The following is a 57671-nucleotide window of genomic DNA, read 5'->3' as shown; positions in this document are numbered from 1 at the left end:
TATCGATGCCATGTGTCGGGTTCAGTCTGTGCTGGACAATGAGTTGACTCCCTATGGATTAAAGCAGGCAGCAAAATTCATTTATTCAAAACACCTACGTAATCAAGCCACTATTGGCGGAGAGATCGCCGCCTTTCAAGAAGAAGCCTTATTGTTGCCCGTCTTGATCGCCCTTAAGACGCGCATAGTGACGGCCGAAGTCGGAGAGATGGGTATTGAAGATTACCTGGAAAGTGCCAGCCGTGGCTTGATCCTTCAGGTGGTGATCCCAGATGTCAATCTGGTTTGTCTGGCCTACAACTTGACTCGCTCTGCGGCGGGCCTTTCTATTATCAATGTGGCCGTATCTTTAGACCAGGCTGGTGAAAGTGTGATCGCCATCGATGGTGTCTCACCACGCAGAGCTGGCTACAGTATTCCTGTTCGATTGAGAGATATCGAGGCACAAAAATTAACCGAAGAGCAATTGGAAAAAGCGGTGGCAAACTCAGTATTCCCTGAGGCCGATATTCGCGGCAGCGTCGATTATAAGCAATATATTTCAGGCATTTTAGTGACGGATTTGTTTGCCGAATGCCAACGCCTAGTAAAGGAGGCTTAATGATGAGCATTAACCTAACAATCAATGATCGCCATCAAGAGCTTGTTTGTCGTCTTGGTGATAATGTCCAAACCTTATTGCACAAGGCAGGTTTTCACTCGGTACGAAACAGTGATGATGGTTTTGGTTTTGCTGGTTCCGACGTGATATTAGTCGATGGTCGCCTACTGAACGCTTCCTTGTTGATCGCGGCTCAGCTTGAGGGCTGCGAGATTTATACGGCAGAATCATTAGGTAAGTGGAATCAGCTGAACCATGTTCAACAAGCCATGGTAGATGTGGGTGTGGTGCAGTCTGGTTACAACGATCCAGCCATGGCGTTGATCATAACTGAACTTCTTAAGCACAACCCTAATCCAAATCGTGACGAGATTGATGATGCGCTAACAGGTATCTTCAACCGTGATACGGGTTACCAGCAATACTATGAAGTTATTGAACTAGCGGTAAATCGCCTGATAAACCCAGAGCATGATAAGCAGTACGCGCCAGAATTCAGAGACGATCTCACCTTTATCGGTAAGAACACGCCTAAGTTAGACTCGGCTAAAATGGTGCAGGCGAAACCTTGTTATGTAGAAGATAGGATCCCTAAAGATGCCTGCGTGATAAAGATGCTCCGCAGTCCGCATCCCCACGCTTGGATCACTCACTTAGATGTCACCAAAGCCGAAGCTTTGGAGGGGGTGGTGACTGTCATCACCTATAGAAATTGTCCGGATATTGCTTACACTCCAGGTGGTCAGACTGCCCCCGAGCCTTCGCCATTAGATAGACGCATGTTCTGTGAGAAGCTGCGTCATGTGGGTGATAGAGTCGCCGCCGTGGTGGCCGAATCCGTCGAGATAGCCGAGCAAGCGCTCGAGCTGATTGAGGTTAAATATGACGTCCTCAAGCCTGTTATCAGCATAGATGACGCCCGCGCCGCCGATGCGCCCATTATCCACAATGGTCCCATCGAGTATATTGTTGGCGCACCTGATGATTTGGATGAACAAAATAAAAATGCCGATATCAGAGACGGTAAGGTGATCATTAATTTCCCCATTGGCTGTTTCCCGCGGAAAAATATTGCGGCCAGCATCCGTGGTCATATTGGCGATCTTGCCAAAGGGTTTAGCGAAGCCGATCACATCATAGAGCGTACTTATGAGTCTAAACAGGTACAGCAACTACCGACGGAAACCCATATTTGTTATAGCTATATGGATGGCGATCGTCTGGTGATGCACGACTCGACTCAGGTGCCTTGGCATGTGCGTCGTCAGGTGGCTAAAATTATCGGTATTAAGCAGAACAAGGTGCATATCGTCAAGGAGCGTGTCGGCGGAGGTTTCGGTTCTAAGCAAGATATCTTGCTGCAAGATGTCTGTGGTTGGGCTACTTGGGTCACCGGCAGAGGCGTGTATTTTCACTACACACGTGAAGAGGAGTTTATCGCTAACTCTAGCCGTCACGTGGCTAAGGTGCATGTGAAATTAGGTGCCAAAAAAGATGGTACTTTAACCGCGATTGACATGGATTTTCTTGCTAATACGGGTCCTTACGGTAACCACGCCCTGACGGTGCCTTGTAATGGCCCCGCCTTGTCATTGCCTCTATACCCCTGTGACAATGTCGATTTTCGTGTGACGACTTACTACTCCAATATCTGCCCCACCGGCGCCTATCAAGGTTACGGTGCACCTAAGGGTAACTTTGCCTTGACCATGGCGATGGCTGAGATGGCCGAAGTTCTGGGTATCGATCATCTGGAGATGGTTGAGATCAATCGAGTTCGTGAAGGTCAGGAACTTAAGATCTTGGGCGCTATCGGCGAAGGTAAGATGCCGGCAACGGCGCCAAGAGCCATGAGTTGTGCCCTAGAGCCAATCCTTAAGCAGGGACGTGAGCTGATTAACTGGGATGGTGAAAAGAAAGCGGATGGCGACTGGCGCATTGGTCGCGGAGTGGCGATTATTCAGCAGAAGTCGGGCATTCCAGATATCGATCAGGCTAACTGCTCGATTAAGATGGCATCCGATGGCACCTTCATCGTTCACTCCGGTGGAGCCGATATCGGTACCGGACTCGACACTGTGGTAGCCAAACTCACCGCCGAGGTGCTGCGCTGTCCCATCGATGAGATCACTATACACTCAGGTGATACCGATCATGCCCCATTCGATAAGGGCGCTTACGCCTCTTCGGGTACCTGTTTTTCCGGCAATGCCGCCAAAATTGCTGCCGAAGCCATGCGCACTAAGATCTTAACCTGTGGCGCCGAGATGCTGGAGGAGGCCGTCGAAGATGTGGTTCTTGCGGCTCCTGGCGTGGTGAAAGGTAAGCAAGGTGAAGTCAGTTACGACGATATTGCCCATCGCGCCGAGAGCGGCACAGGTTGGGGGCAACTGCTTACCAATGGTTGTTTCACCACTTCTGAGTACGCCTTCCCTTATGGCGCAAACTTCACCGAAGTGGCGGTCAATATCCGTACCGGTGAGATCAAGCTGGAGAAGTTCCATGCTCTGCTAGATTGTGGTACTCCAATCAACCCTGACTTGGCATTAGGTCAGATCTATGGTGCCAGCATGCGCGCTATCGGTCACAGCTTAACTGAAGAGCTTATCTATGACGAAAATGGCATCCCGCTAACCCGTGACCTTAAGAGCTATGGTGCGCCTATGATTGGCGATATTCCTAAGGAATTTAAGGCTGTACTGGTCCCGAGTGACGACAAGGTTGGTCCTTATGGGGCTAAATCTATCTCTGAAATCGGCGTCAACGGCGCCGCGCCCGCAATTGCATCGGCGATTCATGATGCCTGTGGCGTATGGATCCGTGACTGGCATTTCACTGCCGAAAAGGTCCTCGAAGGATTGAAAAAGTTATAAATACTTAAGGAGAGCTAAGGGCGCGCGCGACGTTTGTCGCGTTCGTTGTCGATTTTACCTGTTAATTGTTCCTGTTTGATCTGAAGTTTACTTAAAAATCTACCAAGTTTGATGATGTCTTAGCGCATTATTTGCCACCAAGTTTAGATAAGGATTCGAGATGAAACTGTTATATAATATTGAAGATAAACCGCCTATGGGTGTCAGTCTTGTGTTGGCACTGCAGCATATGTTAGCCGCTATGGGGGCGATTGTTGCTGTCCCTCTAGTGGTTGGTTCCGCCATCGGTATGAGCACAGAAGAGATGGTTATTCTGGTTAATGCCGCACTAATGGTCTCGGGCCTGGTGACCATTGTGCAGTGTAAAGGTGCCGGCCCGGTTGGAATACGTTTACCCGTGGTGATGGGCACCAGTTTTACCTTTGTTGCCATTTCTATCTCCATAGGCCTGGAATCCGGGGCCTCGGCGATTTTTGGTTCCGCGTTAATAGGCTCCCTAGTGATGATTATTGGCAGTCGGTTTATGCCACAGATCAGAAAGTTATTTCCTCCCGTCGTCTCCGGCACAGTCGTCTTACTTATTGGCTTAACGATTTTACCCGTGGCCGTTGATTGGTTCGCCGGTGGTTTTGTCGGCCAAGAGGGCTATGGATCTTATAATAACCTGCTGCTCGGCTTGCTGGTGTTGGTGGTGGTCATAGGCTTATCACAGCTAGGCAAGGGCATAGTATCTGCAGCCGCCATCGTTATCGGTATGTTTGTCGGTTATATGGTCGCTATCATGTTAGGTATTGTCGACTTCTCTCCTGTGGGTAGCGCGCCGGTATTTGCCTTACCCAGTCTACTTCCCTTCGGTCTCAGCTTTACCATCAGCGGCATCATAGGCATGTCTATCGCCTACCTAGTGACTATCATGGAGTCCACCGGCGACTTCTTAGCCCTGAGTGATGCGACCCATACTAAGTTAACCGGTGATAAGCTTTCCAGGGGCATCTTATGTGATGGTCTGGGCAGCGCCTTGGCATCGACCTTAGGGACTACGCCATTCTCATCTTTTAGTCAAAATGTCGGCATCGTCTCGATAACTGGGGTCGCCAGCCGACATGTGGTGGCATTAACCGGCCTCATCATGGTGTTCGCCGGACTATTCCCCAAAATTGGTGCTCTGGTTGTCACCATACCTTCTCCTGTGCTCGGCGGTGCTGGCCTGGTGATGTTCGCCATGATCATCTCAGCGGGTATCGGTATCTTAGCTCGCATCAACTTCACTAAGCGCAACATGATGATCATAGCCGTGGGTGTAGCCGTTGGTATGGCGGTAACCTTCCGCCCCGAGATCCTCCACAGTTTTCCCGACTCAGTTAGGGTGATCTTCAGCTCAGGTATCACAGCCGGCTCATTAGTGGCCTTGCTGCTTAACCTGGTGCTTAGGGTCAGTCGCTCCGATGAAATCCAGTGTACGGCAGAGAAACGCGAGGCGTTGCGAGAGCAGATTGCAGAGAGTGAAGCTGAAAATCTGTTTGAATCTGATGAAAAATCAGTCATAACAATCAAATAGCGAATTTATGCCAGTAAAAATGCGTAGATCACACCTGTGGTAATAAGAGGTATTGCCACTTTTTGGATGTAAACAATAAAATCAGGCTACTAGTCTTGGTCTGCGTTTTAATGCAATATATTGATAATAAGAGATAAATTGAGGTTTATGATGGAATATAATCATACAATAAAAGTCATTAGAGCATCCTTCCTGGATATCTTGAGTGTGGTAGATGATCCAGCAGATATAGAGAAGAATCTAAGGTTTATTGAAGATGGTCTGATGTTTGTTGCCAATGGACGCATAGAGTGGATCGGCACCTGGGAAGAGGGCAAAGACAAGATCCCTGCCGATGTCAGGGTGCGCAGTTATCCGGGGAAAATAGTCATGCCCGGGTTTATCGATACCCATATTCACTATCCACAATCTGAGATGGTGGGTGCCTATGGTGAGCAGTTACTCGAATGGCTGGAGAACTATGTTTTCCCCACCGAGGCGCGTTACAAAGACAAAGACTATGCCAAAGAGATGTCTGAGTTCTTTGTAAAGCAACTGCTGCGCAATGGCACAACCACCGCCATGGTATTTTGTACCGTGCATCCTGAGTCAGTCAACTCACTGTTTGAAGTGGCTGAAAACATCAACATGCGTATGATAGCCGGTAAGGTGATGATGGACCGAAATGCACCTGACTATCTGCTGGATACGCCTGAGACTAGCTACAACCAGACCAAGGAACTCATTGAGAGGTGGCACAAACGCGGACGTCTGCTCTATGCCATTACTCCACGCTTTGCCCCGACATCATCCCCAGAGCAACTCGATGTCGCCGGTAGACTCAAGAAAGAATTCCCCGACACTTATATACACACCCATCTGTGTGAAAATAAGGGTGAAATCAAGTGGGTTAAAGAGCTGTTTCCTGAGCGTGCCAGCTACTTAGATGTTTATCATCATCATGGACTGACTGGACCTAAGAGTATATTTGCCCACAGTATTCACCTTGAAGATTGTGAGTGGGATTGTCTGCATGAGACAGATTCAGCGGTGTCTTTTTGCCCTACATCAAACCTATATCTTGGCAGCGGCCTGTTTAAGTTACAAGAAGCCTGGAAGCGTAAGGTCAAGGTGGGCATAGGCACAGATATTGGTGCTGGCACCACCTTCAGCATGATGCAGACCCTGAATGAAGCCTACAAGGTGATGCAACTGCAGGACTATCGTCTATCGGCATTCGAGGCCTTCTATCTGGCGACATTAGGCGGCGCTAAGTCGCTGTCTTTAGATCACCTGATCGGTAACTTTGAGATAGGTAAGGAAGCCGATTTTGTGGTTATCGATCCCTGCGCGACCCCTCTACAGCAATTGAGATATGACAACTCTAAGTCTCTTGCTGATGAGCTGTTTGTGCTCATTACCTTAAGTGATGATCGCAGCATCTATCGTACCTATGTCGATGGAAAATTAGTTTACGCACGCAATTAAGCGCGAGTCAAAAATTGGAATACTCGGCTGTTGCAGCCGAGTATATGTGGAAGTATGGGCTGAAAATAAAAGCTCAATAGTCATATTGAACTTTAATTTTAACATCTAACCAGAGCTTACATCTCAGTTGGTTTATGCCCTGGTGCCATTGCTTGAAGTCTGAGTAGACACTCGCATGATGTTATCAAAGAACATACTTTGTGGCAAATAGGAAGCAATGATATGACCGATAATAATACAGTTGGAAATGAATCATTAGAAAAAAATAAGTTAGCCTCAAAGAGAACCCTAGACAATTATTTCGAGATAACCGAGCGAGGGAGCACAGTCCGGCAAGAGGTCATTGCTGGAGTGACCACTTTCATGGCCATGGTTTATTCGGTCATCGTGGTGCCCAGTATGTTAGGCATCGCAGGGTTTGATCCCGGTGCAGTATTTATCGCTACCTGTTTGATAGCGGCTTTTGGTTCGCTGTTGATGGGCTTATGGGCAAAACTGCCAATGGCTATTGGTTGTGCCATCTCACTCACGGCATTTCTGGCATTCAGCCTAGTCTTGGGTCAAGGGGTCAGTATTCCCGTTGCCTTAGGTGCAGTCTTTCTTATGGGGGTCGTGTTTACCGGCATTACCGTGACGGGCATTCGTCAATGGATCTTAACTAATCTTCCATTCGGTATTGCTCACGGTACCGGCATCGGCATTGGCCTGTTTTTACTGCTCATCGCCGCCAATAGTGTCGGACTGGTGATGAAAAACCCCCACGAAGGCTTACCTATTGCGTTAGGTGACATTACTTCATTGTCGGTGTTGATGTCCGTGATAGGTCTTGGGGCCATCTTGGGGCTGGAGAAACTCCGCGTTCCAGGCGGTATCTTACTGGTGATCGTGACAATCTCGATATTTGGCCTGATCTTCGATCCGAGTGTGGTGTATCAAGGCTTATTTGCCATGCCAGACTTTGGTGGTGAGAACTCCCTGATTGGTACTATGGATGTCATGGGTGCGTTAAACCCGATGATCTTGCCCACGGTATTTGCTTTGGTGATGACCGCTATCTTTGATGCTACGGGTACCATTCGTGCGGTAGCCGGTCAGGCTAACCTGTTGGATAAGAATGGACAGATCATCAATGGGGGTAAGGCGCTGACTTCTGACTCTGTGAGCAGTATATTTGCCGGCATGGTCGGCGGTGCACCCGCTGCTGTCTATATCGAGTCAGCAGCGGGTACAGCCGCAGGCGGCAAGACAGGTTTAACGGCCACTGTGGTGGGTGTGTTGTTTATCTGTATGTTGTTTTTGGCACCGCTGAGTTATCTGGTTCCGGCTTATGCCACAGCGCCAGCCTTGATGTATGTCGGACTTTTGATGATGTCTAATGTTAGCAAGTTAGATCTCAAGGATTCGGTGGATGCATTATCTGGTTTGATGTGCGCCGTGTTTATTGTGTTGACCAGTAATATTGTTACCGGAATCATGCTGGGCTTTTCAGTGCTGGTGATAGGTCGGGTGATCTCGGGTGAGTGGAAGAAGCTCAACTTAGGTACTGTGCTTATTGCCATTACTCTCGTTGCTTTTTATCTCGGTGGTTGGGCAATTTAATCTTGCTCAGTTTTTAAACGAGTCATTATAAACGAGTCACTTTACACTCGTTTAACGATTTAAAAAAATAAAAATTGTTAATTATAGGTGAAGAATATGAACAATAAATGGATATTGGTGGCATTACTAGCAAGCCCGATAGCATGTGCAGATAGTTTAATTCATTGGTCTGATTTCAGTGTGACAGGCCTTTACGGTGATAGCTTTGAGGTCGATCCTGCGGAGCAAACCACCATTACGCTAGAAACCGCCGGTGGTTGGAAATACGGGGATTGGTTCGCGTTCCAAGACTTTATTTACTTCAATGATGCACCAAGTGATAGTAATCACGCTAACTATGGTGAGATTGGTACTCGCTTTAGTGCCAGTAAGATTTTTGATAGCAAACTAGGTTTTGGCCCCTTAACCGATCTGTCTCTGGCACTGCAATATGAACAAGGAAATGCTGCGGCAAGTACCATTCTCTATGGGATAGGTTCAGATTGGGCCGTGCCTGGTTTTAGCTACCTGAATGTGAATGTCTATTACCGTAGCGAATTGAGTAATCCTTTCGTAGCACCAGGTGCCAGTGATGGTTGGCAGGTAACTCCGGCATGGAGGATTGATTTTGGTGACACTGGTATAGTGTTCGATGGCTTTATTGACTGGGTATTTGCTCCGTCTGAAGACGCTTATGAGTCGGTGCTGCACATTAATCCACAACTTAAGTATGACTTAGGCGCCGCGATCAATGGCAAAAGTGGCCAATTTTATGTCGGTGTCGAATATGATTACTGGAAGAATAAGTACGGCATACCCAATGGTATTCCCGGTCTTGACGTTGACCAAAGTGCCTTCTCGCTCCTTATTCAGTACCACCTGTAAGTGTTAATTTAACGCAGAGCTGAATACAGCAAGAGTAAAAGCCTCGACACGAAAGTGTCGGGGCTTTTTTATTGATTGGTGGGGCTGGGCTCTGCTTTATGATTTAACTAATTGATTTTAATTGGTTTGTGTTGTGCATCTTTCTATAGATGTTCCATTAGGTGTTCCAATGAAAGCGAGTCACTGTGACCCAGTGTCAGGATAGTAAGAAAAACGGTTAAAACTCGATAAAAAGTTCATCGACGGCCTTTATCGCATCTTCTAGCAAATGAACCCCCTTCAAGTTTAATAAAGTCTAACTTTATGTACTTTATGATCTGTAATTCCACTTTGCTAATAAAAGTCTAGAATTATGGACTTTATTGAGCAAGCGCAAGAGATCCCGAAGATAGAGCTGTGATCAGCTTTTTAAAGGTGAAGTTTTTCAAAGTAACAGATGCCCGCGAGTTTATTAATGGTGATAAAGGTGTACCTCAGGTAGCAGAATTTTGCTTTCTATAAACTCGATTTCATTACGGTACGCGCTGAAACACTGTCTAGTGTTCACAATAAATTTCATGTAATGTGATCTTGTTAAACTTTAAGTTATCAATAAAAGCATAGAGTTATCACATCTCCTGATGTCTGACGCTCTACAATCAACCTAAGGACGGGTATGGTGACAAACAACTTACGACAAAGAAAATTCCTGAATATTCGCCAATTACCTCTCAAATCAGCCATCTTGCCCTGCCCACTCGCAGAGTATCTGCCTAATTCACCAATCAATACAATACAGGGCTGACAAAATGGATAACTTTTCACCATCAGATCTCAAAGCAATATTGCATTCTAAGCGTGCCAACATCTATTACCTCGAATATTGCCGAGTGATGCAAAAAGACGGTCGGGTGTTGTATCTGACAGAGGCAAAGAAGGAAAACCAATACTTCAATATTCCCATTGCCAATACCACGGTTCTGTTGCTGGGGAATGGTACGTCGATCACCCAGGCCGCGATAAGAATGTTGGCACAAGCTGGCGTATTGGTCGGTTTTTCTGGTGGAGGAGGAACACCGTTATACATGGGTAATGCCATTGAATGGTTTACCCCACAAAGTGAATATCGCCCTACGGAGTACTTACAAGGCTGGATGAGTTTTTGGTTTGACGACAATAAACGACTCGATGCGGCTAAACAATTTCAACAAGCACGGATTGAATTTTTACATCATGTTTGGGGTAAAGACAGGGATCTTAAATTAGAAGGTTTTACTACTAACGATAGCAATATTGAAGCTGCATTACAGCGTTTTGATGAACGCATGGTCACCGCCACTAAGCCGTCCGATCTATTGTTAACCGAAGCGCAGCTCACCAAGCAGCTCTACAAATTTGCCGCCAATGTCACGAACACGTCAGACTTTAAACGCCAGCATCAGTCTACCGACAAGGCAAACGACTTTCTCAATCACGGTAATTATCTGGCTTATGGGTTAGCGGCAACCACCCTATGGGTATTAGGCATACCGCACGGTTTTGCAGTGATGCATGGCAAAACCCGACGCGGGGCGCTGGTGTTTGATATTGCCGATTTGATCAAAGACGCTATCGTCTTACCTTGGGCTTTTATTTGCGCCAAAGAAAACCTCACCGAACAAGAGTTTCGTACTCAGATTTTACAAGCCTTTACCGACCACAAAGCATTGGATTTTATGTTTGAACAAGTTAAGAAAGTAGCATTGCAGGGGCATGATGAAACAGAGGGCCAATCACAATGATGGTGACCTTTGTTAGTCAATGCGAAAAGAACGCCTTAAAGAAAACGCGGCGGGTGTTAGATGCCTTTGCAAATCGCATTGGTGACAATACGTGGCAAACAATAATAACCGAAGACGGCTTACTTACGGTTAAAAAGATGCTGCGAAAGACTGCCAGTAAAAGTACCGCCGTGAGTTGCCATTGGATCCGCAGTCGTTCCCGCAGCCAGTTTATATGGGTAGTGGGCAATAAGAGCAAATTTAATGAGCAGGGATTAGTGCCAGTGAATAGTACCAAGCGAAATTTGTTAAATATGGAAATAGAAAATGATTGGAAGTATCTGCCACTGATAAAATCGCTCACCGGACTTGCTGCGCTGTTACATGATTGGGGCAAAGCATCACGACTATTTCAAAATAAGCTCAGCCCAAACAGTAAAAGTAAATTTAAAGGCGATCCTATCCGACATGAATGGATATCTTGTTTATTGCTTAATGCACTGGTTCGTTCGAGTGATGCTGGCGATGAAGACTGGCTCAAGGTGCTGATTATGGGGGAGTTGGACGAGCAACGAATTAAAGCGGTTGCTGGAGAAAATATAGGTAACCCTCTGCAAGGACTGCCTGATGCTGCCAAACTCATCGCTTGGTTGATCGTTTCGCACCATAGATTACCCTTATATTCTTGGGATAAAAAAGAAGTAAGAAGTAAATATAACGGTGAGTATTTCTCCCAAATAGACGGCTTGTTGGGAGAAATAAGTAAACAATGGGGCTATGAAAATCGCCAAGATGAAGCTGAATACCAATCCCGGGTTAAACAATGCTTTGAATTCCCCAAAGGTTTATTAACCCAGTCTAAACAGTGGAATAAGTTAGTTAAACGCAGAGCTAGCCAATTACAACAGCAATTGCCATTGATTAAAGAGGCGATCGCCGACGGCAGCTATCGTTTGGTATTACATCATGCGCGTTTGTGTTTAATGTTGGGCGATCATAACTATTCATCTCAAGATGCTGCAAAGGGTTGGCAAGATACCACAGGTCTATTTGCTAATACCGACAGAGACACCAATCAGTTTAAGCAGAAATTAGATGAGCATTTGGTGGGCGTCGCTAAAGTGGCACTGGATACCGCGCATCTATTACCTGCTTTCGAGTCAGAACCGCCGCTAGCCCAAGATATTCAAGCACTAAGAAAGAAAAGCACGGACAGCAATTTCAAATGGCAGGATAAAGCGGTGGACAGCATAACGGATTGGCGACAACAGCAGTCTAAGCAAAAGTTTGGTTTTTTTGCGGTCAACATGGCGAGTACCGGCTGTGGTAAAACCTTTGCCAACGCTAAAGTGATGCGGGCATTATCGGCAGATCAGAAAAGTTTGCGCTACATTCTGGCGCTTGGATTGCGCACATTAACCTTGCAGACAGGTGATGAATATCGACAACGTATCGGGCTAGATAAAAGTCAACTGGCCGTGTTAATTGGTTCTAAAACTGTGGCCGATTTACATAATAAACGTGTAGCAGAAGAGGAAGAGTTGACAGCGGAAGCCGTGGGTTCTGAATCTGCAGAGTCGTTACTGGATGAGTTTATTGATTATGACTGTGATATTCCTGAAAGTGGGCTAACGACAGTACTGACTAAAAATAAAGATAAGCAGTTTCTTTATGCCCCAGTTTTAGCTTGCACCATTGATCACATCATGGCAGCAACAGAAACCAAGCGGGGTGGTCGTTACATTTTACCGTCATTACGCTTGATGTCGTCTGATCTGGTGATTGATGAAATTGATGATTTTACCGGTTCAGATCTCATTGCCATCGGGCGACTCATTCATCTTGCGGGCATGTTAGGACGTAAGGTGATGATCTCTTCAGCCACCATTCCCCCAAGCTTGGCTGAAGGCTATTTTAATGCCTATAAAAAAGGCTGGCAGTTGTATTGCCGATCGCGCACCGAGTCACAAGCCATTATAGGTTGCGCTTGGATTGACGAGTCTTTTACTCAGGTTGAAACCGTAAAATCTAGCGATAGTGACACCGCCATAGCGCAATATAAATCGTTTCACGATGCCTTTATTGATAAACGTATCAAATTGCTAACCAATCAACCCGCGAGACGTAAAGGCCATATTGTGGCTTGCGAAGTCAATAAGGCTAACACTAAATCGGCTGATGAAATCAGCAAGCAAGAGGCTTACTTTCAGCATATTAAAGACGCGGTTTTAGTCAAACATCAACACCATCATACTGTGGACGTGATGACGAATAAACAGGTGTCATTTGGTGTTGTCCGTGTTGCCAATATTTCACCTTGTGTTGAGTTAACCCGTTATTTATTAAAAACCGCATTTCCAGCTGATACCGAAGTCAAGGTCATGGCTTACCATAGCCAGCAGGTTTTGTTATTACGTCATGAACAAGAACGGCATCTTGACCAAGTGTTAAAGCGCAAAGAAAAGGTAGGCGAAGCGGCGAAGGCTTTTAGCAATGGCATTATTCGTGGACACCTTGATAACAGTAACGCCAAACAGGTTATTTTTATTCTGGTTGCCACCCCTGTTGAGGAAGTCGGGCGCGATCATGATTTTGACTGGGCAGTGGTGGAACCGTCGTCTTATCGCTCTATTGTGCAATTAGCAGGACGTGTTCGCCGTCATCGCGAAGGCGAAGTGACTCAAGCTAACATTGGCTTAATGCAATATAACTACAAAGCATATATAGAAGGCGACAAACAAGGCAGTGTTTATTTTACCCGACCTGGCTATGAAACTAAGCCAATGCTAACCCATGATCTGAGTAAAATCATCAACCTTACGACGCTTGAAAACGGCATCAATGCGATTCCGCGCATTACTCAGTTAGATAAATCACAAGGCCAGCATTTAGCGGGTATTGAACATCGTGCTATCGGCACATTACTTACCCAATACGCCCAACTCGGCCCAGAAACACTGCAAGGTTATCTCGATTCAACGTGGTTTTTAACTGCACTTCCGCAACTGCTGCATGGGTTTAGGCAAAGCGAGCCCAGTAACAAAATATTTTTAGTGGTAAATAGCGATGATGAAGATTGTTATTTCACCCAAAAAGACGAACAAGGTTTACGGGTTACAGATATCGCAGGTAACTTAATTAATATCGAGAATATATTGCAGATAACCCAGGTGAATTTATCGATAAGTGAGCGCAATAATTTATGGCTAGTACGCGATTATGTTGATGTATTAGATGCACACATTGACGAAGATGTGCTACCGACAAGACGGCAAGTGTCACTGCGTTATGGCGAATTAAGTTTTGTTGTCAGAGACGGTGATAAATACCAATACAGTGATCAATTTGGATTAGTGAAAATAGGGAGAAAGCAATGTTAGATCCTGCAATTACTAGCTTCTTTGCCGAACGAAAAGAAGCCTGGTTAAAGAAAAACCTAAAAGCTTCGATGGATGAAGCTCAAACTCGAGAAGCACAACAACAATGTGAAGCGGCATTCTCGCTATCAATTTGGCTACCCAAAGCGGCGAAAAGAGCAGGTCAGATCTCAATGGCGACGCACCCTTGTACGTTTAGTCATCCGAGTGCTCGAAAAAATAAAAATGGCTACGTTAGTTCGGTTATCGCTAAGGCAGAACGTGCGACAGATGGATTTTTACGCAGCGGTAATGTCGTTGTTGATACCGATGCATTGGGTAACGCTGCGGCACTGGATGTGTATAAATTTTTAACCTTAGAAATGACTGATGGCCAGCAACTGCTCACGCATATTCAACATGATTCAGAACTGGCTACGCAGTTATTGACGCTAAAAGACGTTACTTATTTGGAATTAAAAGCAGGCTTTGTCGCGATGGCGGAAAGTGGCAGTGAAAATGTTACCAGCTCTAAAATCAAACAAGTGTATTTTCCTGTCGATGATGATTACCACCAACTGTCAATATTGACGAACTCAGGCATGCTTTATCAATTAAGAAAGCGTATTGACACCTTGAGATTTTCTGATGAAGTTAAAGTATTGCGTGATTTAAAAAAGAAAAACGAATATAGCGCGCAGGGCTTTGCTGAAATTTATGGCTTAACTACCATAGGGTACGGTGGAACTAAACCACAAAATATCAGCGTACTGAATAATCAAAATGGCGGTAAAGCACATCTGTTGTCATCACTACCACCACAAATAGAAAAACGCACTCTTCACTTTCCGCGCAGTAATTTTTTTAGCGAATCGTTTCGACCTTATGAATACAAGGATGTGTTTCAAGCGCTGCACCGCATCTTTAAAATTGATTATAAAAACAATAAACAATTACGCAATAGCCGCGATGCGCGTATTCACGAAGTCATGGATAAAGTCATTGCCAAAATGTGGGCCATTCGCAGTATTTCTGAGTTGCAATATAACAGTGAGTCATCACAACTGAGTCGCGCGCAAAAAATATGGTTACATCATGATTTTACCGAACAACGTGAAAACACGGATGAATGGTTAGACACCTTGCTCAATGAGATATCTAGTTGGTTTGCAAGCACTTATAAAACGGCTGTGGGTAAGCAAGCGATGATACTCGGTGAAGAAGAGCGGTTACATTTTTTGAAAATGATCACCCAACATAAGGAGGCATTACGATGAGCGGCGAAATAAAAACCCTATTAATATTGCCACATATTAAAGTGCATAATGCCAATGCACTATCCAGCCCTTTTACCATAGGCTTCCCTGCAATGACGGCTTGGTTAGGGGCAATGCATGCGCTGCAACGTAAGTTAAATCAAGACGGTTTTGCTGATTTAACCTTTAGTGCGACAGGCGTTGTTAGTCACCAATGTGATCTGCAAACTCACAAAGGTGTCGGTGATTATGTTTCTTCAATTATCGGCACAGGTAATCCGTTGGATAAAACTGGTTCACGCAGTGCGTTTATTGAAGAAGCGCGTTGTCATTTGGATGTCACCTTGCTGGTGGAACTTGATGGGCTAAATAAAACCGATGAAGTCGCAGTATTAGAACGGATTTCCCATCATCTGCATGGACATATGAAAATGGCAGGTGGTGATATTAAGGGGCTCCATGCGCCGAGCATTCAACGAATTGAGGAGGGTGAAGCGTCTGATCTCGCTATGCTCACACGCCAATTAATGCCGGGTTATGCGCTGGTTGAACGCCGTGATTTAATGATTGCAGCGATGGAAAGTGGTCAAGATGCCATGGACGCTTTGTTAGATTATTTAGTCGTACATCAAAGTTGCACACAAGATGATGACGGTAATGTCACTTGGCAAGCTAAACGAAAAACCTATCAAGACAAACCGGCAGGTTGGATAGTGCCTATCGCCACCGGATTTCATGGCATCACGGAATTAGGCGAAGCTAAAAATCAACGCGATCCAGAAACTCCGCATCGATTTGCCGAAAGTATTGTTACGTTAGGTGAATTTAAAATGCCGTATCGGATTAATTCACTTAACGAAATTATGTGGCATTACGCCATTGAACCTGAAAATAACTTATATGTTTGTCAACAAACTCACTCTCTACAAAAACCAACTTCAGCGGACGATTGGTCTGACTTTTATTAAATAAGGAAAATTTATCATGGCTAAAAAAGAAAATATTGCATCGGTACTCGCATTTGAAAAAAAACTCGTCCCATCTGATGGTTATATGTATGGCACGTGTTGGGAAGATAGAAGTGTCGTCACGCCATTAACGTTAATTGAAAAATCTGTACGTGGCACCATTTCGAATCGCTTAAAACCCGCTGTGCAAAAAGACCCGGTGAAGTTAAACGCAGAAGTGGAAAAGGCCAACTTACAGCGCGTTGATGCTTGTGCATTAGCACCAGAGCAAGACACGCTAAAATTGAATTTTTCGTTGAAGATATTAGGTGGTCTAGCTAAACCATCAGCGTGTAACAATGCGCTCTTTAAAGAAAGCTACAGTGCTGCAGTAAATGATTATCTGGGCAGTGAGGGCTGTAAAGAGCTAGCACGCCGTTATGCGTTAAATATAGCCAATGCGCGCTTCTTATGGCGCAACCGCGTCGGAGCTGAAAATATTGAAGTGCAGGTTAATGCATTAAATAAGAATGCGCCGCAAAGCTGGACATTTGATGCCACAAAATTTAGTACTCGCCACTTTAATGATTCTAGCTCGGCTGTGGATGAATTAGCGGCACGTATTGCTGAGGCTCTTGCCAGTGAAGATGATTTTTTAATGCTGGATATTAACTGTTTTGTACAAGTCGGTAAGGCGCAAGATATTTACCCAAGTGAAGAATTGGTGTTGGATAAAGGCAAAGGCACGAAAGGTAAAATCCTTTATTCAGTGAATGATATTGCCGCTATGCACTCACAAAAAATTGGTAATGCACTGCGCACTATCGATACTTGGTATCCGGAATTTGACAGTGGCAGCAGTGCGGGGCCAATTGCAATTGAACCTTACGGCGCTGTAACAAATCTCGGTAAAGCTTTTCGCACACCCGTAGCTAAACAAGATTTTTACACCTTCTTTGACAGTTGGGCTCGTGGTGGACAGCTTGAACGCATTGAAGATCAACACTACGTCATGGCGGTAATTGTGCGTGGTGGTGTATTTGGCGAGAGCGATAAATAGGAGCGAGAATGAAATATTATCTCGATATTACCTTGTTGCCAGATGCTGAGGCTAACTTAGGTTTTCTTTGGCAAAAAGTGTATCAACAAATACATCTGGCTTTAGCTGAGCATAAAACGGCAGATAATACCTCAGCAGTCGCGGTTTCATTTCCAGAATGGAGCCAAGGTAATTACCCATTGGGGAGTAAGTTACGACTTTTTGCTGTAAGAGAACAGGCATTACAAGCGCTAGATATACCTCAATGGTTGCAGCGGTTCACTGATTACACCCATTGTACCTCGATTAAAGCTGTGCCTAGCTCTGTAACGCAATATGCTGTGTTTAAACGTGTGCAGTTTGACACCAATATTGAGCGTATGGCAAGGCGTAGGGCTAAACGAAAAGATGAAACGCTTGAGCAAGCGCTTGCCTATTTTAAGGGGTTTACTGAACAAGCGAGTAAGTTACCTTTTATCAATATGAAAAGCCTATCCAAGGAGCAAAACTTTCGACTTTTCGTTCAAAGAGATAGTGTGCCAGCGCCTGTAATAGGACTATTTAATACTTATGGCCTAAGCAAAGCAGCCACAGTACCTTGCTTTTAACCCTTTATTTTTCTCTATCTTACAATATGATATAAAACAACAGGTTACAACAAGTCGCTTTTCAGAAGGTTAAATAGGTATTTTTAGCCTAAAGACTTGTTGTAACTTATTTTTGTGCTGATAGTCTATTGTTCACTGCCGCACAGGCAGCTTAGAAATTTAGTGATGCTGAAATATTCCGTACAGATTGGTTCACTGCCGCACAGGCAGCTTAGAAAGTTCGATGGATTAAATATACTACCAAATGTTGTGTTCACTGCCGCACAGGCAGCTTAGAAATTGAAATGACAACGGTGATTAAATAACTGTTGGTTCACTGCCGCACAGGCAGCTTAGAAAAAACGCATACTCAAAAGAAGTATAGATCCATATGTTCACTGCCGCACAGGCAGCTTAGAAAATAAGGAGGCCAAACAAATCGTTAAAGCGGCGGTTCACTGCCGCACAGGCAGCTTAGAAAACGTATACCAGCCGCACCGCTACCATACATGAGTTCACTGCCGCACAGGCAGCTTAGAAATATTACCTTGAAATGACAACGGTGATTAAATAGTTCACTGCCGCACAGGCAGCTTAGAAAACTTTGTGACACCAAACGCCAAAAATCGATTAGTTCACTGCCGCACAGGCAGCTTAGAAACTCAATGGCAGTTAAATCTAGCCCGTTTTCACTTGTTCACTGCCGCACAGGCAGCTTAGAAACAGGTGATGAGAGCTAAAAACCCTTATAAAACGTTCACTGCCGCACAGGCAGCTTAGAAAAATGTAAGACAATTTTACGGGAATAGTCCAACGTTCACTGCCGCACAGGCAGCTTAGAAACGCTTCGATGCGCCTGATAAATGGCACGATATGTTCACTGCCGCACAGGCAGCTTAGAAAGACAGCAGTATTTAACTGGTCAGCAAGTAGTGGTTCACTGCCGCACAGGCAGCTTAGAAATTAAATCGCTTACGTTATTGCAGCTGCAAGAAGTTCACTGCCGCACAGGCAGCTTAGAAACCTGAGAAGTTAGAGAAGGGTGATAAGTTATTGTTCACTGCCGCACAGGCAGCTTAGAAATGTCAACCCTAGAGTTGTTTCTGAGTCGTTTGGTTCACTGCCGCACAGGCAGCTTAGAAAGGCTAGATGTTTGGTGGTAAGGTGGGTAAATTGTTCACTGCCGCACAGGCAGCTTAGAAAAAGAAGAAGATACGGGGAGGTTGTTTGCTGCGTGTTCACTGCCGCACAGGCAGCTTAGAAACCTTAGCCCATTTAGTGATTTGATTTGCTACCGTTCACTGCCGCACAGGCAGCTTAGAAAAATGTATTGAAACATGTTGCAGGGGTTGGCGTGTTCACTGCCGCACAGGCAGCTTAGAAAGTTTATGTTGGCTCTATGGAAATGAAAGACATGTTCACTGCCGCACAGGCAGCTTAGAAATTTGCGCCCGAAGGCGCGTTAATTAGTTTAAAAGTTCACTGCCGCACAGGCAGCTTAGAAAATTTTATGAGGATGTTCTTTACCAGCTTATAGGTTCACTGCCGCACAGGCAGCTTAGAAATGACAACGAAGGGTACAGGCTTAATGGTGAGCGTTCACTGCCGCACAGGCAGCTTAGAAATCTTCGGTTTTAATGTTCGGTGCGTAATCTTCGTTCACTGCCGCACAGGCAGCTTAGAAATTGCAGAGAGTGGGCAGATTGAAAAGGACGCCGTTCACTGCCGCACAGGCAGCTTAGAAATGTAGTTAATTATAGCGGCAAAACTATATTCTGTTCACTGCCGCACAGGCAGCTTAGAAAATGCCAGACATTATTATTTGCGAACCTGTAGCGTTCACTGCCGCACAGGCAGCTTAGAAACATTAGAGGGGACTTGGACGCACAAGACAACAGTTCACTGCCGCACAGGCAGCTTAGAAATAGAGCTAAACATAGGTGATTTCTCATTCAACGTTCACTGCCGCACAGGCAGCTTAGAAAGTTAAAGCCTCATCGACTTCAAGCATATCTAGGTTCACTGCCGCACAGGCAGCTTAGAAACTATTGCCCCGTTATGGGGCGTTAATGGTTAGTGTTCACTGCCGCACAGGCAGCTTAGAAAACAGCGAAGATAAGCTTGCTGGATGGCTTTACGTTCACTGCCGCACAGGCAGCTTAGAAATAACAATTAAGCCGGTATTCACGCAAGCAATGGTTCACTGCCGCACAGGCAGCTTAGAAATCGATATGGTGCGAGGAAGCCACAGAGCTAGCGTTCACTGCCGCACAGGCAGCTTAGAAATTCTTGATGAATATTTATCCGATTCTTACAACGTTCACTGCCGCACAGGCAGCTTAGAAATCTCTAACGTCAATGATGAAAGTTGAAAACGTGTTCACTGCCGCACAGGCAGCTTAGAAAGATGTCTGCTTATTCGTCATTTATTATCTCCTGTTCACTGCCGCACAGGCAGCTTAGAAATTGCGAGAAGGCTATAGAGTTAGCAGCTAAGTGTTCACTGCCGCACAGGCAGCTTAGAAAATTAAGATTGGTGATCGCCTTTTCTTTATGGCGTTCACTGCCGCACAGGCAGCTTAGAAATTGCTGCGGTGCATTGTATTGCTGCTGATTCTGTTCACTGCCGCACAGGCAGCTTAGAAAGCAAGGCTTGACACTAACCACTAACACAACGAGTTCACTGCCGCACAGGCAGCTTAGAAACGATAGGGTACAACTTATTTAGAAGGGACTACGTTCACTGCCGCACAGGCAGCTTAGAAAACTTTAAATACTCTTACCTCTCCTCCAGTGCCAGTTCACTGCCGCACAGGCAGCTTAGAAAAAAGCGGTGACGGGATATTAGCTGATGCAATAGTTCACTGCCGCACAGGCAGCTTAGAAATCAATCGAGGGCTTCTTTATATCAACTAACTAGTTCACTGCCGCACAGGCAGCTTAGAAATACAATGATAAAAAGGAACGTAAAGAATCACTGTTCACTGCCGCACAGGCAGCTTAGAAAAGTAAATCAAACGCCTCATTGCGGGCGCTGTTGTTCACTGCCGCACAGGCAGCTTAGAAATATTTTCGAAATAGCCTTAATTGTTACCGATGGTTCACTGCCGCACAGGCAGCTTAGAAATTCAGCGTTATATCTCATTGTGCACCTTAAACGTTCACTGCCGCACAGGCAGCTTAGAAAATCAGGTGAAAACAGTTTCCAAATGGCTCTCTGTTCACTGCCGCACAGGCAGCTTAGAAACCCCAAATGAACCACTCTAAAGCGGCGTAAACGTTCACTGCCGCACAGGCAGCTTAGAAAATGTAAGGACGTATATCCATTATTGTAATAAGGTTCACTGCCGCACAGGCAGCTTAGAAAGATTTGGAAAACTAATGGTTTTATGATGGGCGGTTCACTGCCGCACAGGCAGCTTAGAAATAAATGAAACGCCAGAGATTCAAGAGCTGAAAGTTCACTGCCGCACAGGCAGCTTAGAAATCAAGTGATACCACGCTAACCATCTGACAGTTGTTCACTGCCGCACAGGCAGCTTAGAAAATAATGAATTGCGTTTAGACAGAAGCATCATAGTTCACTGCCGCACAGGCAGCTTAGAAAAAGTGTGTAAAACCTGGTTGACCGGAGTCGACCCCAATGCTCTTGGATAACGATCAACACCATTTTGACTCACAATCTGCAGCAATATCGCAGGGGACAGCTTATTTGAGCATAACCATTTCTTACAAGATGGCTAAACGACCGAGAGATGATATCCCTTTAGTCTCATGCTATTAGGTCAGTAAAAAATGTTAAAATCATGATCTAGCTCTCATTATTTTGTGAGGAAAGCCAGTAGATGTTGCGTGGCCTCTCAGTTTCAGTTGAAGTCGGCATCGAGTGTGATCACACTCCGAGAAATGCTCTTTCGAGCTAACTATACTCTCCAACATATTGAGGAACCGCAAGGTTTAAAGGGGAACCAGATTTAAAGTCTGGGCTGTACCCGCAACTGTAACTGAGTATCCCGTGGCACTAGATAAGCTAAGGGGATTCAGGAGCCAGGATACCCGCCTCATCTAGTTAGCTGGAACCGGGCGGGCGCTCTCGGTAAGGTATAATTCCTTTTTATCTCCCAGATTTCAGCATTTCACTAATTCATACTACGAGATGTCTGTTTTGTCACTTATTATCAAATTCTTACGTTCTTTGGTCTTGGCCGTTTAATGTCGGTAACTCGCATTCGCCGGAGCCGGAATCGTGCGGAGCTTCGTAAAGGCTACACCACAGGAGCCTGTGCCACAGCCGCTGCCGTTGCTGCCGTAACACAGTTACTCGAGCCTACAAAATCCACTCAAATCGAAATACTCTTGCCCATAGGGCAGCGTGTCAGTTTCGACGTTAGCCATTTGCCGGTTAATGATGATTTGACGGCGGTGGCGAGTGTTATCAAAGATGCCGGCGATGATCCCGATTGTACTCATGGTGCCGAAATTATCGCCAAGGTAACCCTGACCCATAGTGCTGGGATCCATTTCTTCGCGGGTGAAGGCGTTGCGACTGTCACTCTACCTGGGCTGGAGCTGAACGTTGGCGAGCCAGCGATTAATCCCGTCCCTAGGCAGATGATATGTTCACATTTATTGCCCTTACTCGCCGAGCATGATTGGGACGGTGCCGATGTGACCATCAGCATACCTGGCGGCGAAGAGTTGGCGAAGCAAACCATAGGCCAGCGTCTGGGCTTAATCGGTGGACTGTCAATTTTAGGCACTCGGGGTACGGTCCATCCTTATTCTACCTCTGCCTATGCGGCATCGGTTCGTCAAGGGGTTGAGGTCGCTAAGCGTCAAGGGCTTAGCCAATTGATTCTCACCACAGGCAGCCGCACCGAAAAACAGGCGATGATATTGCACCCGCAACTTGCCGATATTGCCTTTATTCAAGTGGGCGATTTTATGGGCGTGGGGCTCAGAGCCAGTGTTAGGAAAGGGATTGCACGAGTCGAACTGGTATTGATGATAGGCAAGTTGTGTAAGCTTGTGTGTGGCACCATGATGACTCACGTGACTGGCAGAGCCGTAGATTTTGCCGCTATTGCCCATTGCCTCGACGGCACCGATGCCGAATTTACTGAAAAAGTGTCTCAAGCAAACACCGGGCGCCACTTGTTGTCATTGCTACCTGTCAAATTATTTCCTGATTTTTATCAAAATCTTTGCCTGAAAGCAGCGCAAAATTGTGCTGCATATTCCCACCATAAATTACCAGTCCGGGTGCGGCTCATCGATTACGATGGCGCCACCTTGGCACTGGCTAATTACGGAGACATCTAATGGACAATATGCAACAGATCACGGCCAAAGGCCGCGAAATAGAAGCGGATTCATTCTCAATCATAGACATGGAAATCGGCGACCACGCATTTACCAGTGAACAATGGTCTGTCGTGCGCCGAGCGATCCATACCAGCGGTGACTTTGAGTTTGGCAAATTATTTAATTTCAGTGCCGATGCAATCGAGTCTGCCTTAGTAGCTATCAGGCAAGGTTGTCCGATTGTTGCCGATGTATCTATGATCATCGCCGGCCTGAGTGAGCGTCGTATGGCGCGATTTGGCAATACTGCTCGCTGTTTTATCAGCGATGAAGATGTCATCGCTAGCGCCATCGAGTCGGGTGGCACTCGCGCGGTCACGGCAATGCGTAAAGCACGAGATTTAGGCTTGCTAGATGGAGCCATTGTCGGTGTGGGCAATGCCCCCACTGCATTATTTGAAATCCTGAGAATGGTCGAAGCGGGTGAAGTTACCCCTGCGTTGGTGATCGGTATTCCCGTCGGTTTTGTTAAGGCCATAGAGTCAAAAGCGGCATTAGTCGGGCAAGACCGAGTGCCTTTCATCGCGTCATTGGGACGCAAGGGGGGCAGCCCTCTGGTGGTGTCCACTGTGCATGCTCTTATGATTGAGGCCGCAAAATGACCGGTAGTATTACATTGATTGGCATAGGTGATGATGGTTGCCTTAGTTTAACCAGCCGCGCGATGAACGCCGTCGCTCAAGCCGAATTATTGGCAGGTGCAACCCGTCACCTACATTTTTTTCCACAATTTAGCGGTGAGAAATTAGAATTTATCAGTGGTCTTAATGACTACTTATCTAAGCTGATTGAAGTGGCAAAAACCCGTGATATCTGTGTGTTAGCATCCGGTGACCCATTATTTTTTGGCATAGGTAAGCGATTACTTACTATGGTCGCCGCCGCGGGTACAAACATAGATGTCGAGGTCATTACATCTCCAAGCAGCGTGCAATTGGCCTGTGCTAAAGCCTTAATGCCTTCGGATGATATCAAGGTTATTTCATTGCATTGCCGTCCAATGGCTGGACTGGTGACCCGCATACAGCAAGGCGATAATTTTGCCTTGATGACCGACAATGAACATAACCCTGTGGTGATAGCTCAGTACTTACTTGACTATGATGAAACTCAGTGGCGTCTGGTGTTATGCGAACATTTAGGCGGTATTAAAGAGCGGATCAGAGAGTTTTCTGTTGCCGAGCTTGCGGGTACGTCGACAGAAGACATCGAGTCCCTCAATGTGCTGTTGCTGCAGCGCCAAGAACAGCCCTATTGGGGTGGTTTGGCGATGCATTGCCCTGACTCAAGTTATGAGGTGCTTACGCCATTAAATGGTTTGATCACTAAGGCTAATATTCGTGCGGTAGTGGTGGCTCGTTTAGCGCTGACTCCCAAGAGCGTGATGTGGGACATTGGATCCGCTTCCGGCTCAATCGCGATCGAAGCGGCCAAGCAGGCGTGGGATGGCAGCGTCTATGCACTGGAATGTAATCCTGAGTGTGTGCCGGTCATTCAACAAAATAAGCAAGGTCACAGAGTTGACAACCTTACACTCATCGAAACCAAGGCGCCTTTAGGCTTGGCAGACTTGCCAGCTCCTGATGCGGTATTTGTGGGCGGCAGTCGGGGTCAAATCAAGGGCATAGTCGCAGAAGTGATGAGTAGATTAACCCCAGGCGGAAAACTTATCCTCTCGGCCGTGACCTTAGACAGTGTCAGTGAGTTTTTTGAGCTGTGTAAATCAAATAAATATATCTATGAAGTCATGATGTTGCAAAGTTCAGTCTCTCAGCCTCTGGCGCATTACCAGCGTTATCAGGCGGAAAATCCTATTCATTTATTCGTAATCACCAAAGAAGGCAACAACACATGACCCAGAAAATCGGCAAACTCTATGCTATCGGTGTTGGCCCAGGCGACAGCTCACTGATGACTCTACGCTCGGTGGAATTGCTTAAAACCATCGATGTCATCGCCATTCCCGAGAAAAATAAAGGTCAGCAGGATTCGTTTGCCTGGTCTATCGTCCGCGGGGCTATCGATGATTCGCAGATGGAGGGTGATCGCAGCTTCTTATGGTTCCCCATGAGTAAGGACCATAATATTACCGTTCCGGCTTGGAAGGAAGGTGCAGCGACCATAGCCAGGCATCTTCGGGCCGGACAAAATGTGGCATTTATTACCGAGGGTGATCCCTCGGTCTTTAGCACCTGGGCTTATCTGCAAGAAGACTTGCTAGAACATTTCACCGATTTAGACATAGAAATTGTGCCTGGTGTTACCTCGTTAACGGCAGTACCAGCAGCAACTCAGGTGCCACTGTGTGATGGCGAAGAACGTTTTTGTGTCGTGCCTGCCACTTACGGTGTGAAGATGTTGCCTGAATTAGTCGCTGCATTCGATACTATTTTATTACTCAAATCGGGTCGTATGGTGCCGGAGTTGATCAGAGTATTAGAGCCACTTGGCTTGTTAGAGTGTGCCACCTACGTGTCTTATGCGACCGATCCTCGTCAGCGAATATTTACCGATTTGAGGGATGTGCCGGCAGATTTTTGTTACTTCGCCACAGTACAACTATCGATTCGCGGGCGTAAAGGGGTGCTGCGCCATGGTGGGCAGGCTTAATGTCCGTTGCAGTGCATGCCATTACTAAAAATGGATTAGTCATCGCGCGAAAATTGGCAGAGGCGATGCCTGAAATTCAGGTGTTTGTCAGTGAACAATTTGTCACGCAGGGAACGGAGACGGCCTTTAGTTTTCCTCTGTCGTCTCACTTCGATAAGGAATTCGACAGATATCGTCATCATATCTGTTTATTCAGTGTCGGCATCGCCGCCAGAATAATTGCCCCCAGATTGGTGGATAAACGCAAGGACCCGGCCGTGGTCTGTGTCGATGAGCAAGGGCATCATGCGGTAGCATTTGCCGGTGGTCACCGTGGTGGAGCCAATGAAATGAGCCGACGGGTGGCTTATCTGCTCGGTGGCACGGCCGTCGTCACCACGGCCTCGGATACGACCGAGACATTGTCGGTGGATATGCTCGGGGCGCATCTTGGCTGGGCTCTCGATCCTAGTTGCGAAGAGGCGATAACCCAGGTTAGCGCGGCAGTTGTCAATGGCAACCCCGTGGTCATCTGCCAGCAGACGGGGGAACGCGACTGGTGGCAGCATGACAAAAAACTGCCACAGCATCTGCAGCTGACCCAAGACTTGAGTCAATTGCAAGATACTCAAGCCGTAGCCGCCGTGGTTATTACCGATACGACGAATTTTTTGGCCGAGAACATGGCTAACCGAACCATGCCACTGGTGGTATGGCGTCCACGGTCATTGGTTATCGGTATCGGCTGTGATCGCAATACACCTCAAGCGGTAATAGAGCGAGGGTTAGCCTGTTTTATGACGGAGCATAACCTGGCATATCAATCTATTGCCTCCTTGGTGTCGATCGATTTGAAAGCAGATGAGGTTGGCATTATTGAAGCCGCAGCCAAACTCAATCGCCCTTTCATTACCTTTACTGCCGAGATCCTCAAGGGGGTCGAAGGTGTTGAAAATCCTTCGGCGGTTGTCGAACGTTGTATCGGGGTGACTTCTGTGGCAGAAGCCGCCTGTTTACATGCCGCCGAGCGTACAAAACTGTTAGTCCCTAAGCATAAGTACAAGTTTTCCGGCTTCAACATGACGTTAGCCGTGTGTCGGCGTGATTTTCCACAACCCGTAAGTCGTCATCGTCATGGTGAACTGCACAGTAACAGTGCCACGAGGACATGCCCGAACCGTCCGATAAAACACTATCTATACCAGTTGATCGTGTGTGAAGGGGGGCGTTGTGAGATCCCTGGGCAGGCGGGTTTAGCTCACCGCATTAGAGGATTGCTCAAGGAGAGTGGATTTTCAAAGGGAGTTAATCGCATCAAGGTGACTCGTAGTCATTGTCTGGGATGTTGCCGCAAACTAGTACCCATGGTGATTTATCAAGGTAAGAGCCAGACTCGCATTAGTGAAAATCATGCTTTATGGCTGCAAAAAGTCGATAGATTGACCGATGAGCAGTGGCAGCAAGTTTTTCACTCCCTAGTGGAAGATTCGTCGGTGAAAGCATGCTTGCGGGCTCAATACATTAGTGATGTGGAGTCGGCGTTATGATGCCGCTTATTTTGACTGTGCCGCCGAGAGTGCTGGTGATCGGTGCAGGAAAGGCCGGACTCATCAAGGTGCGTAGTGCGCTGCGTTATCAGCAAGATGTGACACTCATGTCCACCGAGTTCTCAGCGGCATGCCAAGGAGAAACGTGCCGGCAGATCCAGGCTGACTTTTATAAAATGACTGCCGGTGAAATGTCTGCATGGGGACTTATTTATCTGACGATACCTTGGCCAAGCTCGCTAACAGAACAAGCTTTCATCGAGTTGTTGGCAAAGGAGTTGATGGCCATGGATAAGCTGGTTTGCGTATCTTGCCAACCTTCCCTAGGCAACGTGGTTAATCCATGTAGCCGACGGGTTGATGATTATACGCTGACTCTCTCTGGGGCAGATATGCGCCCGAAAAACACCATAGTTCTTACCGAACGATTAGCGCGGCAGCTTGCGTTAATGCTTAAGGATAATGTGAAACATGAAAAGATTCCGACATTATAACAAGGGCACAGCCATAGTGCTGTGCTGCTTTGGCTCTGTTAATCAACAAGCAAAATATCAAGCATTGCAGGATCAATTTATTGCTCAGTTCGACTGTGCCGATGTGTTTATGGCATTGAGTTCACGCAGTGTGTTAAAGAAGCTGGATGATCCTAGCTTAAAAACTCTGGCGGAGCAGCTAGCGTCACTCGATCGTGCCGGCTATCGACGCATTTGTGTGGTGTCTTGTTATCTGTTTCCCACCGACGAACACCAACAAGTGTGCAAGACGATTGAAGGTTTTAAGGCCTTCAGTCTGGCTAAAATCGACCATACACCGGCAGTGATACATCAAGTCAAGAATGCCAACCGGATATTGGCAGCACTTAATACTCGTTACCCTTGTGGGGATGATGAATATAATTTATTTATTTACCATGGCGCACCTAACTTAAGTGCACCAGGTTATAGCAGCATCTGGTATGCGGAATCATTATTAAACCAAATGTCCGAGCGTAACCTGACTTGTTCCTTAGAGGGGGCTCACCCTTATTCTCTGATCGCCGACACGCTTAAGCGCAAGCTTGGAGCGGCAAATAAAGTTAGGATCATTCCTTTGCTGCTGGTTTCAGGCAACCACTTTCAACATGATGTGAAAAACATTGCCGCTGAGTTGGCCCTGTCTACCCAGGTTGAGATGGCAGAGCCGATAAGCGGCGATAGATTCTGCTTGATTGATTTAGCCGAAGTACAACAAACCCTCATGGAGCAGACGTCTCAATGTTTAATTCAACTCGGAGAAACCCAAATATGAACGGCATGCTAAGTATTGTCGGGATCGGTCCCGGCAGTGAAAAATTACTCACGCCCATGGCGCGCGAAGCCATCGAGTCTGCCGATTTGGTTGTGGGTTATAAGCCCTATGTCGATTCGCTGCATTTTGTGATCAAAGATCAGGATATCACCACCAACGGTATGACCAGTGAGGTGGAACGAGCCAGAGTGTCTGTGGAGCAGGCGCTAAGTGGTCGTAGGGTCGCCATCGTCTCATCAGGTGATGCTGGTATTTACGCAATGGGTTCATTGGTTTATGAACTACTACAGCATCACGGCTGGAAAGACGGTGACCCATTGAAGGTGGATATGATCCCGGGTGTGACCGCGGCCATCTCTTGTGCCTCCTTGGTGGGAACACCACTGGCACATGATAGTTGCACCATTTCATTGTCAGATTTGCTGACTCCCTGGGAGCTTATTGAGCGCAGAATCGCAGCCGCGGCTTCCGCCGATTTTGCGATTACGTTTTACAACCCTCGCTCTCGTCGGCGCCAGGAACATATCCGTATCGCGCAGCGGATCTTGCTGGAACATCGTGATGCCGAGACGCCGGTGGCTATCGTGAAAGATGCTTATCGTGAAGGCCAGGTGATCACCCTGTCTACATTAGGCGAGTTTGTTGACTGTGAATTTGGCATGACAGCCTCGGTGATTATTGGCAACAGCCAAAGCTACCGCTATGGCGACAAGATCATTACCCCTCGCGGCTACAGCCGTAAATACAACTTAGAAAATGGTGCGGTTAAATCCGGGCAGAAACGTGGCAGAAGCCTTAATACCGAAGTAGGAGAAACAGCATGACCGTATACTTTATTGGTGCAGGCCCGGGAGATCCCGATTTAATCACTGTCAAAGGTGCCAAGTTAGTCGAGCGCTGTCCAGTCGTGCTTTATACCGGTTCATTAGTGCCAGCCGAGGTTGTCGGTAGGGCTAAAGATGATGCCTTGGTGTTAAGCTCCGAAGCGATGGATCTGGACGAGATCATTGCCGTGTGCAAAGAGGCTCATGACAAGGGGCAGGATGTGGCTCGGGTACAGACCGGCGATTTATCTATTTACAGCTCGCTGGCCGAAACGACCCGTCGTTTAGACGTACTCGAGATTGACTGGCAAGTGATCCCTGGCGTGAGCAGCTTCCAGGCGAGCGCGGCAGCCTTAGGCTTGGAGCTGACCCTGCCAGAAGTTTGTCAAACCATCATCCTCAGTCGGGCATCTGGCCGTACTCCGGTGCCGGATAAGGAAAACCTCAAGTCATTGGCACGACACGAAGCCACCTTATGCCTATTTCTCTCCATCAGCCTGATCCGCAAAGTGGTGCGTGAGCTCAAAGACGTTTATCCGAGTGATTGGCCTATCGCCGTGGTTGAGAAGGCATCTCACCCAGAACAGCGTATACTGCGTGGCACTTTGGATACGATTACTGAGCAGGTCGAAGCGGCAGGCATAAAATCTACCGCAATGATCATCGTTAGCAAGGTATTAAAAGAGCAAGATTTTAATGATTCCAGACTCTATGCCAATAACTTCAGTCACGGTTTCCGTCGTGCCCGAGTGGTTGAAGGAGAGTCATAATGGAATCGAATAGTACTGCACCGGGTAAAGTATTTTTAGTCGGTGCAGGCCCAGGCTCGCCCGACCTGCTGACATGGCGAGCTATCAAGTTAATGCAGCATTGTGATGTCGTATGTTATGACTTGCTGGTGAGTCCGGCAATCTTGTCATTGGTGCCGAGCGACAAAGAGATGCTAGCAGTGGGCTACCGAGGTTATTGTGGTACCAGCATAGAATATGGCATGCATCCCGATGTGATTGCCCAAGCCTTAGCGGGAAAAAACGTGTTGCGCTTAAAGTCTGGCGATCCGTTTATTTTTGGTCGCGGCACCGAAGAGTGTCGTTGTTTAAACCATCATGGTATCGAGTACGAAGTTGTCCCCGGCATCACCTCCGCACTTGGGGCTGCCGCTTACGCCGGTTTCCCGCTGACCAGTAACGGCCTCGCTTCGGATGTGACCTTTGCCAGTGGTCACCGAGCATCCAGCGTACTTAATAACTGGGCCTCTATGGGGCAAAGTTCGGGTACATTGGTCTTGTATATGGCGGCTAAAAAACTCGCGCAACATGCGGCGCGTTTGATCGAACAAGGCCGAGATCCCGAAACGGCCGTAGCCTTAGTGTCATCGGCGACTCGTCACAACCAAAGGTTACTGACTACGACCTTAGCCAAGATCGATGAGGTGATGGATAATGACATGCATCAGGATGGCAGTCCTGTGCTGGTCATTATGGGACAGGTCGTTGCGCTTGCACCCGAGTTGAGCTGGCACGATAAACTGCCACTGACGGGCAACTGTATCATGATGGACCAGAGTCAAGCCGCTATCGCCGAGGTGTTACGCATGGCAGGTGCTGAAATCATATTGTCCCCAGCAGTGACTAAGCAATATGGTTTTGCCGCCGAAGATTGGGCCCAGATCCTCAAGGCACCCAGTCTGTGGCTGGAAAACATAGACGCAGTAAAGGGCCTGGAGCAAAGCGCTAAAGATGAGGGGCTCGATGTGCGCCAGTGGTCATGGCAGTTATCCGGCTCGCAACCGGTACAGGCGTATTTGGCCGATAAGGGGATTAACATAGCGTTAGCCGACAAGATGGCAATAGGCATGTTAGCCCTGACTTCGGGCACTAAGTCAAATCAAGGTCAAGGGATGTGTGGCTGCAGGGCCTCGGCTCTGGCACCTAGGTATGATCTGGGCAAGGTAGCCGTGTGCTGGGTCGAAGAGCCTGCCTTAGCCGAACTTATCACCCAGACCCAGGTTGGTTTTGACTGTGAGTTATTTATCACCAGTCAAGCTGACATTGCCAAGCAACTCGCCTTGTCAGGTAAAGATGTTGTTACCTTGGCTTCGGCCTGTGTTGAAAGTGTAATTAGTGTCTTAGTCGATCTACCTTTACGGCGGAAATCCAATGTGGCCTGATTTATATTTTTTATCCCCATTATACTGTGCCGGCGTTATCAGCCTGGCTTTGATACTGGACTTAGTACTGGGTGAGGTGGCTCGATTTCATCCGCTAGTGGGGCTGGGTAATTACATTCAATGGGTTCAGCGACGGTTGTGGCAAAACGACAAAATCAAAGGCTGCATTGCTGTGGCCTTGGTCGTGACCGTTGCGGTGCCCTTTGTGTGGTTGCCACGAGTATGGTGGCTCGATGCCATTTTATTGTACTTCGTTATCGGGGGGCGCAGCTTAGCTCAACATGGAAATTCTGTCGCCGCGGCATTGAAACACCATGGATTGGTCGCCGGCAGAGAAAAGGTGGCAATGATCGTCAGCCGTAAAACGGATACGCTCAACGAGCAACAGGTGGTCAGTGCGGCCGTCGAGTCGGTACTTGAAAACGGTAATGATGCGTTATTTGGGGCCTTATTTTGGTTTACTGTGGCGGGGATCCCCGGGGCGGTACTTTATCGAGTCAGTAATACGCTGGATGCGATGTGGGGTTACAAAAATGACACCTTCTTCCATTTTGGCTGGGCCGCGGCTAAGCTCGACGATGTTCTTAATTATATTCCCGCCCGCTTGTGTGGCCTTGCTTATGCCCTGGGAGGCAATACCCGCCAAGCATTAACGTGCTGGCGCGGGCAAGCCTCACAGTGTGCCAGCCCAAATGGTGGGGTGGTGATGGCCGCAGGTGCCGGCAGTTTAAATATTATCATCGGCGGTGCAGCTGAATATGATGGTTACCAATGTGCCAAGCCTCTGTTGGGTCAGGGGCGGGTGGCGGTGGCAGCGGATATCGTTCGTGCCAGTCGACTCGTATGGTTAAGTGCCATATTTTGGGTGTTAGGTTTATTGATGTTAGCCCTTGTCATGGGCGACGTGTACGGAGGTTGATAGTGGAATTATTACATCATGGTGGGCGGTTACGGCAGGCGGCGTCACAATATGGCATCGCCGAGTCTGACTGGCTTGATTTATCGACGGGAGTCAGCCCCTGGCACTATCCGATCCCAGCCATTCCCGCTAGCGCCTGGAATCGTTTGCCCGAGGATGATGACGGCTTAATGACCGTCGCTCGTCGCTATTATTTAGGTGCCAACTTGAATGGAACTCAGTTGGATTCCTTGGCGGTTGCCGGTTCTCAGGCCGTCATTCAGGCGCTACCTCAGGTGTTGTCAGCCATTACGTCGACGATTGCGAGGCCTGATGTCCAGGCCTGCGTGTTACTGCCTGATGTGGGGTATAAAGAACACGAGCGTGCCTGGCGTAAAGCGAATTGGCATATTGAGTATTATCATAATACGCCGACAATGGCGCAGATCGAACGCTGTAAGGTGCTGCTGGTTATCAACCCCAATAACCCCACTGGTCAGCTGCATTCCCCCGCCGAGCTGGAACAGTGGCTGACCTTGGTTGCCGCCAACGGCGGGACCTTAGTGATCGATGAAGCATTCCTGGATGCCACACCAGAACATAGTCTATTGCCGGTCTGCCCAGTTGAATTAACTGAGTCTTTAGTCGTGCTGCGATCCATCGGTAAGTTTTATGGTTTAGCCGGCATAAGAGCGGGTTTCGTATTTGCCAATAAGACGGTTATTACAGGGCTCCAAGATACCTTAGGGCCCTGGTGTATGAATGGACCCGCACGGGAGATCTGTAAACTGGCTCTGGCAGATATTCAATGGCAAGACATGCAGCGTCAACGGTTACAACAGATGAGTGCATGCCTGGTGGAGATATTAACCCACTGCTTTAGCTCGGTTGAATACACACTCGAGGGTACCTTGTTATTTCAGACTGTTTATGTAGAAAATGCCATCGCTCGCTATGAAGAGTTATGTCGCCAAGGTGTATTGGTAAGATTGACCGATGAACAGGATGGTTTACGTTTTGGCTTGCCAGCAAATAATCGTGAGTGCAGTCGTTTACGGCTCGCCCTGACTCAGCCTCAAACTTAGGCATAACACGGTGAAGGAACTCCAGTTGCAATGAAAATTCTCTTTTGTCGTCATGGTGAAACCCATTGGAATCAAGAGGGCAGGCTGCAGGGGCAGTTGGACAGCAAGTTGACCTCCCAAGGTCAAGCGCAAGCGAGACGATTGGGGAGGTTATTAGTTAACCTAGAGCCGGACTTGATCATGAGCAGTGATCTTGGCCGGGCGATGGCAACCGCCGAATTGGTTAACGAAAGCATGGATCTTGTCATTAAAGCGTCGCCTTTGCTGCGGGAGCGGTGTTTCGGTGAATTACAAGGGGTGAGTTATGATCAGCAGCCTGGCTTGTGGCAAGCTTATGAGCAACGCTTTCGTGGCAACATACTCGATATAGAAGGTGCCGAATCTGCCGTCGACATTATGCAGCGGGTGCAACAATTTGTTGATGAGATAGTCGGCCTAGATGTGCAAAACCTAGTGGTTATTAGTCATGGAGAGTGGCTGAGAACACTACAGAATATGTTGGCCGGCGATGTGCCCTGGTCGAATAAGCAAGCCTTACTTAAAAATTGTGAAGTGTTCGAATTAACACAATTAATTGCCAACTGAGATAAGCCTAGACTCAAATCTGCCGTCCATGGCAGTGTGCAGTCTGATGCAGGAGTGGCTGCCTAATGGACACTGCAGCCACCTATTACTTCTCTGATAGGAGGGGATGCCACACATTGAGTGACTTATCGATCGTTTGACTGATCTTGTAGATGCTGCAGAACCCGAGTCCTATCTCTAGGTCTCGGGTTTTTTTATGCAAGTTTAAATTTATTCACTAAGGCAGTGAGCTGTGAATTTGCTGTCGCGAGGTTTTGAGCACTTTCAGTTGTCGCTTGGCTAGTCTGAGTTAGCTCGGCTACCATTTCCTGAATATTATGCATATTTTGATTGATCTCTTCGGTCACGGCGCTTTGCTCTTCGGATGCTGTGGCTATTTGAGTTGTGAAATCATTAATATCTATGATTGAATTGATCATAATATCTAAACTGCCAGCAATTAACGATGTCCCATCGGCGGTTTCTGTGCAACATTCCTTAGTGATATTCATCGCACCGACAGCCTGGGATGCATCTTGGTTTAATTGGGTGAGTATGGTGTTTATTTCGGCGGTATTGGTTTGAGTTCGTGCAGCAAGAGAGCGAACTTCATCTGCAACAACGGCAAAACCACGTCCATGCTCCCCAGCTCTGGCTGCCTCAATGGCAGCATTAAGTGCTAATAGGTTTGTTTGATCGGCTATCGAGCCAATCACACTTAGGACACTCGAAATATTCTGGGTACTGGTATTCATGATATTGATACAATCAGCGGCCGTATCAGCTTGGCTGACTAATTTAACAATACTATCAGCGGAGTCTGCAATCAGTTTTTTAGACGACATAGCCTCATCATGTGCTTGTTGGGTGTTCGATGCTGTTTCATTGGCGTTTTGTGCTATGGCTTCGGCGGTCGAACTCATCTCTGTAACCGCGGTTACGGCTTGGTCTGTTTCCGCAGTATGGGATACTAAGGCTTGATGACTCTGTTTAGATTGAATATTTATCTGTTCAATATTTTGAGAAATATAGCTACTGGCTTGAGAGATTTCCAGCATCATGGATTGTAGGTTACTGATAAAACCATTTACCCCAGCAGCTATTTGACCTAGATCATCCTGACTGGTGACCTCCAGACGCTGAGTCAGATCGCCGTCGCCTTCGGCTAAGCCTATGATGGTTGATTTTAAGAGTAAGATAGGCTTGTACACGCGGTTTAACACCAATATTAACAAACCAACAGTTAACAAGATCAGTATTAATGAGGTGATAGCAGACTCAATGAGTAGCTTAGTGACATTTGCATAGGCAATCGAGGCATCAATATCGATGATTATATGCCAGGATTTATTGTTTGTTATCTTTATTTTGGTGTAGTAAACAATGTTATCCTGCCCATTCACTGTGTATTGATACTGTCCCTGTGAGTTGGCTAGGACCTGCCTCTCTAAGTTAGCCAAATGCGAATTGTTAGAAATTTTAGTGCCAAATTTGTCATTGTTTGTCGATGAAATCAAGGCTCCATGATTATCATAAATGCCAATTACAGCCCCTGGAAACTGGATCTGTTGGATCAAGGTATCTATGGTATCTAAAAACATGTCACCACCAATAACGCCACCATTGCTTACATCTAATATACTCAACATATTTTTATCTGTGATGCCTGCATCAAAATATATATCGGTCACTATTAGTTTGTTGGCTTGTTTGGCCGTGATATACCAAGTTTCTTTCCTTGCATCGTATCCTGCAATCAAACCTGTATCTGTAATTGTGTCGCCGTCCGCGTCGGCAAGATTAATAGCATCTAAATTTGTAGTGTTTACTAGTAATTTCACCGATTCTTGCTTTATCTTTGAATCGTTACCGTCGAGTAATATGCTGGCATTTCTGATGACCTTTATATTGCTCGCCATCCAATCTTCGATGAAATTTTTGGCGGTGTTTATAGTTAAACTTGCTTCTTTTTCAACATTAAGAATACTGTCCGTCTTAGCAGTATTGTATGACACTAAATTAGATATCACTAATGAGGCGACTACAAGTGTTGTCATTGATAGTAGAATACTTTGTTTGAATTCAAGTTTGAACATTTAAATTCCTTATAACTGTTGTCTATTATAACTTGAGCATTTAGTCGGTTAAAATAATAAATCCCATACTTTGATATGAGCCCTATTGCACTAGTTTCTGTCTGATAGAATCAGGTCGTATATCGGCACGGTTTAAACCTCTTGAGGAAGGCTCGCTATATCCACCGGATATTTAGCAAAAAAACTTAATCGACGTGTTGTAATGACCTGAATGAATACTCATTCGTGTACCGATAGTTTATTACATATAATTAATAGGCTATGTTCCATAATATTGTTGTCCCCCATACGCGGCTTTCAATATCTGCAGATTATCTAGTTTTGCGTTACTTTCCTTAAACCAAGCCAGATAATGTGACAAATACTTTGTGGCAACCCCCTTCATTTGCCCATTAACCCAACTCTTAAAGTGAGCGATTGCACCATTTACAGTCTGGATATGGTAAATCTTATCTATCACTCTTACTTTATTATTTATCAATCGCTTATGATCGCAGTTCTTTTGCTTTGCTGTCGCTACATATGCCCAAGAGCCATCACTGCAAAGTACCGAATCTGCTGCAATGTTTTTAGACAAATTAGCCGCTATTTCTGCAGTCGTATCAGCAGATAAAATAGGGGTGATCATGTGTTTACTGCGATCTATGGATAATAGGATAGCGATCTGGCCTTCTTTAGTTCGTTTATCAATATCGCCGCCTCTCTCCGTGTTAACTTGAGCTGCATACAGCGAGTATAGTCAGCCCAAAGGTGGCATTTATGTAGCCTAGCTAACGGTGTCTTAGTCTTGTTATTGAAGGTCTTGTAACAGGTATTACATCGGTATCTTTGTATTGCTCCAGCCTTCCCCCATTTTTTGAACTGAGGAGAGTGGCAATGTGGGCACTGGGATAACGCATCGAAAAGTGGTTGAATGAGCTCATCGGTGGGGATTTTAGCGTTTAATGCCTGAATTGACTGGTGAACGACTTCTCTTTGAGCCGGTGTCATCGATAAAAATGTTTTTGTTATCTGGTTAAGCTTACTCACAAATAATTTTGTTTTCATTTTCTTTAACCTCAATCAATTACGCTCAATGATAAGGGTAGACAACATTTCGCTACAACAGCGCCTCAACTGGCTCTGTTCCATAAGGCCGTTGTTCATCGCTCAAAGGCTTATTTTTACTAGGCCAGAGAGAAGTTTAATTTTCAAATAATATGAATCTCTAAATTAGCCACCATAAAGGCTAACGCCGAGTTCATATTTTGGGACAACAGTTAACGGGAACAGAGCCTTTAATAATGTCCGTTGCTATTAATGTAACACTTGTAAATAATTTTAAAGTTTATGTCAGAAATATGATCTACATCCACTATTTACATATTATATTAAATAAAGCAGGAACGGGGTCACAGAATAAAACAAAAGTCTTTTTAACCCGCTTTAACTGCGTTGTACCTATATATTTTTAATAGTATAGTCGCTTCATTACCAATCTAAGATGTATTAAAAAGATGTTAGATAAGATTGAAGGAAAAGAAAGAATCATCCAAGAGTTTGTGCCTGGTAAACAGGTAACGCTTTCCCATCTAATTGCCAATCCCTCAGATGAGTTGTGCGAGCGTGTTGGTGTTGAAACTAGTGGTGCTATTGGCATTTTAACTTTAACGCCTGGTGAGACAGCAATCATCGCTGGCGATATCGCAATGAAGGCCGCCGACGTTCACATTGGATTTCTTGACCGATTTTCCGGTGCTCTTGTTATTACGGGATCAGTTTCATCTGTGGAATGCGGGCTTAAAACTATTAATGAAGTCTTAAATAGAACCCTATCCTATACTACTTGTGCATTAACAAAAACATAGCATGAAAAATAAAAACTTAGATAGCGTAGTTTTTGTTGGTGAGGTGGATGCGGGTAAATCTGCTCTCGTTGATCAATTAATTAGTCAAGACGCAAATACAGGCAAAACTCAAGCACCAATTTATTATCCCGGTAAAGTTATCGATACCCCAGGTGAATTCATTGTTAATCGTGCATTGAATGGAGCATTACTTACAACTATATGTAACGTGAAAACCATAGTGCTTGTGCATCCGGCTGATGCGAAAAACTTCTCATCTTCTAGTGGGTTATTAAGAGTATATCCAAATAAAAATATTGTTGGCGTCATCAGTAAAGTGGATGCGTCAAATGCTGATGTAGACAGAGCGGTTAAGTTATTACGCCAAAATGGGATACCCGAACCTTATTTTAAGACTTCCATTTTTGATCAGGCATCTATTGATCGACTATCTCACTATTTATTGTCACTCCAGCAACCCGTGCTGGAGTGATTTGTCTGAAAATCAACAAGGATTGAAGTTATGAAACAACTGATTTCTGCTGCGGATATACGACAGGCTAAGTCTGATAACAAGACTTTTATTGTCGCCCCCGCTAAAGATTCTATTATTACACCTGAAGCACGTGAAGTTGCTAAGGTTGAAGGCATTGAGTTTCTAGAAGCAATGCCAGAGCCAACTAGTGTATCGCCGGCTACTCCGCCAGCTACTTCGCCAGCTACTTCGCCAGTTACTTCGCCAGCTACTTCGCCAGCTACTTCGCCAGTTACTTCGCCAGCTACTTCGCCAGCTACTTCGCCAGTTACTTCGCCAGCTACTTCGCCAGCTACTTCGCCAGTTACTTCGCCAGCTACTTCGCCAGTTACTTCGCCAGCTACTTCGCCAGCTACTTCGCCAGCTACTTCGCCAGCTACTTCGCCAGCTACTTCGCCTGTATCGACTGCCAATGTGGATTCTATTCAAGCTGAAATCGAATCTCATTTACCCAATGTTGATTCTGAAAAAAGTGCGAAAATTCAAACGTTAATAGCCAGAGCTATGGGAGAATTCATTCAGAAAACTCCGGATTCGCCGCGTCAGATTAATGATGATGGGATTGTTTTGGTTCGAGGAAATGCTGTCAAACTCGAGACATTCGATGGTGCCCCAGGTAAAAATATCGGTCTGACTGATGTGATTGGAGCCGAAGATGGTAGCAACATGGGTGTGGGCTATATGGGATGGGAGAATGCTTTCTTCCCATGGACACTGACCTATGATGAAGTCAACGTTGTACTCGAAGGTGAATTGCACGTTAAAACAGCTTCTGGAACGACCATAGCGAAACCTGGCGAAGTCATATTCATCCCCAAAGGTAGCACTGTAGAATTCGGTACGCCGACTCATGTCCGTTATGTCTATATCACTTATCCTGTTGAGTGGGCGTAAGTATGGACAAGCATACCTCGCCTAAATATATTACTGAAAGTTATCTGCTACAGCATTTTGGTATGCGTCACGGTGGTGAAATTCAGTTAGAGCCTGGTACTCGCTTTACTCCAGCTGCGCAAGAGATGCTGAACGAAAAAAAAATCATTGTTCGCTGGCGTGATGACAAGGGTCAGGTGTTTGTAGAAAAATCTCAGTCGACTGCTCAACAGCTGGACAGTGATAATTCGCCTGAGCTAGAAAAAGTACATCCGCTTAAAAGCAATAATGTGCGCCCAACTAATGCTTGTATGTTGTGCCATTCTGATGTGTCCGATAAACCTGCGTTGATGACCCATCTTGACGACAAAATGTTGGTGCCTAAGACGCATCCGCGTATTTCACTGCGTGGAAAATTGGATGCCTGTATCAGTTATTGCGTATTGGTTCAGTGTGAAATGGTTCAACAACCTGACTTACTGAAAAACTTCATGGCCGATATTCGTTCTTATTTGGGCCAGATACTGCAATCCGAAGTGACTGGACAGCCATTGCCTGAGCCGAGCCTGGGTGAGTTTAGTGCCGCTGTGATACACCAGTGGTCACATCACCCCCTCAAGTATTTGGGACACGATCATATGTTACCGGATGTCGCTTATGGGCCCTTAGTTGCACAGCTCAATTATTTGCGTGCGCTAGTGCGTGAGTTAGAGCTAACAGCGACCAAAGTGTTTCTAGACGACAGCATGCAGTTATCTAGCGGAGGCATTAATCGTGAAGATATCGTCGCTGGGTTGAATCGTTTATCGAGCGCCGTGTACGTGGTGTTGATCTTAGTGTGGCAGTGCCAGAATGGTCAGGAAGAATTGTTAAAAGGATTAGCAAATGAAACTGCTTGATAAGTGCCGCGAGGCATGTTTAAAGCAACCGAAACGCATTGTTTTTCCAGATGCTAATGACGTGCGATTGTTACACGCAGCAAATGAGCTGAAAATGGCTGGCTTGGCTGAACCAATTTTATTGGGAAGTCCGTTTGAACTGCGCGATCACGCACATAGTAGCGGAATTGCCATGCCATGTTTAACGATATTAGCCCCCGAGTTTGCTGGCTGTTTCGATGAAATGGTCGATAGATATATCGCTAAACAGCGTAAACCTGTGGAGCGAGAGGAAGCCATAAGCCGACTCAAGCAACCACTGAATTTTGCCATGATGATGGTTGACCAAGGTTACGCAGATATCTGTATAGCTGGCAATATGTCATCGACGGGTGATGTTATTCGCGCTGCGTTACGTGGTGTCGGTGTTGCTCCCGAATCTAAGACGGTATCTAGCTTCTTTATGATGCTTTCTCCAGATGGAAGCAAGACCTTTGCATTCTCAGATGCGGGCGTCATTCCACTGCCAACGGCCGAACAACTGGCTGATATCGCAATCGATACCGCGCGTAATTTTCAGAAATTAACCGGTGAAGAACCGCGTGTTGCCATGTTGTCATTTTCGACTAAGGGCAGCGCATCGCATCCGACACTCACTAGTGTCACCGAAGCGACCGAGTTGGTTCGTCAGCGTGCACCGAATCTGATCATCGATGGCGAAGTGCAGTTTGATGCGGCTATTGTGCCTGCAATTTCTGCGCAAAAAATGCCGGGCAGCCCACTCGAGGGTGCTGCCAACGTGTTTATTTTCCCCTCTCTTAACGCGGGCAACATCGCTTACAAAGTGGCGCAGCGTTTGGGTGGATATATGGCTCTGGGACCCATGTTACAAGGGCTTGCAGGCTCTGTACATGACCTGTCTCGTGGGTGTAGTGCCGATGATATCGTTGATATCTCAGTACTCGCATCCAATTTATAGTAAGTAAGTAAATCAACTGATATTTAGAGGAAGTTTAAATGGAAGCACTAGGAATTATTGAAACAAAAGGCCTTACGGCATTGATTGAAGCATCAGATGCTATGGTCAAAGCTGCACGTGTTGAGCTAGTCGGTTACAAGCAAATTGGCTCTGGTATCGTTTCTGCCATGGTGCGCGGTGACGTTGCGGCCTGTAAAGCGGCTACTGATGCGGGTGCTGCTGCCGCTCAACGTTTAGGTGAAGTCGTAGCAGTTCATGTTATCCCTCGCCCACATAGTGATTTAGAAGCTATTTTCCCTATCAAATTTGCTGATAGTGTAGAAGAAAAGGCAGTCAACACCGCTAAGTCAGTACGTCCGAATAAATAACACATAACTCATATATACAAGGAAATCAAAATGGATGCTTTAGGAATTTTAGAAACAAAAGGTTTGACTGCGCTGATTGAAGCTTCAGACGCTATGGTTAAAGCAGCACGTGTTGAGCTAGTTGGCTATGAGCAGATCGGTTCTGGTTATGTTGTCGCGCTAATCCGTGGTGATGTCGCGTCTTGTAAAGCGGCTACTGATGCGGGTTCTGTTGTTGCGCAACGTTTAGGTGAGTTGGTAGCGGTACACGTTATTCCACGCCCATCTAGTGATTTAGAAAAAATATTCCCAATTAAATTATTAAAGTAATACAGCCTCCTTGGATGTGCATACAACCAAGGAATTTAACTTAGGTATAAAAGGAAGATCTGATGCGAATTGCTCGCGTAATTGGTCATGTCATAGCTACAGTTCGTAGTCGTAACATGATGATGGACAAGCTATGTTTGGTCGAGTTTGTCAATCAGCATGGCGATACCATCGGAGATGTACATATCGCCATGGATCAGCTTGGGGCCGGTGAGGGCGAATGGGTGATGGTGGTGGCTGGTAGTTCGGCTCGCACAGCATACGGGAACTCAGATGACAGATCTCCTATTGACCTTTGTATTGTCGGTATCATCGACGCCATAACTGCCGACAATGTGCGCTGTTACGTAAAATGACCAACCTGGCTGTTAGTAAATATAGTGGAGAAGATAGAACATGGATCAAAAGCAGATAGAAGAAATTGTTAAAAGTATTGTATTGCAGTTAAATGACAATCCAGGGATCGCATCTTCTGCAAATACTTTGAATCAAAACACCTTGACAGAGCAAGGTGATTACGGTGTGTTTGAGACCTTGGATGGTGCCGTTGCAGCAGCTACTGCGGCGCAAAAACAGATCCGAACTGTTGCTATGCGTGATGAAATTATCACTGCTATTCGTCGTATGACCAAGAAACATGCGCGCGAACTTTCTGAAATGGCAGTAGAAGAAACCGGTTTCGGTCGAGTCGAAGATAAAATCAAGAAACACATTTTGGTCGCACAGCGTACTCCAGGTACCGAAATTCTTTCACCGCAAGCCGTTTCTGGTGATTCAGGGTTTAGTCTGATGGAAAATGCCCCTTGGGGAGTGATTGCATCGGTAACACCTAGTACCAACCCAACTTGTACAGTGATTAATAATGCTATCAGCATGATTGCAGCGGGTAATGCCGTGGTGTTTGCACCACATCCTGCAGCAAAAAAAGTCTCTCAGTACACGATTCAATTAGTGAATAAAGCCTCTGAAAGTGTTGGCGGCCCAGCCTATATTTGTACCACAGTTGCAAAACCATCACTGGAAAATGCTCAAGCATTATTTGTCTATCCAGGTATTCGTCTATTAGTTGTTACTGGTGGTGATGCCGTTGTAGAAGCCGCACGTGCAGTGACTGATAAGCGTTTGATTGCGGCAGGCCCTGGTAATCCACCAGTAGTCGTCGATGAAACTGCCGATATTGAACGTGCTGCTATCTCTATCGTGGAAGGTGCATCATTCGATAACAATATCGTCTGTGCAACAGAAAAAGAGATCATCGCGGTTGACTCGATTGCCGATGAACTCAAAGCGGCAATGTGCCGTAACGGCGCACACCTGCTCACAGCTGATCAAGCCGAAGCAGTGGCTCGAGTTGTGTTGAAAGGCTATCCAGGTGACAAGCCATCACCCAACCCTAAGTGGGTCGGTCGTGACGCGTCAAAACTGGCTGCCGCAGCCGGTATCGATGTGCCAGCTGAAACTCGTTTGTTAATTTTCGAAGCAGACAAATCCCATGTATTTGCCGTTGTTGAACAAATGATGCCAATCCTGCCTTTGATCCGTGCCGCTAACGCCGATCAAGCCATCGATTGGGCGGTGGAGTTGGAAAACAAGAATCGTCATACCGCCGCTATCCACTCTAAGAATATCGATGTGCTTACCCGTATGGCTTATGAAATGGATTGTAGTTTACTCGCTAAGAATGGTCCTGCTATTGCAGCCATTGGTGCGGGTGGTGAAGGTTGGACGACTATGACCATTTCGACTCCGACTGGAGAAGGAGTAACGAATGCGTTGACCTTTACCCGTAAGCGTCGTTGTACTGCTGTTGATTCATTCAGGATTGTATAAGTTATGAAGATGGATTATCTAGCTCAGACCAACCAGAATTTGATCATTATCGATGAGATTGTAAACGATGAAACACCGATTACAGCCCCTAATAATGTGCATATTGGAATCGATTTGGGAACGGCAGATATTCAGACAGTTGTGATTGACGATCAAGGAGTGCCCATCGCGGCATTCCTTGATTGGGCTGACGTCGTGCGAGATGGGGTGGTGGTAGATTATGCCGGTGCCTGCCGAATCGTGCGCAGCCAGTTACAAAAAGTGCAGAACAAATTAGGCATAGAACCGAAAGAGGCTATCACGTCTTATCCGCCGGGTACCGACCCACGGATTTCAATTAATGTGGTGGAATCGGCCGGTGTTGTGGTTAGCCATGTGATTGATGAGCCATGCAGTGTCGCCGCCTTACTTCATATTGACAACGGTGCCGTGGTCGATGTAGGTGGTGGCACTACGGGGACAGCTGTCATCGAAAATGGGAAGTTAGTACTTTCTCTCGATGAGCCTTCTGGCGGTCGTCATGTCAGTTTAACTATTGCAGGTGGTTTAGGGGTCGATATGGCTGAGGCGGAGCTGTGTAAACGCCGCAGTCATGAGGACCCTGTGATCGCTGCTATGGCTAGACCTGTGATTGAAAAAATGTCTGATATTGTTGCTACACATATTGTTGACCATCAACCGGAAGCAATTTATTTGACAGGGGGAGGGACGCTGATTAAAGGATTCGCCGATATTTTCAGGCAGACCTTCCCCAAGATTGAAATTGTCGAGTTATCACGAGCCTTGTATTTAACACCGCTAGCAATTGCGAGCTATGGCCTGACATTGCAGGGTGAGGAATAAATCATGAGTAGTACTATTTCAGCGGAAGATATTGCCTGCATCGTTAGTCAAACATTGCAACAATATAATCCGAGTAAAGGTTTTACGTTTCGCTCTCCGGCAGTCACAGTTACTGGTCCACATTGTGTGAACCAGCTTGGCGAGATCCTGAAAGAATTTGGCGCTCGTCATGTGTTATTGGTTGTCGATAAAATGGTGCATCAGCTCGGGCTCGTGGCGGGTTGTGAAACGGCTATCAAAATAGCAGGATTGGGACTCACAGTATTCAAGGATGTTGAAGGTGAGCCCGATACTGCGATGATTACTAAAGGTGTCGCTGCACTCAAAGCGAGTGGCGCCGATTTTGTGGTCGGTGTCGGTGGTGGTTCAGCTTTAGATGCTGCTAAAGGTATTGCAGTTCTGGGCGATTATCAGGGCCCTCTTGTAGAATTTAAGGCTGGCGGTTTGGCTTCTCGTACCGTAGGCCTAGGGGCTATCCCAACAACTGCGGGTACTGGCTCTGAAGCGACTGATATTACAGTAATCAAAGATCTGGCCAATAACATCAAGGTACCCATAAAAGGTGCTTGCTTGGTGCCTGATTTTGCATTGTTAGATCCGGCGTTAATGCTGGGTGTTCCAAGCAGTATCACAGCCGCGACAGGTGTGGATACTCTGACCCATGCTATTGAAGCTTATGTCTCAAGACAGACCAATCCATTATCTCAAGCTTATGCCTATCACTCGATGGAAATGCTAGTAAAAGCCTTACCTATCGCAGTTGGCTGTGGCGAAGATATGGATATGCGTTATGACATGTCTATTGCTGCCTATAAAGCAGGATTAGCGTTTAGTAATGCCGGTTTAGGTTTAGCTCATGCCATAGCACATCAAATAGGGGCCTTCTATAACATACCGCATGGGGTGGCAAATGCCATCTTGTTGCCTTATGTGATGGCCTTTAATAGCTTGTGTTGTGAGCCTGCGTACGCCGAACTGGCTGGTGCATTAAATGTAAATCGCGAGTCTATGACCCAACGTGAACGCTGTAATGCCGCTATTAAAGCTGTTCGTCAAATCGTGATTGATTTGGGATTACCGACGACTCTGGTCGATTTTGATGTGGCGAAACGAGATTTTGCCGGTATTGCCGAGCGAGCCATGCAAGATATTTGCTTGATTGGTAATCCTCGTCAAGTCTCTGCGAGTCAGATAGTGGCATTACTCGAGCAAGCGTTAAGCGGTGAATTACCTTTAGGAGATTGCTAATGCAACGCAAAGTCATACACAGTGTCGGCATAGATATTGGTACTACAACGACGCAGGTGATTTTTTCAAATCTTACGGTTGTTAACCGGGCTCCCGCATCTCAGGTGCCCGTGTATGAGTTTGTTGACCGTGAAATAACCTATCAGAGCCCGATCGAATTTACCCCTATAGGTCATAACGGCACGATCGACGCGATAGCCTTACGTCAGTTTATCGATAAGCAAATCGACCTTGCTGGGTTTACCTCTGAGGGAATCGAGACGGGTGCCATTATTATCACCGGTGAAACGGCCAAGGCCCATAATGCCCGTGAGGCCATTATGGATTTGTCCCATGACTTAGGTGATTTTGTGGTGGCGACGGCGGGGCCGAATTTGGAATCGGTTATCGCCGGCCGAGGTAGTGGTGCACAGGAGTTCTCAGAGAAGAATCACTTGAAAGTGATGAATATTGATATTGGTGGTGGTACCTCAAACTACGTTATTTTTGATTGTGGACGTGTGGTTGATACTGCTTGTTTAAATATCGGTGGGCGTTTGCTCGAGCTTAATCCTCAAGGTGAGATTAGCTATGTTCATAAGCCCGCAATGGCAGTGATCAAAGAGCTCTTCGGTGAATCTCTATCACCGCGGCAGATCAGTAAAGATCATCTTAACCGTATAGTGGTACGTATGGCCGATCTGATCGTCGAGTTGATCACTGGAAAGTTGACTAAACTGTCTGCCCATTTGCTGCAAACGTCTGAACTTAAAGCTATTGCAGATATTGATGTAATTTTTTTAAGCGGTGGTGTTGGTGAGTGTTTCTATCGCCAACAACAAGAAGCACTGCAACCGACTCAGTTTGGCGATATTGGACCATTACTGGCACGAGCCCTATTACGTAACAAGGACTTAGATCAGTACTCGGTGAGAAAACCCAAGCAAACCTTGCGGGCAACCGTCATTGGTGCGGGGGCTTATTCACTGACACTTTCAGGGTCAACGATTTGGCTTAATACCAATGACTTGCCGCTGAAAAATATACCTGTAGTCCATCCAGCCATCGACTGGCAACAGTCAACCCCTGCAATTTGTTCCGAGATAATTATCGCAGCAGAGCGCATGGATTTGGCTTTAGGGTGTGATCTCTACGCTATTTCATTCGATGTCAATATGCCTCTGCGTTATCACGCGGTGCAGCATGTTGCACGTGAGTTAGCGCTGTTTTATCGCGACCATGGCAATCATCACGCAACGGCCCTGGTCATCATGCATAACGATATCGGCAAGGCGTTAGGCATGGAATTACAACCGTTACTCGGAGCGCAAGCACTGAGTGTGATAGATGAAGTAGCCACCCACGAGGGTGACTATATCGATATCGGGAAAAGTTACTTTGGTGGTAAGATTGTCCCTTTGACAGTTAAATCTCTAGCCTTTCCGTCTTAAGTAGGAGTTGTTTTATGAAGTTGAAAACCAGCCTGTTTGGTCAAAGTTACCAATTCGGTGATGTAAAAGAAGTCTTGGCGAAAGCCTCTGAACTTCGCTCTGGAGATGTATTAGCAGGTGTTGCTGCTGAAACCTCTCAAGAGCGTGTTGCCGCTAAATATGTTCTGTCTGAAATGACCTTGAATGATTTACGTGAAAATCCAGTGGTCGACTATGAAGCCGACATTATCACTCGGATTGACCAAGATAGTGTGAATAAATCTGTGTTTGAGGAGATCAAAAACTGGTCTGTCAGCGAGTTACGTGAATACATACTCTCTGATACTCCAACTCATGAAGAGTTTGAGCGTCTGCGTAAGGGTCTAACGGCAGAGATGGTTTCTGCTGTTGCTAAGTTGAGTTCTAACAGTGATTTGATGTATGGCGGTAAGAAATTAACCGTTATTACCAAGGCAAATGCAACCGTGGGTCTACCCGGTCATTTCAGTTGTCGACTACAGCCTAACGATACCCGCGATAACATCAGCTCTATGATGGCGCAGATCTATGAAGGTTTATCGTTTGGTTGTGGTGATGCGGTTATCGGTGTTAACCCGGTGACTGACAGCGTCGAAAATACCACACAAATGCTCAATGCGATTCAGGATGTTATCAATAAGTTCGACATTCCAACTCAGCCTTGTGTGTTGTCTCACATCTCTACCCAAATGGAGGCCGTGCGTAAAGGGGCTCCTGCTGGTTTGTTATTCCAAAGTATTGCAGGCTCTGAAAAAGGTTTGACAGAATTTGGAGTCACTGTGGATATGCTGGATGAAGCTTACGAAATTGGTAAGCAGTACAGCAATATCGCCGGTGAGAACATGATGTACTTCGAAACTGGTCAAGGCTCAGCGTTATCAGCCAATGCACATAATGGTGCGGATCAGATGACAATGGAAGCGCGTTGTTATGCTCTTGCTCGTCGTTATAAGCCGCATCTAGTGAATACCGTTGTAGGTTTTATTGGTCCTGAGTACTTATATAACCATCAACAGATCATTCGCGCCGGCCTTGAAGACCATTTCATGGGTAAATTATCTGGTATGCCTATGGGGGTTGATGCTTGTTACACCAACCATGCGGATACTGATCAAAACTCCAACGAAAACTTGTTGGTATTGCTGGCAGCTTCAGGAGTGAACTTCGTTATCGGTATGTCGATGGGCGATGACATCATGTTGAACTACCAGACTACCGCATTCCATGATACGGCAACGGCTCGTCAGCTATTGAATTTACGTCCTGCACCAGAGTTTGAAGCCTGGATGGAAACAATGGGACTGATGGAAAATGGTCGCCTAACGGCTAAAGCTGGTGATCCATCAATTTTCTTCAATTAAAGGGTGTGGTAATGAACGAACAAAATATTAAAAATATAGTAGCGACTGTTTTAGCCCAACTTGGCGAAAACAATATCCAACCATCGACTATCACTAAGGTGATCGATGCTGCATCTAATGTGGCTGGTAAAACGGTAATCTCAGATGAGTCACTGCCTGATCTAGGTGAGCCGCGTTTCAAAAAATGGAACGGCGTCATCAATGCGGCAAATCCTAGTATCGTGGATGACTTGATGAGTCAAACCAATGCCCGTATGGGTACGGGTCGAACTGGTCCTCGTCCACGCACAATCCCTTTATTACGTTTTTTAGCCGACCATTCACGCTCGAAAGACACTGTTATCAAGAATGTTGAATCATCTTGGTTACAAGAGCGCGGCTTAATGGAAGTGCAGAGCGCTGCGAAAGATAAGGATGAATATCTAACTCGTCCCGACTTGGGACGTAAGTTAAATGATGAAGCAATAGTCTTAATCAAGGAAAAATGCAAACAAGCACCTCAAGTGCAAGTTATCTTATCTGACGGCTTGAGTCTGGATGCGGTGACTGCAAACCATGATGAAATATTACCAGCATTGTTAAACGGTTTAAAAAGTGCGGGCTTGGATGTTGGCACACCATTTTTTCTTCGTTTCGGCCGTGTAAAAGCACAGGATGAAATTGGCATGTTACTCAATGCCGACGTGAATATCTTACTCATTGGTGAACGTCCAGGCTTAGGTCAGTCGGAATCATTGAGTTGCTATGCGGTTTATAAACCAAGTGAAGACACTGTTGAATCAGATCGAACTGTGATCTCCAATATTCATGCGGGTGGTACACCACCGGTGGAAGCGGCTGCGGTTATTGTTGATTTGGTAAAAGATATGCTGAAGCAAAAAACCAGTGGTATTAATTTAAAACGCTAATATAGGAGATGAACAATGGCTATCTTTGATAAAATTCAACCGACTGTGCTAGCAACTCGGGTGATTGCCTCGGTTGATTCAGTTTATAAAGAAAAATTAGGTCTTAAACCACACCACAACAGCATAGGCATTATTACTGCTGATTGTGATGATGTGACATATTGTGCACTCGATGAAGCAACTAAAGCGGCCAACGTAGATGTTGTCTATGCCAAGTCTTTCTATGCTGGTGCAGCGCATTCTTCAGGCCCAACATCGGGTGAAGTGATCGGCATCATTGCCGCAACTAACCCAGCCGATATTATTGCTGGCCTTGAACGTGTGAAATCCTTCGTTGAATCTGAAGCCGCATTCCAATGTGCCGATGAAGCTGGTGAGATAGCCTATTTTGCTCATCTGGTTTCATCGACCGGTAGCTTTTTATCAGCAGAAGCTGGGGTTGAGCAAGGCGAAGCTTTAGCTTACCTGATAGCTCCTCCTTTGGAAGCCATGTACGCTTTGGATGCGGCCCTGAAAGCTGCGGATGTTAAATTGGTGAACTTATTTGCCCCGCCATCCGAGACTAACTTTGGTGGTGGCCATTTAACCGGTTCACAAGCTGCATGTAGTGCCGCTTGTGATGCGTTTGAAGCCGCAGTAATTGAGGTCGCTCGTTGTCCTATTGCGACCTAAGTTAGGAGAGCTTAAATGGATCCGTTGTTAAAACAGGTTCAGGACGGTGGCGTAATTGGCGCAGGTGGGGCAGGATTCCCCACCTACGTTAAGCTCGACTGTCAAGTAGACTTGGTGCTGGCAAACGGCGCTGAGTGTGAGCCATTATTATATAAAGATCAGGTGCTGATGCAGCGCTGGGCCGATGAACTGTTTGGCGGCATGCTGCTTGCCATGAAGCAGGTAGGCGCTAGTCGTGGTGTGATTGGCATTAAAAAGAAAAATACCGACACCATAGCGATATTGCAAGCTACATTGCCTGAATCCCTCGAATTATTCCTGATGGAAGATGTGTATCCAGCGGGTGATGAAGTCGAAATGGTATATGAAGTTACCGGAAAACGAATTCCATCTGGAGGCTTGCCGAAAGAGATCGGGGTAATGGTCAATAACATTGAATCATTTGTCAATCTGTTCCGAGCTTCGAAAGGCATTCCTGTTACTGAAACCATGGTAACGGTGCACGGTGAAGTCGTTAGGCCATACACAGCTTGGTTACCCGTTGGTATAAGTTACCAACAGGCTATCGATTTAGCGGGTGGCATAACTTGTGATGACTTTGTCGTGGTCGAAGGTGGGCCTATGATGGGGTCGGTGACCGAAGACTTGACTCAACCAGTGACTAAGATATCCAGTGGTTTATTGGTGATACCACGCGAGTCGCGGATTGCGCGTTTTAAAATGCGCAGTGAAGAAGATATGCTGCGTATCGGTAAGTCGGCATGTGATCAATGCAGCCTGTGTACTTCCATGTGTCCTCGTGGATTACTCGGTTATCCGATACAGCCACATCTTGCTATGCGTGGATTGCAAGCCTCTGGTGAAAATCATCTATCGTACACATTAGCTGCGCAAGCATGCAGTGGTTGTAATTTATGCACGATGTGGGCTTGCCCTGAAGGATTAGATCCTAGTCGAGTCTGTGGCATAACTAAGCGTGACTTACGCGATAGCAATCAATTGCTCAGCCCGCAACAGTTACAGGCGCAAACAGTTGATGTGCATCCGTTACGGGAATACCGTGGGGTGCCAACGAAGCGTTTAACCCGTCGTCTCGAATTGTCTGAGTATGCACTTAAAAAGGCACAATTTATTCAATTTGATGAGTTACTGCAGGCTAATCGCCAGCAGAATAGGGTGCAGCCAGTGTCTATCACTCAGGTTCGAATTCCACTATCCCAGCACATAGGCAAGCCTGCTGCGGTAGTGGTAAAAGTGGGTGATAGCGTGAAAAAAGGCCAATTGATAGGTAAGGCAGATGCTGAGGCCTTAAGTGTTTCGGTTCATGCCAGTATCGATGGGAAAGTGACGGCAGTGAACAACGTTGTCGTTATTGAACGAAATTAAAACAAGAGCTAATAATGATAAATTCAATAGGTTGTATTGAACTGAATTCGATCGCTCGTGGCTTTCTAGTGGCTGATGCTATGTTGAAAGCTGCGGACGTGGAGATTCTTTTTAATCGTACAATTTGTCCCGGCAAATTTATGATTATGGTGGCTGGAGATGTGGCGTCAATCAATGCCGCAGTTGAAACCGGACTCTCTGTCGGTGGCGGCGAAGTCATTGATGATTTGATCATCGCAAATGTGCATCCTGATGTGTTTCCAGCAATATCGGGTACCCGTGTGGTTGAACATACCGGGGCGCTAGGCATTGTTGAAACCTTCTCGGTTGCAGCTATAGTTGAAGCGGCCGATGCAGCGGTGAAAGCCGCTAATGTTGACCTGCTTGAAATTCATATGGCGATGGCGATAGGCGGCAAAGGATTTTTCACTCTAACCGGGGATGTCGCAGCAGTAGAAGCGGCAGTTGAAGCCGCTGTACAACAGATTAAGAGTAAAGGTGTTTTGGTTGATAAAGTCGTTATCCCTCAACCAAGCAAGGCAATATTGCAAAGTAAAGTGTAAACCTGTTATGCAAAATAAATGTTCGATATGAGGTTTGATGATATGCGGGATAATATTTATCCCGCATATTTTTAATACGAGCATCGACAATATTCGATTGTAATGAATATTGAGTTTATATTCAGAGTTAAAAATTAAATAAATTACTATTAATTTCAGTGGGAATTAATATATATCCGCATGGAAATAAGTTCTGCAGGCCGTTATTGCCTGGCATTTTTCTATTGCGATAATAAAATAATTATCAGGAAATAAAATATCATGAATGACATTATCATTTATATTATGGTGGGCTTTATGGTTCTCGGTGCGGTCGATAAAGCACTGGGTAACCGTTGGGGTTATGGCGCACAATTTGATGAAGGCTTTATGGCAATGGGAGCGTTAGCGCTTGCCATGGTCGGGGTGGTGAGTCTTGCTCCTGTCCTAGCATCACTGTTAAGTCCAATTGTTGTGCCTATTTATACAGCTTTGGGCGCGGATCCTGCGATGTTTGCTGGTACCTTATTGGCCAATGACATGGGTGGCTACCCACTCGCTATGAGCATGGCAGCAACACCTGATGCAGGTAATTTTGCTGGCTTGATCTTAGGTTCGATGATGGGGCCTACCTTAGTGTTTACCATTCCAGTGGCACTGGGAATTATCGATAAGAGTGATACCCAGTTTCTTGCACGCGGTGTGTTAATTGGTTTAACCACTATTCCTGTTGGTTCTTTAGTGGGCGGGTTAGTCGCAGGCTTTGATTTGATGATGATCTTAGCTAACTTGGTGCCAATCGTGCTCGTTGCTGGCGCTATTGCGGTAGGCTTATGGTTGAAACCCGATGCTATGATCCGTGGTTTTGAAATATTTGGTAAAGGTGTTATTGCCATTATTACTCTTGCACTTGCCGCTATTGTGATTGAAACATTAACGGGTTTTGTCGTCATTCCGGGTATGGCTCCAATTTCAGATGGTATCGAAATTGTAGGTTCAATCGCGATTGTGCTTGCCGGTGCATTCCCTATGGTGCACTTCATTACTAAGCACTTTAACAAGCCATTGTTGAAGCTAGGTCGTACAATGGGAATGGGTGAAGTTGCGGCTGCGGGTCTAGTTGCTAGCTTAGCGAATAGTATCGCGATGTTTAATATCCTTAAAAACATGGATGACCGCGGTAAGATCATCAATGTTGCCTTCGCCGTCTGTGCTGCATTTGTATTTGGTGATCATTTAGGTTTCACCGCTGCGGTTAATAGTGAAATGATTTCAGCTGTTGTCGTTGGCAAATTAGTCGGTGGTGTAACTGCGCTATTTATTGCTATCTATGTGACTCGTAATATGGCTGTCAGCACTGAAGAGGAAGTCAGTACTGAATCTCAGCAAAAAGAAGCTAAGTCATAGTGATTAGACTTATGTCATAAATTAAGTTGTGAGTTTGATGTTTTTTCATTCTCACAACTTTTTTATGGAAGTGAAAAATTGAAAACTGCAAGTTTTATTTTTAGCCATGACGCAATTAATCCAGTAATCAACTCCCGAAATAGAATAAATAACTATTTTCTTATAAATAAAAATACTAGCTGTGATCCTCTCCACAACCTTTTTAAGTTATAGCTGTTACATTAAAAACTAATTGAGGTGTTAACACACTTAATCGGGAATATGGTGAAAATCCATAGCTGTACCTGCAACTGTAAACAGAGCGAAACATTATCACCACTGGTAATACCGGGAAGGAATGTTTTTAGATGCTGTAAGCCAGGAGACCGACCTTAATTTCACTTTATACTCAAGCGGGTTTCTTGAGAACAGTAGGCAATGAAGGTACGCACGTAAATCTCCTTTGGATTAATCGTTCTAACCAGCTTTTTCTATTTAGCAAATAGTAATCATCATTCTGATGGTTATTACCTGCACATTTACCCGCAAATTAAACTCTCTTATCCTAAGGTAAAATCATGAGTTTTAAACTGCGACTCTCTGTACTATCTATCGCTATATGCCAATCTTTTTACGCCTTCGCGGCGGCTCCTGCCAATCCCGATATTGAAGTCATTACGGTGACGGGTGACCGATTTGACAGCACTGCTGATCAACAACTAACGGTTATCAATACCATAGAGAGAGAAGAGATCGCCAGGCTCAATCCCAAATCAGTCGTCGATATATTAGAAACCTTGCCAGGCGTGAGTGTGATTCGTAGTGGCGGCGCAGGGCAGTCGGCCTCTATCAGTATACGTGGGACGAGCTCTGGCCATGTACTGGTCCTGATCGATGGCGTTCGTATCGGCTCTGCCACAAAAGGCTCCGTGAGTTTCAACGCCCTATCGCCTGAAAATATCGAACGTATCGAAGTGGTTAAGGGGCCTCGAGCCGCTATCTGGGGCAGTGATGCCATCGGTGGTGTGATTCAGATTTTTACCCGTAAACTCGAAGGTGGCGAATGGTTTGCATCGGTAGAATACGGCAGTGATGCTTATATGCGTGCCAGCGCCGGCGCGGGTGTCAGCCACGGTGATGGGCAAACCAGCATCAGTATTAACCGTGAGAAAAGCGATGGATACGATGTAAAAAACGACGGCGAAGATGATGATGATGGCTATGACCGTCTCGGCATTAGTATTAAGGGCCAGCAAACTCTCAATCAACAATGGCTATTATCATGGACGGGTCAGCTGGAAACCGGCAGCTACGAATATGACAATAGCAGAGCCAACGAGGCCGACTATGATAACTATCTATGGAACCTCGCAGCGCAATATCAAAATGATAAGCTGACCAGCAAATTCTCTTTGGGCCAATCTCGCGATCACAATGAAAATTTTCGTGCCACCGACCGTCAGGGAACCAAGGTGTATGAAACGACTCGCGATCAGATCCACTGGAGTAATCGCTACGCGGCAAGCGATGATTTGACGTTTATTGGTGGCGTCGACTGGTCACAAGAATCTATTGTCGGTGACTACGCCGTCGATCAACGTGATTTAACCGGGCTCTATGCTCTGGCGCGTTACCAGTATGGCAAGCTGCTGATAGAAGGCGTGATCCGCTATGATGATGTTGAAAATATCGATAGCGAAACCTCTTATAACGCCAGTCTTGGCTATCGATTAAACGATAGCTGGCGTGTCACTGCCAGTGCTGGGTCCGGTTTTAAGGCGCCAAGCTTTAACGACCTATACTGGCCTGGTTCGGGCAATCCAGATCTGGTATCAGAGACCTCGGAGAATATGGATCTCACCCTGAGTTATAGCGGCGAAAATATTCGTGGTTACCTCAGTGTGTATCAAAATGATATCGATAATTTGATCGCCTGGGCACCAACTGGAGAGCAAGATGATAATGGCTGGGACATTTGGCAACCGGCGAATATCAAGGATGCCGAGATCAGCGGCGTCGAACTCTCACTTACCTATGATACATGGGGCGTAGAGCATCAACTTGGCTATAGCTATATTGATGCCGTTGACGGTAAGACTGACGAACAGCTAGTGGGCCGCAGTGAACACGAATTTGATTACTCAGTTGGTTATATTTGGTCTGAAGTCGACCTATTAGTAAGCTATCACTATCAGGGCGAGCGAAAGGAGAACAGTGTCGACTATCTCGATGCTTATCATAGAGTCGATCTGAGTCTCGGTTATAAGCTTACCCAAGCGTGGCAACTTCGCCTCAAGGCCAATAACCTGCTCGATGAAGAGATCATCTCTAACCAAAACTACTTTAGCCCTGGACGTGAGCTGTTCTTCAGCGTGAGCTACCAGGCTTTTTAAATTTTATCGATAAAACTTAAGCGCCGATCCACTCGGCGCTTAAATTGGATACAGACCTAATGCCGATAACTATGGTTCTGCCAGACTCCCATATGAAAGTGAGTAACTTGAGTTGGGCAACCCCAGAAAAACGGGTGCTGGATGATATCTCTTTCTCTGTTGAACGAGGTGGTTTTTTGGGCATATTGGGGCCCAATGGTGTCGGGAAGTCATCGTTATTAAGGTGTATGTATAAGTACATGCGCCCCAGTAGCGGCGAGGTATATCTCAATGGTAAAAATATTCGCACTTTTTCGCAGCAGGAGTTTTCCACGAAAGTTGCGGTGGTTTTGCAGCACACACCGTTAGGCTTTTCGATGACGGGGAGGCAACTATTAGCCACCGGGCTGATTAACCGCCAAAAGTGGTGGCAAACCATCGATCATGCTCAAGAGAAAATTGAAGTCGACCGGGTACTGGATTTAGTCGGTTTATCCGCTCAAGGGCACCAATTATTTGAATCTATGTCTGGTGGAGAGCAGCAAAGACTCCTTATCGCCAGGGCGCTGTTGCAAAAGCCCGAAATACTATTATTGGACGAGCCAACCAATCATCTCGATGTGGGCTATCAGGTTGAAATACTCCAGTTAATTAAATCTTTAGGTATTACTGTCGTCGCCAGCATCCACGATCTTAATCTTGCCAGTGCATTTTGCGATAAACTCTTGCTACTCAGGCAGGGGAAACTGGTCAAATATGGTACTCCAGCACAGGTACTCACTCCCGAGAGTATCGAGAATATTTACGGTATCAAGACGGATGTCGACAGGCACCCGACAGGCATCCATCCAAGAGTCACTTTTCATTTTGATGGAGTTCGCCATGCGGCAGTGTAATCCAACCCTTTTCCTGACGGCTTTGATCCCTGTGGCTGTCATCTCACCCTTAATCGCCATCGCTCTGGGTACTGCCAATATCAGCCTGGTCGATGTAGTCGGTGCCATCTGGCGTGCCGTTAATTCAATGATAGAACCCGGCCCAATGGCGACTATATCCGACCGTATCATAGTTGAACTTAGGATGCCGCGAGTCCTGATGGCTATGGTGTGTGGTGCCGGGTTAGCGGTATCGGGATCGGTACTCCAGAGCGTGACGCGAAATCCACTTGCCGACCCTTATCTGTTTGGTATTTCTGCCGGTGCATCACTGGGCGCAATACTAGCCTTAACCGGGGGGATTTCTGTGCTCTCCTTGCCAGTATGTGCATTTTTAGGCTCCTTGATTGCCGTCGCTGTGGTGATGGTCATGGCGCGAGACGGCCAAGTCGAAACCTTAGTGTTATCCGGTGTCGCCATCTCTTTTCTATTATCATCGATGGCGAACCTTATTTTGTATTTCGGTGATCCTCAAGCCACTCAGATGGTGCTCTTTTGGTCTTTGGGTAGCTTTAGTCGTGCAACCTGGGGCTCACTCATGCTGCCGGCGTTCACTGTGATCATTGCCACCCTTATTATTTATCAATTTCATCGGCCGCTACAAGCCTTGATAGCCGGTGACGAGAGTGCTCAGACTCAGGGTGTTAGCGTATTGCCACTGC

The 57671-nt window shown here is 46.3% G+C and carries 47 protein-coding genes, 1 pseudogene, 1 CRISPR repeat array and 2 riboswitches (2 of these 51 cut by a window edge); of the genes and pseudogenes, 46 read left to right on the top strand and 2 right to left on the bottom strand.

Features of this window, described 5'->3' with window-relative positions; all coding sequences use genetic code 11:
- The 25 genes from ygfM to KT99_RS05445 all read left to right on the top strand — a co-directional run.
- A protein-coding gene (gene ygfM, locus KT99_RS05565) for a molybdopterin-dependent oxidoreductase FAD-binding subunit (protein WP_005497863.1) crosses the window boundary here: on the top strand, positions 1–601 show its 3' portion. 194 nt of this gene lie to the left of the window's left edge; only the last 601 of its 795 coding nucleotides appear in the window; its start codon lies beyond the left edge, outside the window; it ends in the stop codon at positions 599–601.
- On the top strand, positions 601–3474 hold the full coding sequence (locus KT99_RS05560; RefSeq protein ID WP_232504252.1) for a molybdopterin-dependent oxidoreductase Mo/Fe-S-binding subunit: 2874 nt from the start codon (positions 601–603) through the stop codon (positions 3472–3474). The genes ygfM and KT99_RS05560 overlap by 1 nt, the downstream gene beginning before the upstream one ends.
- Before the next feature lie 160 nt (positions 3475–3634).
- On the top strand, positions 3635–5032 hold the full coding sequence (locus KT99_RS05555; RefSeq protein ID WP_005497861.1) for a nucleobase:cation symporter-2 family protein: 1398 nt from the start codon (positions 3635–3637) through the stop codon (positions 5030–5032).
- A 150-nt stretch (positions 5033–5182) separates the two neighbouring features.
- Complete coding sequence (gene guaD, locus KT99_RS05550; protein WP_005497860.1) at positions 5183–6499, top strand: guanine deaminase; 1317 nt, start codon at positions 5183–5185, stop codon at positions 6497–6499.
- Between the two features lie 222 nt (positions 6500–6721).
- Positions 6722–8098, top strand: a complete 1377-nt coding sequence (locus KT99_RS05545; RefSeq protein WP_005497859.1) for an NCS2 family permease — start codon at positions 6722–6724, stop codon at positions 8096–8098.
- Positions 8099–8194: 96 nt separating this feature from the next.
- Positions 8195–8962 (top strand): outer membrane protein OmpK, encoded by a 768-nt coding sequence (locus KT99_RS05540; RefSeq protein ID WP_005497858.1) that lies wholly within the window; start codon positions 8195–8197, stop codon positions 8960–8962.
- A 788-nt stretch (positions 8963–9750) separates the two neighbouring features.
- Positions 9751–10722, top strand: a complete 972-nt coding sequence (cas1f, locus tag KT99_RS05535; RefSeq protein WP_005497856.1) for a type I-F CRISPR-associated endonuclease Cas1f — start codon at positions 9751–9753, stop codon at positions 10720–10722.
- Positions 10719–14081, top strand: coding sequence for a type I-F CRISPR-associated helicase Cas3f (gene cas3f / locus KT99_RS05530; protein WP_005497855.1), 3363 nt, complete (start codon positions 10719–10721; stop codon positions 14079–14081). The genes cas1f and cas3f overlap by 4 nt, the downstream gene beginning before the upstream one ends.
- Positions 14075–15334: a type I-F CRISPR-associated protein Csy1 gene (csy1, locus tag KT99_RS05525; RefSeq protein WP_005497852.1), complete on the top strand. Its 1260-nt coding sequence runs from the start codon at positions 14075–14077 to the stop codon at positions 15332–15334. Before cas3f ends, csy1 begins: the two co-directional genes overlap by 7 nt.
- Positions 15331–16281 carry a type I-F CRISPR-associated protein Csy2 gene (gene csy2 / locus KT99_RS05520; protein ID WP_005497851.1) on the top strand — a complete coding sequence of 317 codons (951 nt, stop codon included), beginning with the start codon at positions 15331–15333 and terminating at the stop codon, positions 16279–16281. Before csy1 ends, csy2 begins: the two co-directional genes overlap by 4 nt.
- Positions 16282–16297: 16 nt before the next feature.
- A complete protein-coding gene (csy3, locus tag KT99_RS05515; RefSeq protein WP_005497848.1) occupies positions 16298–17320 on the top strand; it encodes a type I-F CRISPR-associated protein Csy3 in 1023 nt (340 codons plus the stop codon).
- 8 nt (positions 17321–17328) lie between these two features.
- Positions 17329–17907, top strand: coding sequence for a type I-F CRISPR-associated endoribonuclease Cas6/Csy4 (cas6f, locus tag KT99_RS05510; protein ID WP_005497846.1), 579 nt, complete (start codon positions 17329–17331; stop codon positions 17905–17907).
- A 130-nt stretch (positions 17908–18037) separates the two neighbouring features.
- Positions 18038–21493: a CRISPR direct-repeat array (repeat unit 28 nt; unit sequence GTTCACTGCCGCACAGGCAGCTTAGAAA).
- A 319-nt stretch (positions 21494–21812) separates the two neighbouring features.
- A riboswitch (cobalamin riboswitch) is annotated at positions 21813–21964 on the top strand.
- A gap of 134 nt (positions 21965–22098) precedes the next feature.
- The gene (locus KT99_RS05505) at positions 22099–23208 is read left to right on the top strand and encodes a cobalt-precorrin-5B (C(1))-methyltransferase (protein ID WP_005497838.1); all 1110 of its coding nucleotides are present in this window, start codon (positions 22099–22101) and stop codon (positions 23206–23208) included.
- On the top strand, positions 23208–23852 hold the full coding sequence (locus KT99_RS05500; RefSeq protein WP_005497836.1) for a precorrin-8X methylmutase: 645 nt from the start codon (positions 23208–23210) through the stop codon (positions 23850–23852). The genes KT99_RS05505 and KT99_RS05500 overlap by 1 nt, the downstream gene beginning before the upstream one ends.
- Positions 23849–25105: a bifunctional cobalt-precorrin-7 (C(5))-methyltransferase/cobalt-precorrin-6B (C(15))-methyltransferase gene (locus KT99_RS05495; protein ID WP_005497834.1), complete on the top strand. Its 1257-nt coding sequence runs from the start codon at positions 23849–23851 to the stop codon at positions 25103–25105. The genes KT99_RS05500 and KT99_RS05495 overlap by 4 nt, the downstream gene beginning before the upstream one ends.
- On the top strand, positions 25102–25860 hold the full coding sequence (gene cobI / locus KT99_RS05490; protein ID WP_005497832.1) for a precorrin-2 C(20)-methyltransferase: 759 nt from the start codon (positions 25102–25104) through the stop codon (positions 25858–25860). Before KT99_RS05495 ends, cobI begins: the two co-directional genes overlap by 4 nt.
- Positions 25860–27386, top strand: coding sequence for a cobalamin biosynthesis protein (locus KT99_RS05485; RefSeq protein WP_005497829.1), 1527 nt, complete (start codon positions 25860–25862; stop codon positions 27384–27386). The genes cobI and KT99_RS05485 overlap by 1 nt, the downstream gene beginning before the upstream one ends.
- Complete coding sequence (locus tag KT99_RS05480; RefSeq protein WP_005497828.1) at positions 27383–27880, top strand: NAD(P)-dependent oxidoreductase; 498 nt, start codon at positions 27383–27385, stop codon at positions 27878–27880. Before KT99_RS05485 ends, KT99_RS05480 begins: the two co-directional genes overlap by 4 nt.
- Entirely contained in the window at positions 27858–28673 is an 816-nt protein-coding gene (locus KT99_RS05475) for a sirohydrochlorin cobaltochelatase (RefSeq protein WP_005497827.1), read from the top strand. Before KT99_RS05480 ends, KT99_RS05475 begins: the two co-directional genes overlap by 23 nt.
- Positions 28640–29497: a precorrin-3B C(17)-methyltransferase gene (gene cobJ, locus KT99_RS05470; RefSeq protein WP_100067618.1), complete on the top strand. Its 858-nt coding sequence runs from the start codon at positions 28640–28642 to the stop codon at positions 29495–29497. Before KT99_RS05475 ends, cobJ begins: the two co-directional genes overlap by 34 nt.
- The gene (gene cobM / locus KT99_RS05465) at positions 29494–30267 is read left to right on the top strand and encodes a precorrin-4 C(11)-methyltransferase (RefSeq protein ID WP_005497823.1); all 774 of its coding nucleotides are present in this window, start codon (positions 29494–29496) and stop codon (positions 30265–30267) included. The genes cobJ and cobM overlap by 4 nt, the downstream gene beginning before the upstream one ends.
- Positions 30267–31667: a uroporphyrinogen-III C-methyltransferase gene (gene cobA / locus KT99_RS20065; RefSeq protein WP_005497821.1), complete on the top strand. Its 1401-nt coding sequence runs from the start codon at positions 30267–30269 to the stop codon at positions 31665–31667. Before cobM ends, cobA begins: the two co-directional genes overlap by 1 nt.
- Positions 31657–32586, top strand: a complete 930-nt coding sequence (gene cbiB / locus KT99_RS05455) for an adenosylcobinamide-phosphate synthase CbiB (protein WP_005497819.1) — start codon at positions 31657–31659, stop codon at positions 32584–32586. Before cobA ends, cbiB begins: the two co-directional genes overlap by 11 nt.
- 2 nt (positions 32587–32588) lie before the next feature.
- Entirely contained in the window at positions 32589–33650 is a 1062-nt protein-coding gene (cobD, locus tag KT99_RS05450) for a threonine-phosphate decarboxylase CobD (RefSeq protein WP_005497818.1), read from the top strand.
- A 30-nt stretch (positions 33651–33680) separates the two neighbouring features.
- The gene (locus KT99_RS05445) at positions 33681–34235 is read left to right on the top strand and encodes a histidine phosphatase family protein (RefSeq protein ID WP_005497816.1); all 555 of its coding nucleotides are present in this window, start codon (positions 33681–33683) and stop codon (positions 34233–34235) included.
- A 194-nt stretch (positions 34236–34429) separates the two neighbouring features.
- Here the strand turns inward: KT99_RS05445 and KT99_RS05440 are convergent, their stop codons facing one another.
- The gene (locus KT99_RS05440) at positions 34430–36271 is read right to left on the bottom strand and encodes a methyl-accepting chemotaxis protein (RefSeq protein WP_198401995.1); all 1842 of its coding nucleotides are present in this window, start codon (positions 36269–36271) and stop codon (positions 34430–34432) included.
- A gap of 298 nt (positions 36272–36569) precedes the next feature.
- A pseudogene (locus KT99_RS20530) lies at positions 36570–37357 on the bottom strand (IS1595 family transposase).
- A 449-nt stretch (positions 37358–37806) separates the two neighbouring features.
- Between KT99_RS20530 and eutS the strand changes: the two are divergent.
- From eutS to KT99_RS05320, 21 genes are all read left to right on the top strand, one after another.
- Entirely contained in the window at positions 37807–38157 is a 351-nt protein-coding gene (gene eutS / locus KT99_RS05425) for an ethanolamine utilization microcompartment protein EutS (protein WP_005497809.1), read from the top strand.
- A gap of 1 nt (position 38158) precedes the next feature.
- Positions 38159–38629, top strand: coding sequence for a EutP/PduV family microcompartment system protein (locus tag KT99_RS05420; protein ID WP_005497804.1), 471 nt, complete (start codon positions 38159–38161; stop codon positions 38627–38629).
- A gap of 30 nt (positions 38630–38659) precedes the next feature.
- On the top strand, positions 38660–39565 hold the full coding sequence (locus tag KT99_RS22230) for a cupin domain-containing protein (RefSeq protein WP_198401994.1): 906 nt from the start codon (positions 38660–38662) through the stop codon (positions 39563–39565).
- A gap of 2 nt (positions 39566–39567) precedes the next feature.
- A complete protein-coding gene (gene eutT, locus KT99_RS05405) occupies positions 39568–40443 on the top strand; it encodes an ethanolamine utilization cob(I)yrinic acid a,c-diamide adenosyltransferase EutT (RefSeq protein WP_005497798.1) in 876 nt (291 codons plus the stop codon).
- Positions 40430–41401 carry a phosphate acetyltransferase gene (gene pta, locus KT99_RS05400; protein ID WP_005497796.1) on the top strand — a complete coding sequence of 324 codons (972 nt, stop codon included), beginning with the start codon at positions 40430–40432 and terminating at the stop codon, positions 41399–41401. Before eutT ends, pta begins: the two co-directional genes overlap by 14 nt.
- 38 nt (positions 41402–41439) lie before the next feature.
- Positions 41440–41769, top strand: coding sequence for an ethanolamine utilization microcompartment protein EutM (eutM, locus tag KT99_RS05395; RefSeq protein ID WP_005497794.1), 330 nt, complete (start codon positions 41440–41442; stop codon positions 41767–41769).
- Between the two features lie 30 nt (positions 41770–41799).
- On the top strand, positions 41800–42078 hold the full coding sequence (gene eutM / locus KT99_RS05390) for an ethanolamine utilization microcompartment protein EutM (RefSeq protein WP_005497793.1): 279 nt from the start codon (positions 41800–41802) through the stop codon (positions 42076–42078).
- A gap of 62 nt (positions 42079–42140) precedes the next feature.
- Entirely contained in the window at positions 42141–42434 is a 294-nt protein-coding gene (locus KT99_RS05385; protein WP_005497791.1) for a EutN/CcmL family microcompartment protein, read from the top strand.
- A 40-nt stretch (positions 42435–42474) separates the two neighbouring features.
- Positions 42475–43908: an aldehyde dehydrogenase family protein gene (locus KT99_RS05380; protein WP_005497790.1), complete on the top strand. Its 1434-nt coding sequence runs from the start codon at positions 42475–42477 to the stop codon at positions 43906–43908.
- Positions 43909–43911: 3 nt separating this feature from the next.
- Complete coding sequence (gene eutJ / locus KT99_RS05375; RefSeq protein WP_005497788.1) at positions 43912–44751, top strand: ethanolamine utilization protein EutJ; 840 nt, start codon at positions 43912–43914, stop codon at positions 44749–44751.
- 3 nt (positions 44752–44754) lie between these two features.
- Positions 44755–45999, top strand: a complete 1245-nt coding sequence (locus KT99_RS05370; protein WP_005497787.1) for an iron-containing alcohol dehydrogenase family protein — start codon at positions 44755–44757, stop codon at positions 45997–45999.
- Positions 45999–47429, top strand: coding sequence for an ethanolamine ammonia-lyase reactivating factor EutA (locus KT99_RS05365; RefSeq protein ID WP_005497786.1), 1431 nt, complete (start codon positions 45999–46001; stop codon positions 47427–47429). Before KT99_RS05370 ends, KT99_RS05365 begins: the two co-directional genes overlap by 1 nt.
- A gap of 14 nt (positions 47430–47443) precedes the next feature.
- Entirely contained in the window at positions 47444–48808 is a 1365-nt protein-coding gene (locus KT99_RS05360) for an ethanolamine ammonia-lyase subunit EutB (protein WP_005497784.1), read from the top strand.
- A gap of 11 nt (positions 48809–48819) precedes the next feature.
- The gene (eutC, locus tag KT99_RS05355; protein ID WP_005497782.1) at positions 48820–49716 is read left to right on the top strand and encodes an ethanolamine ammonia-lyase subunit EutC; all 897 of its coding nucleotides are present in this window, start codon (positions 48820–48822) and stop codon (positions 49714–49716) included.
- A gap of 15 nt (positions 49717–49731) precedes the next feature.
- A complete protein-coding gene (eutL, locus tag KT99_RS05350; protein ID WP_005497780.1) occupies positions 49732–50388 on the top strand; it encodes an ethanolamine utilization microcompartment protein EutL in 657 nt (218 codons plus the stop codon).
- Positions 50389–50403: 15 nt separating this feature from the next.
- Complete coding sequence (locus tag KT99_RS05345; RefSeq protein ID WP_005497778.1) at positions 50404–51774, top strand: 4Fe-4S dicluster domain-containing protein; 1371 nt, start codon at positions 50404–50406, stop codon at positions 51772–51774.
- 14 nt (positions 51775–51788) lie between these two features.
- Positions 51789–52337 (top strand): BMC domain-containing protein, encoded by a 549-nt coding sequence (locus KT99_RS05340; RefSeq protein ID WP_005497776.1) that lies wholly within the window; start codon positions 51789–51791, stop codon positions 52335–52337.
- 261 nt (positions 52338–52598) lie between these two features.
- Positions 52599–53723, top strand: a complete 1125-nt coding sequence (gene eutH, locus KT99_RS05335) for an ethanolamine utilization protein EutH (RefSeq protein ID WP_005497774.1) — start codon at positions 52599–52601, stop codon at positions 53721–53723.
- A 218-nt stretch (positions 53724–53941) separates the two neighbouring features.
- A riboswitch (cobalamin riboswitch) is annotated at positions 53942–54111 on the top strand.
- A gap of 169 nt (positions 54112–54280) precedes the next feature.
- Positions 54281–56095: a TonB-dependent receptor domain-containing protein gene (locus tag KT99_RS05330; protein WP_005497772.1), complete on the top strand. Its 1815-nt coding sequence runs from the start codon at positions 54281–54283 to the stop codon at positions 56093–56095.
- 59 nt (positions 56096–56154) lie between these two features.
- Positions 56155–56970 carry an ABC transporter ATP-binding protein gene (locus tag KT99_RS05325; RefSeq protein WP_005497770.1) on the top strand — a complete coding sequence of 272 codons (816 nt, stop codon included), beginning with the start codon at positions 56155–56157 and terminating at the stop codon, positions 56968–56970.
- On the top strand, positions 56957–57671 hold the 5' portion of the coding sequence (locus KT99_RS05320) for a FecCD family ABC transporter permease (RefSeq protein WP_100067617.1). Its footprint extends 299 nt past the window's final position; only the first 715 of its 1014 coding nucleotides appear in the window; it begins with the start codon at positions 56957–56959; its stop codon lies off the right edge, out of view. Before KT99_RS05325 ends, KT99_RS05320 begins: the two co-directional genes overlap by 14 nt.

This window comes from Shewanella benthica KT99 (assembly GCF_000172075.1).
GTDB lineage: Bacteria > Pseudomonadota > Gammaproteobacteria > Enterobacterales > Shewanellaceae > Shewanella > Shewanella benthica_A.
Note: the sequence above shows the minus strand (reverse complement) of the source record. Positions and strands in the feature narration are given on the sequence as shown.

Excerpts from the sequence above, each read along its gene's own strand:
- KT99_RS05540 (WP_005497858.1), top strand. The coding sequence starts at position 8,195 with ATGAACAATAAATGGATATTGGTGGCATTACTAGCAAGCCCGATAGCA.
- KT99_RS05370 (WP_005497787.1), top strand. The coding sequence starts at position 44,755 with ATGAGTAGTACTATTTCAGCGGAAGATATTGCCTGCATCGTTAGTCAA.
- cobM (WP_005497823.1), top strand. The coding sequence starts at position 29,494 with ATGACCGTATACTTTATTGGTGCAGGCCCGGGAGATCCCGATTTAATC.
- cbiB (WP_005497819.1), top strand. The coding sequence starts at position 31,657 with ATGTGGCCTGATTTATATTTTTTATCCCCATTATACTGTGCCGGCGTT.
- cas3f (WP_005497855.1), top strand. The coding sequence starts at position 10,719 with ATGATGGTGACCTTTGTTAGTCAATGCGAAAAGAACGCCTTAAAGAAA.
- KT99_RS05325 (WP_005497770.1), top strand. The coding sequence starts at position 56,155 with ATGCCGATAACTATGGTTCTGCCAGACTCCCATATGAAAGTGAGTAAC.
- KT99_RS05380 (WP_005497790.1), top strand. The coding sequence starts at position 42,475 with ATGGATCAAAAGCAGATAGAAGAAATTGTTAAAAGTATTGTATTGCAG.
- KT99_RS05560 (WP_232504252.1), top strand. The coding sequence starts at position 601 with ATGATGAGCATTAACCTAACAATCAATGATCGCCATCAAGAGCTTGTT.
- KT99_RS05505 (WP_005497838.1), top strand. The coding sequence starts at position 22,099 with ATGTCGGTAACTCGCATTCGCCGGAGCCGGAATCGTGCGGAGCTTCGT.
- KT99_RS05495 (WP_005497834.1), top strand. The coding sequence starts at position 23,849 with ATGACCGGTAGTATTACATTGATTGGCATAGGTGATGATGGTTGCCTT.
- cas1f (WP_005497856.1), top strand. The coding sequence starts at position 9,751 with ATGGATAACTTTTCACCATCAGATCTCAAAGCAATATTGCATTCTAAG.
- guaD (WP_005497860.1), top strand. The coding sequence starts at position 5,183 with ATGGAATATAATCATACAATAAAAGTCATTAGAGCATCCTTCCTGGAT.
- KT99_RS05555 (WP_005497861.1), top strand. The coding sequence starts at position 3,635 with ATGAAACTGTTATATAATATTGAAGATAAACCGCCTATGGGTGTCAGT.
- cobI (WP_005497832.1), top strand. The coding sequence starts at position 25,102 with ATGACCCAGAAAATCGGCAAACTCTATGCTATCGGTGTTGGCCCAGGC.
- eutM (WP_005497794.1), top strand. The coding sequence starts at position 41,440 with ATGGAAGCACTAGGAATTATTGAAACAAAAGGCCTTACGGCATTGATT.
- eutT (WP_005497798.1), top strand. The coding sequence starts at position 39,568 with ATGGACAAGCATACCTCGCCTAAATATATTACTGAAAGTTATCTGCTA.
- eutL (WP_005497780.1), top strand. The coding sequence starts at position 49,732 with ATGGCTATCTTTGATAAAATTCAACCGACTGTGCTAGCAACTCGGGTG.
- KT99_RS05385 (WP_005497791.1), top strand. The coding sequence starts at position 42,141 with ATGCGAATTGCTCGCGTAATTGGTCATGTCATAGCTACAGTTCGTAGT.
- KT99_RS05545 (WP_005497859.1), top strand. The coding sequence starts at position 6,722 with ATGACCGATAATAATACAGTTGGAAATGAATCATTAGAAAAAAATAAG.
- eutM (WP_005497793.1), top strand. The coding sequence starts at position 41,800 with ATGGATGCTTTAGGAATTTTAGAAACAAAAGGTTTGACTGCGCTGATT.
- cobA (WP_005497821.1), top strand. The coding sequence starts at position 30,267 with ATGGAATCGAATAGTACTGCACCGGGTAAAGTATTTTTAGTCGGTGCA.
- eutS (WP_005497809.1), top strand. The coding sequence starts at position 37,807 with ATGTTAGATAAGATTGAAGGAAAAGAAAGAATCATCCAAGAGTTTGTG.
- cas6f (WP_005497846.1), top strand. The coding sequence starts at position 17,329 with ATGAAATATTATCTCGATATTACCTTGTTGCCAGATGCTGAGGCTAAC.
- eutJ (WP_005497788.1), top strand. The coding sequence starts at position 43,912 with ATGAAGATGGATTATCTAGCTCAGACCAACCAGAATTTGATCATTATC.
- csy2 (WP_005497851.1), top strand. The coding sequence starts at position 15,331 with ATGAGCGGCGAAATAAAAACCCTATTAATATTGCCACATATTAAAGTG.
- pta (WP_005497796.1), top strand. The coding sequence starts at position 40,430 with ATGAAACTGCTTGATAAGTGCCGCGAGGCATGTTTAAAGCAACCGAAA.
- eutC (WP_005497782.1), top strand. The coding sequence starts at position 48,820 with ATGAACGAACAAAATATTAAAAATATAGTAGCGACTGTTTTAGCCCAA.
- cobJ (WP_100067618.1), top strand. The coding sequence starts at position 28,640 with ATGTTTAATTCAACTCGGAGAAACCCAAATATGAACGGCATGCTAAGT.
- KT99_RS05330 (WP_005497772.1), top strand. The coding sequence starts at position 54,281 with ATGAGTTTTAAACTGCGACTCTCTGTACTATCTATCGCTATATGCCAA.
- KT99_RS05475 (WP_005497827.1), top strand. The coding sequence starts at position 27,858 with ATGAAAAGATTCCGACATTATAACAAGGGCACAGCCATAGTGCTGTGC.
- KT99_RS05485 (WP_005497829.1), top strand. The coding sequence starts at position 25,860 with ATGTCCGTTGCAGTGCATGCCATTACTAAAAATGGATTAGTCATCGCG.
- csy3 (WP_005497848.1), top strand. The coding sequence starts at position 16,298 with ATGGCTAAAAAAGAAAATATTGCATCGGTACTCGCATTTGAAAAAAAA.
- KT99_RS05445 (WP_005497816.1), top strand. The coding sequence starts at position 33,681 with ATGAAAATTCTCTTTTGTCGTCATGGTGAAACCCATTGGAATCAAGAG.
- KT99_RS05365 (WP_005497786.1), top strand. The coding sequence starts at position 45,999 with ATGCAACGCAAAGTCATACACAGTGTCGGCATAGATATTGGTACTACA.
- KT99_RS05500 (WP_005497836.1), top strand. The coding sequence starts at position 23,208 with ATGGACAATATGCAACAGATCACGGCCAAAGGCCGCGAAATAGAAGCG.
- KT99_RS05345 (WP_005497778.1), top strand. The coding sequence starts at position 50,404 with ATGGATCCGTTGTTAAAACAGGTTCAGGACGGTGGCGTAATTGGCGCA.
- KT99_RS05480 (WP_005497828.1), top strand. The coding sequence starts at position 27,383 with ATGATGCCGCTTATTTTGACTGTGCCGCCGAGAGTGCTGGTGATCGGT.
- KT99_RS05340 (WP_005497776.1), top strand. The coding sequence starts at position 51,789 with ATGATAAATTCAATAGGTTGTATTGAACTGAATTCGATCGCTCGTGGC.
- KT99_RS05360 (WP_005497784.1), top strand. The coding sequence starts at position 47,444 with ATGAAGTTGAAAACCAGCCTGTTTGGTCAAAGTTACCAATTCGGTGAT.
- KT99_RS05420 (WP_005497804.1), top strand. The coding sequence starts at position 38,159 with ATGAAAAATAAAAACTTAGATAGCGTAGTTTTTGTTGGTGAGGTGGAT.
- eutH (WP_005497774.1), top strand. The coding sequence starts at position 52,599 with ATGAATGACATTATCATTTATATTATGGTGGGCTTTATGGTTCTCGGT.
- KT99_RS22230 (WP_198401994.1), top strand. The coding sequence starts at position 38,660 with ATGAAACAACTGATTTCTGCTGCGGATATACGACAGGCTAAGTCTGAT.
- KT99_RS05440 (WP_198401995.1), bottom strand. The coding sequence starts at position 36,271 with ATGACAACACTTGTAGTCGCCTCATTAGTGATATCTAATTTAGTGTCA.
- csy1 (WP_005497852.1), top strand. The coding sequence starts at position 14,075 with ATGTTAGATCCTGCAATTACTAGCTTCTTTGCCGAACGAAAAGAAGCC.